At 61.1% G+C, this 56900-nt stretch carries 55 protein-coding genes and 1 other RNA gene (1 of these 56 only partly in view); 26 read left to right on the top strand and 30 right to left on the bottom strand.

Annotated features, from left to right (window positions below):
* The 18 genes from A6D6_RS07825 to uraH all read right to left on the bottom strand — a co-directional run.
* On the bottom strand, positions 1-353 hold the beginning of the coding sequence (locus A6D6_RS07825; protein WP_159660407.1) for an META domain-containing protein. 1018 nt of this gene lie to the left of the window's left edge; only the first 353 of its 1371 coding nucleotides appear in the window; the start codon lies at positions 351-353; the stop codon falls past the left edge of the window.
* A gap of 100 nt (positions 354-453) precedes the next feature.
* Positions 454-1128 (bottom strand): monofunctional biosynthetic peptidoglycan transglycosylase, encoded by a 675-nt coding sequence (gene mtgA / locus A6D6_RS07820; protein WP_133490155.1) that lies wholly within the window; start codon positions 1126-1128, stop codon positions 454-456.
* Between the two features lie 124 nt (positions 1129-1252).
* Positions 1253-1585 carry a hypothetical protein gene (locus tag A6D6_RS07815; protein ID WP_133490156.1) on the bottom strand — a complete coding sequence of 111 codons (333 nt, stop codon included), beginning with the start codon at positions 1583-1585 and terminating at the stop codon, positions 1253-1255.
* Positions 1586-1703: 118 nt separating this feature from the next.
* The gene (locus tag A6D6_RS07810; RefSeq protein ID WP_159660406.1) at positions 1704-3398 is read right to left on the bottom strand and encodes a SulP family inorganic anion transporter; all 1695 of its coding nucleotides are present in this window, start codon (positions 3396-3398) and stop codon (positions 1704-1706) included.
* A 208-nt stretch (positions 3399-3606) separates the two neighbouring features.
* The gene (locus tag A6D6_RS07805) at positions 3607-5235 is read right to left on the bottom strand and encodes a CehA/McbA family metallohydrolase domain-containing protein (protein WP_159660405.1); all 1629 of its coding nucleotides are present in this window, start codon (positions 5233-5235) and stop codon (positions 3607-3609) included.
* Positions 5236-5339: 104 nt separating this feature from the next.
* A complete protein-coding gene (locus A6D6_RS07800; protein WP_159660404.1) occupies positions 5340-5846 on the bottom strand; it encodes a nucleoside deaminase in 507 nt (168 codons plus the stop codon).
* Positions 5847-5911: 65 nt separating this feature from the next.
* Positions 5912-6703, bottom strand: coding sequence for an ABC transporter permease (locus A6D6_RS07795; protein ID WP_159660403.1), 792 nt, complete (start codon positions 6701-6703; stop codon positions 5912-5914).
* Positions 6687-7490 (bottom strand): ABC transporter ATP-binding protein, encoded by an 804-nt coding sequence (locus tag A6D6_RS07790; protein ID WP_159660402.1) that lies wholly within the window; start codon positions 7488-7490, stop codon positions 6687-6689. The genes A6D6_RS07795 and A6D6_RS07790 overlap by 17 nt, the downstream gene beginning before the upstream one ends.
* Positions 7491-7853: 363 nt before the next feature.
* Entirely contained in the window at positions 7854-8843 is a 990-nt protein-coding gene (locus A6D6_RS07785) for an ABC transporter substrate-binding protein (RefSeq protein WP_236564029.1), read from the bottom strand.
* A gap of 59 nt (positions 8844-8902) precedes the next feature.
* Positions 8903-9676, bottom strand: a complete 774-nt coding sequence (locus A6D6_RS07780) for an alpha/beta fold hydrolase (RefSeq protein WP_159660401.1) — start codon at positions 9674-9676, stop codon at positions 8903-8905.
* 13 nt (positions 9677-9689) lie between these two features.
* On the bottom strand, positions 9690-10667 hold the full coding sequence (locus A6D6_RS07775; protein ID WP_159660400.1) for an isopenicillin N synthase family dioxygenase: 978 nt from the start codon (positions 10665-10667) through the stop codon (positions 9690-9692).
* 114 nt (positions 10668-10781) lie between these two features.
* On the bottom strand, positions 10782-11735 hold the full coding sequence (locus A6D6_RS07770; RefSeq protein ID WP_159660399.1) for a LysR family transcriptional regulator: 954 nt from the start codon (positions 11733-11735) through the stop codon (positions 10782-10784).
* A gap of 11 nt (positions 11736-11746) precedes the next feature.
* Entirely contained in the window at positions 11747-13111 is a 1365-nt protein-coding gene (locus tag A6D6_RS07765) for an 8-oxoguanine deaminase (RefSeq protein ID WP_159660398.1), read from the bottom strand.
* A 159-nt stretch (positions 13112-13270) separates the two neighbouring features.
* Positions 13271-14020 (bottom strand): GntR family transcriptional regulator, encoded by a 750-nt coding sequence (locus tag A6D6_RS07760; RefSeq protein WP_159660397.1) that lies wholly within the window; start codon positions 14018-14020, stop codon positions 13271-13273.
* Positions 14021-14069: 49 nt separating this feature from the next.
* Entirely contained in the window at positions 14070-14570 is a 501-nt protein-coding gene (locus A6D6_RS07755) for an ureidoglycolate lyase (protein ID WP_159660396.1), read from the bottom strand.
* Entirely contained in the window at positions 14567-15553 is a 987-nt protein-coding gene (gene alc, locus A6D6_RS07750) for an allantoicase (RefSeq protein WP_159660395.1), read from the bottom strand. The genes A6D6_RS07755 and alc overlap by 4 nt, the downstream gene beginning before the upstream one ends.
* Before the next feature lie 30 nt (positions 15554-15583).
* A complete protein-coding gene (locus A6D6_RS07745) occupies positions 15584-16798 on the bottom strand; it encodes a urate hydroxylase PuuD (RefSeq protein WP_159660394.1) in 1215 nt (404 codons plus the stop codon).
* An 11-nt stretch (positions 16799-16809) separates the two neighbouring features.
* Positions 16810-17163, bottom strand: coding sequence for a hydroxyisourate hydrolase (uraH, locus tag A6D6_RS07740; RefSeq protein WP_159660393.1), 354 nt, complete (start codon positions 17161-17163; stop codon positions 16810-16812).
* Positions 17164-17248: 85 nt separating this feature from the next.
* On the opposite strand from uraH, the gene puuE reads away from it, so the two are divergent.
* Both puuE and uraD read left to right on the top strand, forming a co-directional pair.
* The gene (gene puuE / locus A6D6_RS07735; protein ID WP_159660392.1) at positions 17249-18154 is read left to right on the top strand and encodes an allantoinase PuuE; all 906 of its coding nucleotides are present in this window, start codon (positions 17249-17251) and stop codon (positions 18152-18154) included.
* Positions 18147-18677, top strand: a complete 531-nt coding sequence (uraD, locus tag A6D6_RS07730) for a 2-oxo-4-hydroxy-4-carboxy-5-ureidoimidazoline decarboxylase (protein ID WP_159660391.1) — start codon at positions 18147-18149, stop codon at positions 18675-18677. Before puuE ends, uraD begins: the two co-directional genes overlap by 8 nt.
* On the opposite strand, the gene A6D6_RS07725 is transcribed toward uraD, so the two are convergent.
* Positions 18648-19898 carry an amidohydrolase family protein gene (locus tag A6D6_RS07725; protein WP_159660390.1) on the bottom strand — a complete coding sequence of 417 codons (1251 nt, stop codon included), beginning with the start codon at positions 19896-19898 and terminating at the stop codon, positions 18648-18650. The genes uraD and A6D6_RS07725 overlap by 30 nt on opposite strands.
* Positions 19899-20120: 222 nt before the next feature.
* Between A6D6_RS07725 and wrbA the strand changes: the two genes are divergently transcribed.
* From wrbA to A6D6_RS07645, 16 genes are all read left to right on the top strand, one after another.
* Positions 20121-20795 (top strand): NAD(P)H:quinone oxidoreductase, encoded by a 675-nt coding sequence (gene wrbA, locus A6D6_RS07720; protein ID WP_159660389.1) that lies wholly within the window; start codon positions 20121-20123, stop codon positions 20793-20795.
* A gap of 107 nt (positions 20796-20902) precedes the next feature.
* Positions 20903-21910: an ABC transporter substrate-binding protein gene (locus tag A6D6_RS07715; protein WP_159660388.1), complete on the top strand. Its 1008-nt coding sequence runs from the start codon at positions 20903-20905 to the stop codon at positions 21908-21910.
* Between the two features lie 32 nt (positions 21911-21942).
* Positions 21943-22959 carry an ABC transporter substrate-binding protein gene (locus A6D6_RS07710; protein ID WP_159660387.1) on the top strand — a complete coding sequence of 339 codons (1017 nt, stop codon included), beginning with the start codon at positions 21943-21945 and terminating at the stop codon, positions 22957-22959.
* A 219-nt stretch (positions 22960-23178) separates the two neighbouring features.
* The gene (locus A6D6_RS07705) at positions 23179-24225 is read left to right on the top strand and encodes an aromatic ring-hydroxylating dioxygenase subunit alpha (protein ID WP_159660386.1); all 1047 of its coding nucleotides are present in this window, start codon (positions 23179-23181) and stop codon (positions 24223-24225) included.
* Positions 24222-25583, top strand: a complete 1362-nt coding sequence (locus tag A6D6_RS07700; protein ID WP_159660385.1) for an amidohydrolase family protein — start codon at positions 24222-24224, stop codon at positions 25581-25583. Before A6D6_RS07705 ends, A6D6_RS07700 begins: the two co-directional genes overlap by 4 nt.
* Positions 25583-26791: an MFS transporter gene (locus tag A6D6_RS07695; protein WP_159660384.1), complete on the top strand. Its 1209-nt coding sequence runs from the start codon at positions 25583-25585 to the stop codon at positions 26789-26791. Before A6D6_RS07700 ends, A6D6_RS07695 begins: the two co-directional genes overlap by 1 nt.
* A gap of 5 nt (positions 26792-26796) precedes the next feature.
* Complete coding sequence (locus tag A6D6_RS07690) at positions 26797-27780, top strand: Rieske 2Fe-2S domain-containing protein (RefSeq protein WP_236564033.1); 984 nt, start codon at positions 26797-26799, stop codon at positions 27778-27780.
* A 796-nt stretch (positions 27781-28576) separates the two neighbouring features.
* Complete coding sequence (locus tag A6D6_RS07685) at positions 28577-29635, top strand: porin (RefSeq protein ID WP_159660382.1); 1059 nt, start codon at positions 28577-28579, stop codon at positions 29633-29635.
* A 90-nt stretch (positions 29636-29725) separates the two neighbouring features.
* Complete coding sequence (locus A6D6_RS07680) at positions 29726-30520, top strand: cysteine hydrolase family protein (RefSeq protein WP_159660381.1); 795 nt, start codon at positions 29726-29728, stop codon at positions 30518-30520.
* Positions 30517-30942 (top strand): cupin domain-containing protein, encoded by a 426-nt coding sequence (locus A6D6_RS07675; RefSeq protein ID WP_159660380.1) that lies wholly within the window; start codon positions 30517-30519, stop codon positions 30940-30942. Before A6D6_RS07680 ends, A6D6_RS07675 begins: the two co-directional genes overlap by 4 nt.
* Complete coding sequence (locus tag A6D6_RS07670; protein ID WP_201303725.1) at positions 30939-32570, top strand: CocE/NonD family hydrolase; 1632 nt, start codon at positions 30939-30941, stop codon at positions 32568-32570. The genes A6D6_RS07675 and A6D6_RS07670 overlap by 4 nt, the downstream gene beginning before the upstream one ends.
* A 19-nt stretch (positions 32571-32589) precedes the next feature.
* Positions 32590-33465: an ABC transporter ATP-binding protein gene (locus tag A6D6_RS07665; protein WP_159660379.1), complete on the top strand. Its 876-nt coding sequence runs from the start codon at positions 32590-32592 to the stop codon at positions 33463-33465.
* The gene (locus tag A6D6_RS07660) at positions 33465-34268 is read left to right on the top strand and encodes an ABC transporter permease (protein WP_159660378.1); all 804 of its coding nucleotides are present in this window, start codon (positions 33465-33467) and stop codon (positions 34266-34268) included. Before A6D6_RS07665 ends, A6D6_RS07660 begins: the two co-directional genes overlap by 1 nt.
* A gap of 23 nt (positions 34269-34291) precedes the next feature.
* The gene (locus tag A6D6_RS07655) at positions 34292-35644 is read left to right on the top strand and encodes an FAD-binding oxidoreductase (RefSeq protein WP_159660377.1); all 1353 of its coding nucleotides are present in this window, start codon (positions 34292-34294) and stop codon (positions 35642-35644) included.
* A complete protein-coding gene (locus A6D6_RS07650; protein WP_159660376.1) occupies positions 35641-36459 on the top strand; it encodes a creatininase family protein in 819 nt (272 codons plus the stop codon). Before A6D6_RS07655 ends, A6D6_RS07650 begins: the two co-directional genes overlap by 4 nt.
* A gap of 12 nt (positions 36460-36471) precedes the next feature.
* A complete protein-coding gene (locus tag A6D6_RS07645; RefSeq protein ID WP_236564028.1) occupies positions 36472-37467 on the top strand; it encodes an ABC transporter substrate-binding protein in 996 nt (331 codons plus the stop codon).
* Here A6D6_RS07645 and A6D6_RS07640 read toward each other — a convergent pair.
* Genes A6D6_RS07640 through A6D6_RS07630 form a run of 3 tightly spaced genes read right to left on the bottom strand, consistent with a single transcriptional unit; the run spans position 37452 to position 39781 of the window.
* A complete protein-coding gene (locus tag A6D6_RS07640; protein ID WP_133490160.1) occupies positions 37452-38183 on the bottom strand; it encodes a GntR family transcriptional regulator in 732 nt (243 codons plus the stop codon). The genes A6D6_RS07645 and A6D6_RS07640 overlap by 16 nt on opposite strands.
* A 5-nt stretch (positions 38184-38188) precedes the next feature.
* Entirely contained in the window at positions 38189-38572 is a 384-nt protein-coding gene (hpxZ, locus tag A6D6_RS07635) for an oxalurate catabolism protein HpxZ (RefSeq protein ID WP_201303724.1), read from the bottom strand.
* Between the two features lie 39 nt (positions 38573-38611).
* Positions 38612-39781: an amidase gene (locus tag A6D6_RS07630; protein ID WP_159660375.1), complete on the bottom strand. Its 1170-nt coding sequence runs from the start codon at positions 39779-39781 to the stop codon at positions 38612-38614.
* A gap of 627 nt (positions 39782-40408) precedes the next feature.
* Between A6D6_RS07630 and A6D6_RS07625 the strand changes: the two genes are divergently transcribed.
* The 3 genes from A6D6_RS07625 (at position 40409) to A6D6_RS07615 (ending at position 43071) form a co-directional block, all read left to right on the top strand.
* On the top strand, positions 40409-41392 hold the full coding sequence (locus A6D6_RS07625; protein WP_159660374.1) for a DUF1852 domain-containing protein: 984 nt from the start codon (positions 40409-40411) through the stop codon (positions 41390-41392).
* Between the two features lie 27 nt (positions 41393-41419).
* On the top strand, positions 41420-42448 hold the full coding sequence (locus A6D6_RS07620) for a methionine synthase (protein ID WP_133490164.1): 1029 nt from the start codon (positions 41420-41422) through the stop codon (positions 42446-42448).
* Between the two features lie 92 nt (positions 42449-42540).
* Positions 42541-43071, top strand: a complete 531-nt coding sequence (locus A6D6_RS07615; RefSeq protein WP_201303723.1) for a flavin reductase family protein — start codon at positions 42541-42543, stop codon at positions 43069-43071.
* Positions 43072-43188: 117 nt separating this feature from the next.
* Here A6D6_RS07615 and A6D6_RS07610 read toward each other — a convergent pair whose 3' ends face one another.
* From A6D6_RS07610 to A6D6_RS07600, 3 genes are read right to left on the bottom strand one after another with little or no spacing between them, the layout of a single operon-like run.
* Complete coding sequence (locus A6D6_RS07610) at positions 43189-44835, bottom strand: methylenetetrahydrofolate reductase C-terminal domain-containing protein (RefSeq protein ID WP_201303722.1); 1647 nt, start codon at positions 44833-44835, stop codon at positions 43189-43191.
* Positions 44777-46369: a gamma-glutamyltransferase family protein gene (locus tag A6D6_RS07605; RefSeq protein WP_159660373.1), complete on the bottom strand. Its 1593-nt coding sequence runs from the start codon at positions 46367-46369 to the stop codon at positions 44777-44779. Before A6D6_RS07605 ends, A6D6_RS07610 begins: the two co-directional genes overlap by 59 nt.
* 24 nt (positions 46370-46393) lie before the next feature.
* Positions 46394-47233: a sulfite exporter TauE/SafE family protein gene (locus tag A6D6_RS07600; RefSeq protein WP_236564027.1), complete on the bottom strand. Its 840-nt coding sequence runs from the start codon at positions 47231-47233 to the stop codon at positions 46394-46396.
* A gap of 390 nt (positions 47234-47623) precedes the next feature.
* Between A6D6_RS07600 and A6D6_RS07595 the strand changes: the two genes are divergently transcribed.
* Positions 47624-48004: a VOC family protein gene (locus tag A6D6_RS07595; RefSeq protein WP_133490167.1), complete on the top strand. Its 381-nt coding sequence runs from the start codon at positions 47624-47626 to the stop codon at positions 48002-48004.
* Positions 48005-48153: 149 nt separating this feature from the next.
* Here the strand turns inward: A6D6_RS07595 and A6D6_RS07590 are convergent, their stop codons facing one another.
* Complete coding sequence (locus A6D6_RS07590) at positions 48154-49116, bottom strand: isopenicillin N synthase family dioxygenase (protein WP_159660371.1); 963 nt, start codon at positions 49114-49116, stop codon at positions 48154-48156.
* 125 nt (positions 49117-49241) lie between these two features.
* The gene (locus tag A6D6_RS07585; RefSeq protein WP_159660370.1) at positions 49242-50147 is read right to left on the bottom strand and encodes a LysR family transcriptional regulator; all 906 of its coding nucleotides are present in this window, start codon (positions 50145-50147) and stop codon (positions 49242-49244) included.
* Between the two features lie 125 nt (positions 50148-50272).
* Here A6D6_RS07585 and A6D6_RS07580 point away from each other — a divergent pair, with 125 nt between their 5' ends.
* The 3 genes from A6D6_RS07580 to A6D6_RS07570 are packed head-to-tail and all read left to right on the top strand — an operon-like array spanning position 50273 to position 53345.
* On the top strand, positions 50273-51067 hold the full coding sequence (locus A6D6_RS07580) for an SDR family NAD(P)-dependent oxidoreductase (RefSeq protein WP_133490170.1): 795 nt from the start codon (positions 50273-50275) through the stop codon (positions 51065-51067).
* Between the two features lie 50 nt (positions 51068-51117).
* Complete coding sequence (locus tag A6D6_RS07575) at positions 51118-52032, top strand: aldo/keto reductase (RefSeq protein WP_159660369.1); 915 nt, start codon at positions 51118-51120, stop codon at positions 52030-52032.
* 2 nt (positions 52033-52034) lie between these two features.
* Entirely contained in the window at positions 52035-53345 is a 1311-nt protein-coding gene (locus A6D6_RS07570) for an NTP/NDP exchange transporter (RefSeq protein WP_159660368.1), read from the top strand.
* On the opposite strand, the gene A6D6_RS07565 is transcribed toward A6D6_RS07570, so the two are convergent.
* The 3 genes from A6D6_RS07565 to ssrA form a co-directional block, all read right to left on the bottom strand.
* Positions 53342-54454, bottom strand: a complete 1113-nt coding sequence (locus tag A6D6_RS07565) for a hypothetical protein (RefSeq protein ID WP_159660367.1) — start codon at positions 54452-54454, stop codon at positions 53342-53344. The genes A6D6_RS07570 and A6D6_RS07565 overlap by 4 nt on opposite strands.
* Before the next feature lie 115 nt (positions 54455-54569).
* Positions 54570-55676: a hypothetical protein gene (locus tag A6D6_RS07560; protein WP_159660366.1), complete on the bottom strand. Its 1107-nt coding sequence runs from the start codon at positions 55674-55676 to the stop codon at positions 54570-54572.
* 224 nt (positions 55677-55900) lie between these two features.
* Positions 55901-56258, bottom strand: a transfer-messenger RNA (tmRNA) gene (ssrA, locus tag A6D6_RS07555).
* A 322-nt stretch (positions 56259-56580) separates the two neighbouring features.
* Between ssrA and A6D6_RS07550 the strand changes: the two genes are divergently transcribed.
* A complete protein-coding gene (locus A6D6_RS07550) occupies positions 56581-56865 on the top strand; it encodes a hypothetical protein (protein WP_133490174.1) in 285 nt (94 codons plus the stop codon).
* The last annotated feature ends 35 nt before the right edge of the window (positions 56866-56900 follow it).

Raw genomic sequence — 56900 nt, 5'->3', positions numbered from 1 at the left:
TCTTTCTCCAGCGTCGGGCTCAGAACGGCCTCGTTGACGTTGTCCTGCCCATTCAGATAGCGCAGGGCCAGTTGATTGTCGCGGCGTTCCCAGCTCAATCCCTGATGTCGGGTATCGCCTACCAGAAACAGTTCGCCGTCCTCCGCCAGTACCAGAATGCGCGCCGCTTGATCGCCGGTGGGGCGCCAGGCGCCGCTGATGCTGTCCCGTTCCTCGGCGGCCGGCTCGGGGGCCGGGCTGGCTTGCTCGGTCCGCGGTTGTGGCGCGGCGGGGGTATCGGCATCGGGAGAGGGGCTGTCGTCACAGGCAGCCAACAGCGCTACCAGGGGCAGCACGAGCCCGATTGCTTTCATAGGAAGCTCTCCAAATTCTGTCTTGAATATCTAGTCGAATCGAACGCCGGGTTCGAACCCGTGGGTATGTGATGGTGAGATACCATCCGCCCCGTTTTGTTCAGCCCGGATCTGGCAAGGCCACCAGGGGGAGCTGATTTTGTATCCACTGGGTGCGTTGGTGCACGTAATCGGTGACACCACGCACGTCATAGTAGCTGGGGCGCGGCAGCATTGCCGCCAGTTGCGCCGCCTGCGCCGGCCCCAGGGACGCGGCGCTGATGCCGAAGTAATGCCTGGCGGCGGCTTCGGCACCGAAAATCCGGTTGCCCCATTGGGCAGTGTTCAAGTACAGCTCCAGAATCCGCTGCTTGGACATGGTGGCTTCCAGCATCAGCGCGATCAGGGCTTCCTGCCCCTTGCGCCAGTAGCTGCGGTCGCTGTTCAGGAACAGATTCTTGGCCAGCTGCTGGGTGATGGTGGAGCCACCGGCCACCGGGCGCCCCGCCTTGCGGTTGCGCTCGATGGCGTGACGGATCCCGCGCCAGTCAAAGCCGATATGCTCAACGAAGCGGGCATCCTCCGAAACCAGTACCGCCCGTTTCAGGTCCGTGGCGATTTGATCGTAGTCCCGCCACAGATACTGCACCGTGCCGTGTTGGCGGGACCGTTCCATGAAGGCGGTATTCTGCGGGTTGTAAGCGCGTAAATACAGTACCTGGCCGAGGAACCACAATTGTGTCCCCAGCACCGCGATGATGGCCAGTCCCAGCAGTGACAGAAAAAAGCGTTTCATGGCGTACCCGTTCCGTCCGGCGATGCCGGAGGCGTCCCTTCTCATGATCCCGGTCTATGTTGTCCAAAAGCGGCCGGTTTGTCAGGTTGAAAACATCGGGAACGTGACCGGAGCCGGGTCCTGGTCAGCGCCCAGGCACCGGCAGATCGAGCTTGGGTTGCTCTCGGCGCTTCGGTGAGGAAAACGGCTTGGCGGTGTTTCGGGGCAGGCCCTGGCCTTCGGCGCCGGTCATGTCCTCGATTTCCAGCTTGTGTTTTTCCATGGGGTTCTCCCCGCGAGAGCCGGAATCATCGTTTTGCAACCGGGTGCGCGGGGTGCTGCTCAGGCCCTCGTAGTTGAGGCCATAGTTGTAGTCTTCTTCGTAGACGTCGTCGCCGCGGATGTAGTCGTAGCCGTCGGCATGAACCGCGCCGATGGCCAGCAGGCCGGCCGTGAGGAGGGCGATGGGCAGGCGCATGGGGCTTCTCCCTGTGGCTTCATGGAAGATTGGACGCCGCCGGGTCCGAAGCGGTTCCCGCGCCGGCCGGCGGTGCATGCTCTCGCGGCGATGAGCGAAGGCCGCGGTGAGCGCCCGGTCAGTCGTGTTCCCGGGGGGGCGCCGCCAGCGCGTCGATCGCCTCGCGATTGTTAACGAACAGATTGTCGTCACCGAGCCGTTGCAGCAAGCCGATGTGGGCCAGACGATCGCGGACCTGCTTTTTCACCCCGGACAGGGCCAGCCGGATACCCCGCCGTTGCAGGTCCTGATGCAATTGGGATAGGGTGTCCGCGCCGGTGGCGTCCATGTCGTTGACCGCGGACGCGCAAATCAGAATAACCCGGAGATCGGTTTCTTTTTGCAGACGTTCGCGGATGAAGCGGTCCATGAGCGGTGCGGTGATGTAGGTCAGGGACGCGTCCAGGCGCAGCGACAATACCCCGGGCGCAATCGGGGGCAGGCCGTTGAGGGAGCGGTCTCGAAGGGTACCGGCGGGGTCCAGCCCCAGTTCGATCAGGCGCGGGTGGGCGCGCCGATAAAGGAAGAACAGCATCGCCAGCAAGAAGCCTGTGAGGACACCCCAATGGAGGTACGGAACCGCGATCAGCGTGGCGATAAAGGTCGCCACCGCCACCACGCCGTCATCCCTGGAGGTACGGAAAAGATGCAGAAACGCCTTCGGCTGGATCAGGTTGAGGACCGGTACGATGATGATTGCCGCCAGCACGGCGCGTGGCAGATGCTGCAGGTAGCTGGTGAAAAAAAGCAGGCAGACCAGGGTGCACAGGGCCGCGAACAGTGCTGACCAGCCGCTGGTGGCTCCCACATAAAGATTCAGGGCGCTGCGGGAGAAGGAGCCGCTTACCGGGAAGGCCCCGCTCAAGCCGCTGGTGATCTTCGCCAGCCCCTGTCCCACCAGTTCCTGATTCTGATTCCACAGGCGGCCATCCGGGTTGGGCAGGGTGCGGGCACTGGCCATGGCCTCGGTGAAGCTGATCAGGGCGATGATCACCGCCGCCGGCAACAGGGCGCGGTGCTGTTCAAGGGTGAGGGAGGGCGGCCACTGGGGGGCGGGCAAGCCGGCGGGAATCAACCCCACCACATTGCCTCCCAGCGCTTGATAGCCGAACAGGGCGCTGACCGCGATGCCCACGACACACACCACCAGAACGCCGGGCAGCCGTGGCGCGAAGCGTTTTTGCAGCCACAGCAAAATAATCGAGCCCAGGCCGAAAGCCAGGCTCCATAGCCAGGTGGCGTCGGCATTGGCCAGGTGGTGTTGGAGGCTGGCCAGCGCAGTGCTGAAATCCTGGCTTTGCAGGCCCAGCAGAGCAGGTAGTTGAGACAGCAGAATGATCAACGCTGCCGCGTTAATGAACCCCGTTATCACGGCGTTGGATATGAAGTTGGCGATCACTCCAAGCCGGAAGGCACCGAGCAGGAACTGGATCAGGCCAGCGTACAGCGCCAGCCAGATGGCCAGCATTACCCATTGTCCGCTTTCCGGTTCCGCCAGGGGGTGCAGAGCGGCGTAGGTCAGCAGACTGGTGAGGGCCACCGGGCCCACCGCGAGCAGTGCCGAGGAACCCCACAGTATTCCCACGATACTGGGAAGCAGGGCGGCATAGAGCCCGGTGACCGGAGGCATGCCGGCCAAAGTGGCGTAGGCGATGGCTTGAGGAATCAGTACCAGTCCCACGGTGATGCCGGCGAAGGCGTCCTTGCGCAATGACCGGGCGCTGGGACGGGGCCACTGCGTGAACGGCAGCAAGCGGCGGATCCAGGACTTCATTGAAACTCCATGAACGGACTGTGGCGCGGGGCACGGCAAAACCGGACCGCTGGGGTGCAGGCATTCGGGCTAATGTCAGGCAATTATAAATGAGGAGTGGGCGGTATTGAAATTGGTTCGCCAGGCTATTTTTTGATGGCTGGTTATTAATGGAAGGGTGGTACCAAACAAAGCGGGAAGCGGCCCGCGGCCGCTTCCCATGGGAGGGTCACTCCGCCGTAATGAAGATCGGATTGGAGTAGAACCACAGATCGTTGTAATTGCGGGCGTTGATGGCGTCAAAGCGAGCGGCGTCATTGGCGACCTCCACCTTGGCGTCCGGCAGTGGTTCGCCGTCTTTCATTTGTCCCGGTACGTTGACCGCCAGATTGGTGCCGCGTAAGCGCAGGTACTGATCGCCGGACGCGGTGAAGGTGTGGGTGATGACGCTGTAGCCGTCCTCGTCCACGGTCCAATCATTGGCGGTGAAACGTGCCAGCACCCGGGTGCTGGGGTTGCTGGCGGACTGATAAGCCACGGAGTCCGGCCGCGCCGGCGCCTGGACATCGCCGACAATCAGGTCCACGTGATCCACGGTCGGCTTCATATAAGCGGACTGGCCGCTCTCCAGTGGATATTCGTAGTGATTGGTCTCCGGGCTGCGGAAGCGAATGGTCACCGTTACCTGGTCGCCGGGGGCCGCGTTCAGGGTGCCCCCCATGACCGTGCCGCGATCACCGTTGGCGGCCCGGAACTCCAGAGCGTCGATCAGATCGCCGAAAACACCAAACAGACGGCCGCCGCGCAGTCCTTCCAGCAGGGCGGAGGCGTCCTCCCCATCCTTCCAGACATAGGTCTTGGCATATTCACCGGGGGCGTAGCCGCTGCTGTAACGGCCCTGGGCGGTGGTGAAATGGTAGTCGGAGTTGGCCAGGTTCCAGATCCGCCGGCCCTCTCCCAGGAGCGCGTCCCAGGTGCCTCCCAGTTGTGCCACCAGATAGTCGGTACCGCCGTAGGTGCGCGAGCTCAGGTTCTCCTCGACATAGGCCTCGGCGTAGCCACCGCGATCGGGCTCCATCTGATTGCCGACCATGCCTTCGATGGCGAAAAACTGATCCGGGGCCAGGTCATGCATTTCGCGAATCTGGGCGATGGTGTATTTGCCCGTGTAGCGGGAAGGGTGGTTCAGCAGCATATAGCTGTCGGGATGATTGTCGCGCAGCCAACGCAATGCGGTCAGGGCGTCCTCGTGGGTGGTGTTGGCGCGCGGCTGATCGCCGAGACGTTCCACCAGGGCGGGATCAAAAAGGCCGGCATCACGGGTGGTGAACAGATACTCGAACTCCGCCACCGCCCGTAGATTGGCCTCGGACATTGGGGCGTCCATGCCGATACCCACGTTGACGTGGTCGTGAGTCGGCATATCCCACTCGAACGAGGAATAGATCAAGGCGCCGGGATAGCGGTCTTGCTCCAGGGCTTGCTTCAGATAAGGCATCTCGTGGTCGATAAGCGCCTGATAAAAGGGTATGGATTCTCCCAGCTCGGCGCCGTCATGATCCCGGTAGGACGTGCGCAGATGATTGGAAATGGTGAGCCAGTCCAGATCGTAGCGGGTAAAGGCATCCTCCAGAACGCTCTCCAGGGAAACCTGGGCGTCGTCGGATTGGTAGGTATGCACATGCAGATCCCCGGCGCTCCAGGAACCGGTGGGTTGCGGTTCCGGAGTCGGCTCGGGGGTGGGCTCGGGAGCCGGCGAGGAGCTGCTTCCGGATCCACCGCAGGCGCTCAGGAAAGTGGCGAGGGTGATGGCCGACAACAAGGAAGCGCGAGTGTTGCGGGGAAAAAGAAAAGACATTGAACGTGCTCTCCGGATCAAGGCATCAGGATCGATGCCGTGAAAAAGAAGGGCACTTTGGACCAGTCAGGTGACGATATAATGACGTGTGGAACACATACTGATCAGTCTTTCTTATGATTCCAAAAGCGCAAGTGAAGAGCGGCGGCTTCTTCTTCCAGTAGTGGTCCGATCACTTGCACGGAGCGCTGCCCGGCGGCGAAAACCGTCCGGCAAGGCAGGTCCAGGGTCGGGTTCTCGGGATGGTTACCGGTAATCGACTTGAGTTTCGTCTCGGAAAGACCGTAGACCACGCGCCCGACGCCGGCCCAATAGGCAGCCCCGGCGCACATGGCACAGGGCTCGGCGGAGGTATAAAGCGTGCATCGGGCAAGAAAGTCCGGGGAGTAGGTTTGAGACGCACGTGTAAGGATCACACGTTCCGCATGTCCGGTCATATCATGATGGGGCAGGAAGGCATTCTCCTGTTCCATCAGGATCTCTCCATCGGCATCCACCAGCAGTGCACCGAATGGATGGCCGCCGTCATTCAAGGCCCGTTCGGCGACCAGGAAGCTCTTCTGTATATAGTACTCGTGATTCAATTGAGGGGATGTGTCTGTTTTGCTCATGATTATTCCGTTCATGTTCGCTGTTCGTGTCCCGATGAAAAGGTGGGAAGAAGACGGAGGCCTCTTCAGGATTTCGGCAGGCTCCAGGGAAACCACCATCTCTGGATCATCGCCACCAGACGGAACAGGATCAGACTGATGGTAACCAGAACCGCCAGAGCGGCGAACGCCTGCGGCACCTTGAAGAATGAGGTGGAGAAGGCGATGAAGAACCCCAGCCCGTTTTCGGCGGCGACGAATTCCGCTACCACGGCACCAATGATGGCCAGCGTGATGGAAATGCGCAGCGCGGAAAAAATGTGTGGCACCGCGAAGGGCAATTGAATGTTGCGGATCTCACGCCAGCGGCTGGCGCCCAGGGAACGGGACAGCTCAATCAGTTCCGGGGGCGTCGACATTAATCCGGTGACGGTTGAGACGACGATGGGAAAGAAGGTGATCAGGAAGGTAATGACGATACGGGGAGCGTCACCGGCGCCCAGAACCACCACGATAATGGGCGCCACGGCGACGATGGGCGTGGACTGCACCACCACCAGCATCGGGTACAGTGTTCGGGACAGAAGGCGGCTGTTGGCCAGCGCCACCGCCAGCGGGATGCCGATCACCACCGCCAACGCATAGCCCAGCAGGCTGACTCGGAGCGTTGCCCAGATATGGCCGGCCCAACTTCCCAGGGTGACCGCCAGAGCGCCCTCAACGATGGCGCTGGGAGGGGGGAGCAAGTAGACGGGGACATCGAGAAGACGGCAGCCAAGTTCCCAGATCAGCAGCAACAGCAAGGCGGCGAGGACCGGTGCTGCCCGGTCCAGCAGTCTCAGAAGAGCGCGCCCGGCGGAGTCAGGCGAGGACGGCATGGCTGAAGACCTGGCTGCGGATATGGTTGGCGATGTCATGGAAGCGTGGCTCCGACAGGGTTTTCATGGTGCGCGGGCGTGGCAGGCCCACGTTGATGATTTCGCGAATGCGCCCGGGGCGGGCGGACATCACCAGGATGCGATCCGCCAACAGCAGAGCCTCGGGAATGGAGTGAGTGATGAACAGCACTGTTTTGGGGCGCTCGGTCCAGATCCGCAGCAGCTCGAAACTCATCTCGTCACGGGTCAGGGCGTCAAGGGCGGAAAACGGCTCATCCATCAGCAGGATATCCGGATCGTGCAGCAGGGCGCGGGCGATCCCCACCCGCTGTTGCATGCCGCCGGACAATTCGGCGGGACGTTTGTGGGCGAAGTCACGAAGCCCGACGGTGTCCAACAATTCCCGCGCCCGGTTTTTTTCTTCCGCCGTGACACGGCCATATTTGTGTTTCATTGGGAAGGTGATGTTGTCCATCACCTTGAGCCAGGGCAGCAGGGTGGGCTGCTGGAACACGATGCCGATTTCCTCGCGGGGTTCGGTCACTGGCAGACCGTAGATCTCCGCCTGGCCCGACGTGGGTTTCACCAGCCCGGCGATCACCCGGAGCAGCGTGGATTTGCCGCAGCCGGAGGGGCCGATCACGGCGATGAACTCGTTTTTATGAATGTCGAAGCTGACATCATCCAGGGCGTTGATGACGCCGCCATCGGAGGACGTGAAAAGCTGGCCCACGCTGTTGAAGCGAATGCTCGGTCGCGGGCTGTCGTTATCGCCTTGGGTCGTCATGAAAACCTCGCATCGGGTTTGGGGGTTCGAAGCCACACGACGTGGTCATCATAGTGTGGGCACTGCAACATGCGCGCCAAAAGCACAGATTTCCGCGCGGGGTGTTGCCGGACCGGTATCATCAAAGTGAATTGAGAAGGCATGAATGGAGTCCGAAGCCGCTGTGGGAGTTTGTCTGCAAGCGAATGGTCAGCAGCCCGGATGGCATTCGCGGCCAAGGCCGCTTCCCACAGCGGCTTCGTAGTGGCCTCCGAATTTATCTCTCCGAGGCTCGACTTCTCTGATCCCCGATAAATCCAAAAAAACGCGGGCCGGAAAGCCCGGACCCGCGTGCAATGAAACGCTCTCTTGTGTTGTGTTTGCCTACTTGCTGATGAAGTCTCCGCTGACGGCGTCGGCGGGATTAAGAGTATCCTCCGTCAGGCCCTGGGCCTTGGCCACCCACTTCCAGGTGATGGCGAGTAGGGCGGGATTGAAAACGCCGGCGCCATCACGTTCACTGATTTCGTTTTGAATCAACGGAATGGAGGCGGAAAATTCCTCGGCGGCCACGTTCGCATCCACTTCCGCCACCTTCGCTTTCAGCGCCGAGCCGGCCTGTTTGGGATCTTCAATCGCCATCTGCTGTGCCTGGCGATAGATGGCCAGCACCTTCCTGACCAGTTCCGGTTTTTCCTTGATCAGACGATCGGATGCGAATACCGAGAGGCCGTAGCCGTCAAAGCCGTAGTCAGACCAGGGTAAAACCCGGATCTGCTTGCCGGCCTGCTCCATCAAGGCGTTGAAGGCCGGCAGCTTGGTGATCCAGTTAATGGTGCCGTCCACCCGGCCGGTACTCATCATCGGGCCCATGGCCCCGGGATCCACCTTGGTCACGCGCACATCGTCCGGTGACATGCCGTTGGCTTTCAGTACCAGCGGCCAGGTGACGTTGGAAGCCGAGAACGTGGCGGTGGCGAGATTCTTTCCTTTCAAGTCATTCAGACTTCCGATACCGGAGTCGGCGCTGACAAAGACCGCGTCGGGTTGTTTGGTATAAACGGAAAGCACGGCGGTGACCGGCACAGTGGCACCGGCCTTGGCTTGCAGCAGCGCGGACAAGCCGCCAGTGCCCATATCGGCGGCACCGGTGGCCAGCTTGGTGACGACATCGCTGGAGCCGCGCCCGGACATGATTTCCACCTTAATGTCCTCGGCCGCGAACAGCCCTTTGTCCACCGCCAGATAGATGATCGCCTTGTCGCCGGCGGGCAACCAGTCGTTGAGCCAGCGGATTTGATCCGTCGCCTGGGCGCCGCCCGCGACGCCAGCCAGAAAGACCGCCAGAAAATAGCGTTTACACCGATTCATCATGAGCAACTCCTTTGGGCTGGCGCGCCGGGTTAAGTAGTGTCGATCTTCCTGTGAAGTGGCTATGCAAGGGGCATGCCTTTTGTCGTGCTGACTTTGGTGCGATGAAAAAAACTCAGCAGTACTTCGCTGAGATGGTCTGGTTCAGATAATTGTGGGACATGCCCGGTATTCAGGGAGACAAGGTCGCCACCGGGCACCTGTTGTTGCATCCAGCGTTGCGCGGCCAGTACCACGGACCGGTCCTGGCGGGCTTCCACATAGAGTCTGGGCAGAGCACCAAAGCGCTCCGGGGTCCAATGGGCGATACCCGCGCGAACCTGTTCCGGTTGCGGGGTCAGCCGGCGTGCGGCGGCCATGGCTGTTGCCTCGTTCACGTCCTGGAAGAACAGGTCGCAAGCGGCGGCGGCGGGCACCTCGCTGCAGCGATGCCGTGTGTTCCGTATCAGGTGGGGGCCGATACCGGCGGCGGCCGGGTGATGGTCCACCAGTTGCCGGGTCAATTCGGCGAAGCCGATGCCGGATGGCAGCATCATGCCGGCCACATAGACGATGCCGGCGACCTTGGCGTGCCGGTTCTCCGCGGCCTGAGTGGCGATCACGCCGCCACCGGAGTGAGCGACCAGAAAGGCCGGCTGTGGAAGACGGTCAAGCTCGGCCTCCACATACGCGACACAGTCCTCGAACGTCACCGGGTCCGGCGGAATGTCGTTATGGCCGTTGCCTGGTAAGTCCAGTGCGTGGACGTGACAGCCGCCTTTTTCCAATAGCGGCGACAGGGCTTCCCAGACCCAGGCACCGGCCCAGGCGCCGTGGATCAGAATGACATGATTCATCGGGTTACGTGAGTTACTTATAGGTGCGTTGATACATGTCGATCATGTGCTGCTCGACGGTGACCGGTGGATACTTAGGGGAGGCGCCGGGAGCAAGACAGCCGGGTAGGCACCGCACCAGATGATCCGGATTTCCGGAATGGAAGAAGGGCACGGAGAAGCGCTCACGGCCGGACAGATTGACCACGCGATGCAGGGTCGAGCGATAACGGTCATTGGTCCAGCGGGCGATCATGTCGCCCAGGTTCACCACATAGGTGCCGGGAACGGGATCGGCGTGAATCCAGCCCTGGCTGGCCTGATCCCAGACCTGCAGTCCGGGATTGTCATCCTGTAGCAGTAAGGTGATGCCGCCAAAATCGGTGTGGGCTCCACAGCCTTTTTCACCGGGCTCGGGATTACCCGGTTGCGGCGGGTAGTGCAGCAGACGAAGGACCGCCATTGGCTCATGGCAAAAATCAGCGAAGTACTCTTCCGGCAAGGACAGTGATAGCGCCAACCCTTGCATGATTCGCCTGCTCAAATCGTTCATGGCGTCGAAGTAGGTTTCCATGGTCTCACGGAAACCGGCGTGCCGTGGCCATTGATTGGCGCCGTGATTGAACTTGCCGGCACGTACCGCTGGATGGTCGTCCGGCAGGTCGCGGCCAATATAGTAGCCTTCCTTCAGATCCGGTGGCGCGTCCGCTTCCAGAGTCTGGCCGCGCAGCGGTTCATAACCCCGGTTGGCGGGCGAAAGCGCTTTATCGACCTGTTTTTTGGTCTCCAGTGGCTGTTCGAAGAATGCCTTGGCGGTAGTGAACACCCGCGCCTGAAAGCGCGCTTCGATACCGTGGTTGCGAATGTAGAAGAAGCCCTTGTCGAGGCAGGCGGCTCTGAGTTGCTCGGCCACCGTTCGGCGTTGTTTCTGGTCACCATCGATCAAGGCCCCGATATCGATGATCGGCAGTGACTGCTGATTAACCTTTTGCGCTTGCAGGGTGCTCGTCATGGAACTTCTCTCGCTGGCGGACGATCCTTGCCTGCCAGTGTGCGCGGTGCCCCGGCGGTGCCAAAGAAGAGAATATCGACCGTGCCGATGCCGATCCGGCAGCGGCGCCGGGGATCAATCGGTCAATGGTTCACCGATGTCGTTGGCCTCACGGCGTTCCCGCTCCGCCAGTTCGTCGGCCAGCAATCTTGCGACGGCATCGGCCGCCACCGGCAGGGAGCGGCCGGTACGGGCGTAAATGCCGAGGTCGCTGAAAACCGGACCATTGTCATTGAGAGGAATATGTCGGAGTGCGCCCGATGCCAATTCCGCCTCCAACCCGATGCGGGTCTGGAAGGTGACACCGACACCGCGCCGCGCCAGCTCCTTGCCCAGCTCCACCGAATTGGATTGCACCACGCCTTTGTCATCGATGCCGGCGCGCTCGATGGCGGGTTTGAGCAGGTGGTACACCGACAGGTCGGTCTTCGCCAGGATCAAAGGGTACTCCGCACAGGTGGCGAAGCTGACTTCATGCCGTGGGGCCAGGGGATGTTCCGGTGGCACCAGGACGCCAAGCCGGAACCGTCCCACCATGATCTGGCGCAGGCCGGCGCTGCGTTGCAGGGCGAAGGCCATGCCCAGGTCGGCGGCACCGCTGGTGACGGCTTCGGGAATGTCGCGGGAGCCGAGGGTGACCACGCCCAGAGTCACCTTCGGGAGGTACTCCCGGGCACGTTCAATGATGGTGGGCATGAAATCCGAGGTGACGCCTTCCACGGTGGCGATTTCCACATGACCGGTACGCAGGCCCTTGAGCGCGTCCAGCTCCGAGCGGGCCCGTTCCGCGTCCTGTAACACGGCCAGGGCGTGGCGGGCGAAGATTTCGCCGGCGGTGGTCAGTCTGAGTCCACCGGGAAGGCGTTCAAACAGCGGTGTACCGACTTCGTCCTCAAGTTTCAGGATCTGCCGGTTGACCGCGGAGGAAGCCACGAACAGGCGCCGTGCCGCTTCACGGATGGAGCCGGCGCGGCGCACCGCGTCGAAGTACACCACCGCCGGGGAATGAACGCGCAACCGTGTGCTCATCGGAACTCCCTCTAGCCGTCGATCAGTGTCCGCGACAGTTGATTGTGCCGCTCCACCAGGCGCGGTACTTCCACCGTGGTGAGCTGCCCGTCACGCACCACCGTCTTGCCGTTGACGATGCTCAGGGCGACCCGCCGGGGCGCGCAGAATAAAAGTGCCGCCAGTGGGTCGGACAGACCACCGGCGAAGGCGATGTCGTCCAATTTCCAGGCCACCAGATCGGCGCAGTAGCCGGTCTGAATGCGGCCCAGGTGATCGCCGCGCCCCAGTATTTCGGCACCGCCCCGGGTGGCCAGCCGCAGGGCCTCGCGAGCCGACAGGGCGGTGGGATCTTCGTCGCGTACCCGCGCCACCAGCATGGCCTGGCGCGCTTCGCCGAGCAGATCATTACCGTCGTTGGAGGCGGAGCCGTCCACGCCGAGACCGACGCGCACACCGTGATCAAGCATGCGACGGATCGGGGCGTGGCCCGATGCCAGGCGCATATTGGAGCAGGGACAGTGCGCCACGCCGGTGCCGGTACGGCCGAACAGCTGGATGCCGTGATCATCCAGATGAACACAATGCGCGTGCCAGACGTCATCGCCGACCCAGTTCATTTCCTCGGCGAACTGGGCGGGTGTCATGCCATAACGTTGCTGGCTGAACGCCAGGTCCTTGCCGTTCTCGGCGGTATGAGTGTGCAACCGCACGCCAAGGTCGCGTGCCAGGATCGCGCTCTGGCGCATCAAATCCGGCGATACCGTGAACGGTGACGATGGCCCCAGAGCCACCTGTAACATGGCATCGGCGCTGGCATCGTGGTGCGTTTCCACCACCCGTTGCATTTCCTTGAGCACGGCGTCCTCGTCTTTCTCCACCACCAGATCCGGTGGCAGGCCGCCTTGGCTTTTGCCCAGCGTAATGGCGCCGCGGACACCGTGATAGCGCAGGCCCATGATCGAAGCCGCCTCGATGTTGTCCTCCAGGCGGCCGCCGTTGACATAGAAATAGGCGTGATCGGCGGCAGTGGTGCATCCCGACAGCATCAGTTCCGCCATGGCGGTTTGCGCCGACACCGTCATCATTTCCGGAGTGATCTTGGCCCAGATCGGGAACAAGGCATCGAGCCAGTCGAACAGCTCGGCGTTCTGCGCCGCCGGTAAAGCCCGGGTCAGGCTCTGGAACATATGGTGGTGAGTGTTGACCAGACCCGGCATCAGCACGTGGCCACTGAGATCGATGGTTTCGTCCGCCTCCCGGGGCAGGGTATAGCTCGGTCCGACCGCGCGAATGCGGTTGTCTTCGATGAGGACGGCGCCATCGCGGATCTCGGTGCCGTGGTCGTCCATGGTCGCCACCACCGTGGCGTTCTTCAGTAGCAGAGTGCGGCTCATTGCCCCGGGCTCCTTTTTAAAAAAACGGAAAAACAAAAGGGACGCAGCGTGATCCGGGGATCACCCGAAAGAACGTACACTGACTTGTATACCGCTGACGGTGGCGCACACTCAATCCCGGCAGCGGGGCCGTCGTCGGAAGCGGCGGTCAGCTTGACTTCAGGGGTAACGCAAGATGCTTGCCAGATCGATGTCGGCGGAGGGCTCGTCCAGATCCAGCAGGCTTTCAAGGGTATTCAGGTGTTCCCGCGCCAGTTGTGCCGCCTGTTCCGCCTTGCCCTTGATGATCAGGTCGGCCAGGCGGCCGTGGTCGTTGCCGAGAAAACAGGCGGTAATGCCCGGGGCTTTGTATAGGGCGATGACAATGGACGTGCGCAATACCAGTTCCAGCATCATCTTGCCGAGCACCTGATTGGGGCATTGGCGAGCCAGGTATTGATGGATTGCCATGGAGCAGTGCACGCGATGCTGATCCTGACCACGCTCATGGGCACTCTTTTCTTCCCGGATCAGCTTTCGCAGCGTCTGTGCTTCCGCTTTGCCCAGGGTGCCGGCCACCAGGCGCGTGACTTCTCCTTCCACCAGGCGGCGGGCGGCGAAAATCTGCCGGGTTTCCTCGATGCCGGGTCTGGCCACCACCGCCATTTGATTGGGGCTTTGTTCGGTGACGTGATCGGAGGCAAGCCGCGTCAAGGCTTTGCGCACGATGGAGCGGCTCACCCCGAACAGTTCACTTAACGCCACTTCTGGTAGTTTCGAGCCGGGAGGCAGCCGCTGCGTCAGCACCGCCTGATAGATGGAATCGTAGATGGTCTGGTCGGTGGCCTTGCGTGATCCCCGGCCGCTATTGGCGTTCACGGCGCCCAGCGACGCGGCGGTTTGTTTGTCCGTATGGGGATCGACAGCCATGGGTACCGTTATTCCTTATTTTGGGGACTACCGGAATGTATACAGACCCTTATTCGGGTGCAACCGGAAGGCGGACACCCGTCAGAAGATGTTCTTCACAGTTGTTGCCGGGGCCTTCCCGGTCCGCGACCAGAAAATCCCCCCCCGGCGGTAAGGCCAGAAGAGGGTGATGCCAGGTGCCCGCGTGATAGTTGACGCCGCTGCCGTCGCTGATCAGAAACGCGCGCAGGTCCGTCGCCGCCGGCGGTGGTCCGGGTGGCGCCACCACCACGATATAAGGCTGGCCAGCCAGCGGCACGAACGCCTGGCTGCCGAGAGGGTGGCGTTCCATCAGGGCCAGGGTGTGCGGCAGTGAGATCGGCCGAGGCCGGAACAGACTGAGAATAGCGTCTCCGTCCGTGCCGGTCTCCACTTTGGCCAGGCGATGGTAGCGCCGGCATTGGTCATCGTTGATCAGGAAGTAGTCCCGCGCATGGCTGTTGATCAGGTCGCCGAAGGGCGCGAACGCTTCCGCCGTCAGCGGTTCCAGCATCAGCTCCTGGGCGATCATTGAATTTGACCGAATACGCGGAAGCGGCTGATGCCGCCATCCGGGTGCATGTTGAGACGAACATGAGTCGCCGCATCCAGGGTTTCCAACTGATCCTGAAAACGGTGTATGGCATCGGGGCCGAGCGGTTGCGGCGCCAGCAGTGTCGGCCAGAACATGCTGGAGGCGCGCAGCAGGGCGGCGTTTGCATGGTCTTCCAGGTTGGCGGCCTGCACCGACACTTGAGCCGGGAAGTTGCCTTTGAAAAAGGCGGTGTCCACTTCCAGTGCGGTGATCCGGCCGCGGTGGCCCAGACCGATCACACACCAGTCGAAACCCGGTTCACGGCGTCGGCGGGTTTCCCAGCCGTCCCCCATGTTCAGGCCCCGGCCGGGATAGAGCAGCGAGTGCGGCCAGCCATAGTGGGCGTCGCTCAGGGCCAGAACCTGGCCGCCAAGCCGGGCCGCCGACAGTTCCACTTCCTGGTTCGCGGCAAAGCCGGCCCACTCCACGCGCGGGCGGCCCAGCACACGAAAGCGCGCCACGCCGCCATCGGGATAGAGATTCAGGCGAACGTGGGTGGCATGCCGTGGCGCGGGCAAGGTGAAGTGGTGGGGATGGTCGCCTTGCAGAGCGGTGATGGTCAGCAGGGGCCGCCAATGGGCGGAAGCCGGGTCCTCGCCAGTGCCGAGGACGCAGGCGTCCACGGAAGCGGCCATGGGGTAGTTGCCGGTGAAGTGGGCGGTATCGATTTCCAGCTGGTGGACGTCACCGGGGGCGCCCAGCCGCACGATCGCACTGTCGTGTCCGGGGCCGCGGCGTCGGCGGGTTTCCCAGCCGTCCATCCATTTGCCGTGATCGTCGAATTTGTCGGCGATGAATCGGGGGGGCGTTTCCGCCAGCATGCGTTCGGCGCTGGCGAAGAACTGGTCGGTAACCGATACGATCTCCGTGCCCAGCCGGGCGGCGGCGAGATTCGGGTAGGCGATGTTGGTGTCCGTCATTGGGGCTCCATGGTTCCGGTCATGGCCGGGTTATTCCGTCTGACTGTTTTCCGAATCGTGTTCCGGGCCTTGTTGCAACCAACGGGCCAGTAACGCGCGTTCGTCGTCGGTGATGTGAGTGATGTTGCCTGGTGGCATTACCGAGGTGGTCACGGCCAACTGGCCGATCCGGGTTCTGTGGGCGCGGATTTGCGCCGGTGTATCCAGCCGCACGCCCTTGGGCGGCGTGGCGAAGCCGGCGAAATCCGGGTGGGCCGCATGGCAGCCGGCACAGCGTTCTTTCACGATACTTTCCACCCGGGAGAACGGAACCGGTGGCAGGCCGGCCTCCGCTGGCGCCGGCCCGGCCGGCGTGGTCAGTAAGATCAGCGCGATTAATCCGGCCGCGCCGGCCAGTGGCAAGGCGATCTTGGCGGGCCGGGGCAGATGGCGAATGTTGAAGTAATGGCGAATCAACAGGCTGCTCGCCATCAGGCACGCCAGAATCAGCCAGTTCCAGTGGCTGCCGTAGGTGCCGGGGAAATGGTTGCTGATCATGATGAACAGCACTGGCAGAGTCAGATAGTTGTTGTGCCTGGAGCGTTGCGCGCCGGCCAGCCCCCTGGCGGCATCGGGCTCGCGACCGACGGTCATGGCGTCCACCATGGCGCGCTGGCCGGGAATGATCACGAAAAAGACGTTGGCGACCATGCAGGTACCGATGGCGGCGCCGACATGGATGTAGGCGCCTCGGCCACTGAAAATCTGGCTCAGTCCCCAGGCCAGAGCCACTAGCAAAACAAGGCCCACCGCCGCCAGTAGCGCCGGGCGCCGTCCCAGTGGCGAGCGGCACAATCCGTCGTACACCAGCCAGGAGAGAATCAGAACGCCAATGCCGATCAGGCTGGCGGTAAGTGGGGACAACTCCGCCACCGAAGGATCGATCAGATTGGTTCCGGCATTCAGGTAATACACCACGAACAACAACAGGAAGCCGCTCATCCAGGTGTAATAGGCCTCCCATTTGAACCAGTGAAGATGTTCGGGCAGCTGCTCCGGCGCAACCTGATATTTCTGCAGGTAGTAAAAGCCGCCACCGTGGATGGCCCAGAGAGTACCCGCGACGCCCCGTGATTTCGGGCCCTCTCGCTCCAGATGGTTCTCCAGCCAATTGAAATAGAAAGAAGCCCCTATCCAGGCTATGCCAACGGTGATGTGCAACCAGCGGATCAGCAGATTGGCCCATTCGTATAAATGCGCTTCCATGGTCTCCCCCGTCAGCTGCCGCGGTAGGTGCTGTAGCCGTAGGGGGAGACCAGCAACGGCACATGGTAATGCTCAGTGGTGTTGCTGATGCCGAACTGAACCACGACGTCATCGAGAAATGACGGGTCTGGTAAGGCTATGCCCCGGGCGGCGAAGTAGCTCCCCACCGCGAAATGCAATTGGTATTCCCCGCTTACCATGGTGACGCCTTCAAGCAGCGGCGCGTCGCAACGTCCATCGGCATTGGTTTTGCATCCGGTCAACAGCCGGGCCTGATTGCCCTCCATTCGCCACAATTGGAGATCGAGGTGGGCGGCGGGACAACCATTACAGGTGTCCAGAACGTGGGTGGTCAATCGGCCCATGTGTGCTCCTGTGTTCAAGAACAATGTCGACAATAACTAGTTCAAAATGTATACATGCATGATTGGTGCCAGAGTGGAGGCAAACATGTCTTATCTGTCTTACCCCCGTGACCTGATTGGCTATGGAGCTTGTCCGCCGAACCCACGCTGGCCCGATGAGGCTCGGGTAGCGGTGCAGTTCGTACTTAATTACGAAGAAGGCGGGGAGAATTGCGTCCTGCACGGTGATCCGGCTTCGGAGTTTTTTTTATCGGAAATGGTTGGTGCCGACGCGCGCCAAGGCGTACGTCATATGAGCATGGAGTCGCTCTATGAATACGGTAGCCGGGTCGGGGTATGGCGTTTGTTGAAGCTGTTTCAGCGCTATCGGATTCCGCTCACCGTGTTCGCCGTGGGCATGGCGGCGGAGCGGCATCCGGAAGTCATTCGCGCCATGGTGGAAGAGGGGCACGAAATCTGCAGTCACGGCTATCGCTGGATTGACTATCAATATGTGCCGGAGGCGGTGGAGGCGGAACATATTGGTCGCGCGATGGAGGCGCTGACGCGCGCCGCCGGCACACCGCCGCTGGGCTGGTACACCGGACGCACCAGCCCGAATACCCGCAGGCTGGTAGTGGAACATGGCGGTTTTCTCTATGACGCCGATGACTACAGCGATGAGTTGCCGTTCTGGACGCAGGTGTCCGGGCAACGGCATCTGGTGGTGCCCTACACGCTGGATGCCAATGACATGCGCTTCGCCAGCCCCGGCGGTTTCAACAGTGGTGATCAGTTTTTCACATATCTGCGGGACGCTTTCGATGTGCTGTATCAAGAAGGGGCGGAGCAGCCGCGCATGTTGTCGGTGGGTTTGCATTGCCGGTTGGCGGGGCGTCCGGGCCGCGCCGCGGCGCTGGAGCGGTTCCTGAAATATCTGCGTGCCCACAAGAATGTGTGGCTCGCCCGGCGCATTGATATCGCCCGACATTGGATGGAGCATCATGGCTGACAAAAACGTTCTTTTGACACCTCGCCCGAGCCGGCTCGACGAAGCCGGCTTCGTCGCCAGGTTCGGTGATGTGTATGAACATTCTCCATGGATTGCCAGAAAGGCTTACCAACTGGGGCTCGGCGAACCGCAGGACACCCCGCAAGGACTGGCGGAAGTGATGGGGAGGGTATTTCGCGCGGCGGATCCGGACTGCCAGCTGAGCGTGTTGCGATCGCACCCGGACCTGGCCGGCAAAGCCGCCCTGGCTGGTGAGCTGACCCGGGACTCCAGCGCGGAGCAGGCTTCCGCTGGCCTGGACCAGTGCACGCCGGAAGAATACGCCCGCTTTCAGGCGCTGAACGACGCTTACCAAAAGCGTTTCGGTTTTCCCTTTATTATCGCGGTAAAGGGATTGCACAGAGGAGACATTCTGGATGCCTTTGCCGCCCGCCTGGAGCACGACCCGGAACAGGAACGCGGGACCGCGGTGGAGCAGGTGAATCGTATCGCGTTACTGCGTCTGTATGATCGGACCGGGTGAAACCGGAGTACCGCCGAGCCAGGTCTGTAATGGGCGCTGCTCCAGATCGGTGGCGTCGCCGCGCAGTAATTCCTCAAACCAATCCTCGATGCCGGCTTTGCCAACCGGGCGGGGCAGCAGAACGAAGTCCGCCCTTTTTCCCGCGGTCAGACTGCCGGCTTCGAGGCCTCGCCCAAGACAATCCGCGCCGGCCTGGGTAGCTCGGTAGAGCGCTTCCCGCGCGGTTACCGGCACACCGGCGGCCCGATGCTGGTCCAGAAAACGTTGCATGACGTGCAGCATGCTGTGACTTGGCCCCGCGCCCACGTCCGATGCCAGGGCGAACCGCAGTTGGTGTTGCCGTACTGCTTCCAGGTCCATCCGACCACTATCCAGGGCTTCGTTGCTTGACGGGCAGTGCGCGATCCAGCTGCGCCGCTGCGCGAGCGTGTGGTACTCGCGTTGCGAAAGATGAATGCAGTGACCGAGCACGGTGCGTGGGGTCAACAGCCCGGCCCGGTCATAAACATCGGTGTAATCCCGCGCCTCGGGGAAGGCCTGTTGGACTTCCCGGATTTCCTGAGGGGATTCGGATAAATGCGTCTGCACGAAGGCGCCGGTGCGTCGTGCCAGTTCTCCCAGCTCACCCATCAGCCGGGCACTGCAATTGAGAGCGAAGCGCGGCGTAATGGCGTAGCGCGCGGTGCCCAGCTCCTTCAACAACGGCGCCACGGCATCGGCATTATCCGGGCTGGCCTTGCAGAGCGGCTCCGGAGCGCATTTTTCCATGATGGCGTTGCCCAGGATCCAGTCGCCTTTGGCGTGCTCGGCGGCGATGCGTAGGGCACCGTCGTGCGGGCTGGAATAGGCCATGCCCAGGGTGGTGCCGGCGCGTAGTGTGTCGCCGAAGAAAGCCCGCGCGTGACGGTGGGCGATTCCGGCATGCTCAAAGCCCGCTTCTTCCGGCCAGATATGTTCGCGCAGCCATTCCATCAGGTCGGTTTGGAAGCGTCCGCGAACATGATGTTGTACCCAATGAATATGGACGTCCACGAAACCGGGGACCAGCAGGCCATCCAGTTCCAGAGTGTTCTGATCCCGGCCGTCGGCGAATCGCTCGATCCGGTCCACGTCGACGATGCGCCCGGCCTTGATCAAGAGGCCGCCGTCGCTGATGTATCGCCAGTGGTTGGCATCCAGTGGCGTCAGCAGGCTGGACCGGATCAGCAAAGTCTTTGGCATGGTCGGAAATCCCTAATGTATACATCCGGAGAGAACCATATCGCTTGGTGGAAAGGGAGGGAAGCGCTTCCTTAAGGTAGATGAAGAGACGTGAAACCGTGATCAAAAAAAGGGCGGACGCACAAATATAACGCACCAATCCAGCAAGATTTTATCGGGGAGCAGGCTATTTTCGCCGTGGCACGAGAGTTGCCTGTATACATTTTTTCTGAGGATTGTGCGATGACATCGATTGATCCGGACAGCGCCACCGTGTGTGTGATCTGCGACTCCCGCTACGGCAGCACCCTGGCGCTGGCACGGGAAATCGCCGAGGGGGCGGGCAGCAGTGGCGCCCGGGTCCGGCTCTGCCGGGTGGAACTGAGCGAGCCGGAATTCAGTGTCGATAGTGAGCGAGCCGACTACCGGGAGGCACAACGAATCTATCGTGAACTGCCCCGCGCCACGGTGGACGATTTGCGTTGGGCCAAGGGGATTGTTTGGGGGGCGCCTACCCGCTACGGCCTGATGAGTACGCCGTTGCGCGCCTTTATCGACGAAGTGGCCCCGTTGTGGCGGGAAGGCGCTCTGATCGGCAAGGTCGGCGCCGCCTTCACCTCCACCGGTGGCATGCATTCCGGTAACGAGATGACGTTGCTATCCCTGCTGCTCCCATTCATGCAGCACGGGATGATCATTGCCGGTGTACCGCATAGTGTTCCCGCGCTGGTGCGCACACGTAAGGGCGGCTCCCCCTATGGCGCCTCGGCGGTCACTGGTTTCGATGGCACCTGGTCCGTGGACGATAACGAGAAGGCGATTGCCCGCGCGCTGGGGGCGCGGGTGGCGCGACTGGCCGCGCAGGTACGTCCGGAGCCGGCATCGGTGGAACTGGCTGCCGCCAACCGGGAGCCCTGAAAAGGGGCATGCCTCACGCTCCTTTTTGTGGCCGTAAAAGGCGGCACGAAGGTTGCTTGCATACAAAGCCGAGGGCCGATCAATACTTTTTTGTGGAGTCTGAAATCATGTCATTCGGTTTTTTAAAGCATCTGTTCGGATATCGTCGCACTGGCCTGGGGGTGGTCATGGCGGCGATTGTGGGGAGCGTCGCGGGCGGTGTTCAAGCCGACGACAAGGTGACCATGGGCACCAGCTGGTACGCGCAGGCGGAGCACGGCGGATTTTATCAGGCCAAAGCCACGGGGATTTACAAGAAGTACGGTCTCGACGTGAACATCAAAATGGGTGGGCCCCAAGTGAATGGCCTGCAGTTGCTGGTGGCTGGGCAGTACGACTTCACCATGGGGTATCCGATCCGCAATATCAATGCGGTGAAGGAGGGGCTCCCGGTAGTAACCGTGGCGGGGACCTTCCAAAAAGACCCCCAGGGACTGATCGCCCATCCGCAGGTGGCATCGCTCGAAGACGTTAAAGGGCACACCGTGCTGATATCCACTTCGGCGCGCACCACCTACTGGCCCTGGCTGAAAGCTGAATACGGTTTTACCGACGACCAAGCCAAGCCCTATACCTTCAGTCTGGGTCCCTTCCTGGCTGACAAAGAGCTGGTGCAGCAGGCGTATATCAGCTCCGAGCCTTTCGCCGCGGAAAAGGGTGGCGTCAAACCGAATATTTTCCTGTTCGCGGATCATGGTTATCCACCCTATGCGGCGACATTGGAAACCCGCAGGGATCTGGTCGAGGAAAAGCCGGATGTGGTGCGCCGATTTGTCCAGGCCACCCTGGAAGGCTGGAAGAGTTACCTGCAGGACCCGCAAGCAGGTAATGCCCTGATCAAGAAAGACAATCCGCAAATGACCGATGAACAACTGGCTTTCGGTATCGAGAAGTTGAAGGAATTCGGCATCGTCACCGGCGGGGATGCGGGGGAGAAGGGCATTGGTTACATGAGCGATGAACGCTGGAAGAAGACGTTCGACTTCATGGTGGAAGCGGGCCTGGTCGATGGCGACGCGGATTACCACAAGGCTTACACCCTGGAATTCCTGCCGCAAACACCGGTACTTCCCTAGGACACCTGCCTCTGTTGGTGAAAAGGAGAACGATGATGGCATTTTCCCTTAAGACCTGGACGGGCTTTCCGGCTGAACATCTGCGCGGGTTTTTGCTGTGCTGTGCTTTATTGATTCCGGCTCTGGCGGTGGCGCAGCCGCCGTTGACCAAGATCACTTTTGGCACCAACTGGTTCGCCCAGGCGGAACATGGTGGTTTCTACCAGGCCAAGGCCACCGGGATCTACGAGAAGTACGGACTCGATGTGACCATCACAATGGGCGGGCCGCAAGTGAACAACTTGCAGCTTCTTCTTGCCGGGCGGCAGGATTTCACCATGGGTTATCCGATCCGCAACCTCAACTCGGTGAATCAGGACATGCCGGTGGTGACCGTGGCGGCGCCTTTCCAAAGCGACCCGCAGGCATTGCTGGCGCACCCTCACATCACCTCGCTGGAGGAGATAAAGGGGCAGCCGGTGTACGTTTTCTCCGGTGCTCAGCAGACCTTCTGGCCCTGGCTGAAGCAGCGTTTCGGCTTTTCAGATGACATGATTCGCCCCTATACCTTCAGTGTCGCGCCGTTCCTGGCGGATAAGACCGTGGTGCAACAGGGGTATGTGACCTCGGAGCCATTCGCCATGGAGCAAGGCGGTGTCACGCCATCCATCTTCCTGTTCGCTGACTACGGCTATCCCCCTTACGCTCAAACCATCGAAACCACCCGGGAAATGATCGAGGACAACCCTGAGGTGGTGCGTAAGTTCGTGCGGGCGTCCATGGAGGGCTGGAAGAGCTACTTTGAAAATCCAGCGCCGGCCAATGTCCTGATCAAGAAGGATAACCCGGAGATGACCGATGCCCAGATCGCCTTTGGCATCGGCAAGATCAAGGAGTATGGCCTGGTGGTCGGTGGTGATGCCGCTAGCGAAGGGCTTGGGGTGATGACGGATGACCGCTGGAAAGCCACCTTCGACTTCATGGCGAAGGCCGGTCTGGTACCGGAGGGTATGGATTATAAACAGGCCTATAGCGTGGAATTCCTGCCCGATCCGCCAGTGATGCCATAGCCGCCCGATTTGATGGCATGGTAACTGCATACATTTTTTGACATGGCGGTATACCGCTATGTGTTCATGGTGGCGAGGCACAAAGCGGTGCATGACTCGTCACCTTACCTGAGGACAAGCCGGCCCTGACCCAGAGGGCGGGGGCTGCCTCGCCTGGGCCCGCTGCCGTTACGGCAGTGCTACCGGACGTGGAGCGGGCCCCGACTGGAGAGATTGGCCATGCTTGCAACTCAACAACCCGTACTGCGTCGTTTCTGGTATCCGGTGATGCCACTGGAACAACTTGACGATGGTCCGAAGCCCTTCCGGCTGATGAACGAAGAGCTGGTGCTGTGGCTCGATTCCGAAGGCGATCCGCACGCCGCCGAGGACCGCTGTGCTCACCGTACCGCGCGTTTGTCCCTGGGCTGGGTGGAGGGCGACAACATTGTCTGTCCGTACCACGGCTGGACCTATGACGGTGGTGGTGGCTGTGTCCGCATTCCACAGACGCCTGATCGCCCGGCGGGCCGTGCCAAGGTCCGTGCCTTCCATGCCGAGGCTCGTTACGGGTACGTGTGGGTGTGTCTCGGTGACCCGCTAACCGATATTCCTCACATGCCGGAAGCAAACGAACCCGGTTACCGGGTGATCCATCAGTTTTATGAAGTCTGGCGCACCGCCGGCCTGCGTCTGATGGAGAATTCTTTCGACAACGCCCACTTCAGCTTCGTGCACCGGGAGAGCTTCGGTCAGTTCGACAAACCGATCCCGGCCAGGCTCAACATCGTCGAGGAGGACTTTGGCTTCCGCTTCGAAACCGTGGCACCGGTGAACAACCCGCCGTTGCAGAAAAAGCTGTTGAAGATGGACAGCGATACCACCGAGCGCCACATGACCAGCAAATGGTTCATGCCGTTCGGTCGCAAGCTCAATATCCGTTACCCCAATGGGTTGGTGCACGCGATCATCACCTACGCCACGCCGATCGACGATGAGCATTCCATGATCTGTCAGTGGGCTTACCGCAGTGACTCCGAGGAGGATGCGCCCGCGCAACAGATCATCGCTTTTGATCGTCAGGTAACCGAAGAGGACAAAAGGGTTCTGGAAAGCACAGATCACGATGCTCCTCTGGATACCGCCAGCGGCGAGGAACGTCATATGCCTTCCGATCAACCGGGCATGGTGATGCGCAAGATGCTGATGGCGCTGCTGGCCCGCTTTGGTGAGGAAGAAGCGCGCGTTTCCGGGGCCCGCATTCCGATGAAGGAAAAGGCGTCATGAGCGACCTGCTGATTCGCGGCGCCGAAGCGGTGATGACCGGTCTTCCTGGGGATCAGGCCCGGGCGGGAGCGGTGGATCTGCGTATCCGTGATGGTGTGATTCAGGAGATGGCGGCGGGGTTGATCCCCGCCGCTGATGAACGGGTAATCGAAGCGCGTGGCTGCGTGGTCTACCCGGGTTGGATCAACACTCATCACCACCTTTTCCAGAGTCTGCTGAAGGCGGTGCCGGAAGGCATCAACGAGCCGCTGTTCGGCTGGCTCGGCGCGGTGCCTTATCCGCGCCTTACCCGCATTCGCGATCGTCATCTGGAAACGGCGGCGATGGTGGGGTTGGCGGAACTGTTGCTCTCCGGCACCTCCACCTGTGCCGATCATCATTACATCTACTACGCCGGCCTCGACAGTGAGATGGGGGATGTGCTGTTCGAGGTGGCGGATCGTTTGGGACTGCGATTCGTATTGTGTCGTGGCGGCGCCACGGAGAAAGGACGGCACCCGGGTTATCCAAACAATCTGGAACCGGAGAGTGTCGACGACATCATCAACGATGTGCAGCGACTACGCGAACGCTATCACCAGACGGGGCCCGCTCCCATGCAACAGGTGGTGATGGCGCCAACCACGCCGACCTTTTCGGTGAATCCCGCGGTGCTCAGGGAGCTGGCCCGGGCCGCCCGATCCATGGGGGTTCGGTTGCACAGTCACCTGTCGGAGACGCGGGACTACGTTACCTACTGCCGGGAAGTGCACGGCATGACGCCGGTGCAATTCTGTGCCGAAAACGAATGGCTCGGGAACGATGTGTGGTTGGCCCATATGGTTCATGTGGCGGACGACGAGCTGCCGCTGTTACGGCAAACCGGCACCGGGATCGCCCATTGCCCGCAAAGCAATTGCCGCCTGGGCAGCGGCATCGCCCGTGCCCCTGAGATGTCACGCCTGGGGATTCCGGTATCGCTGGCGGTGGATGGCGCCGCCTCCAATGAAGCCGCTGACATGATTCAGGAAGCGCATCTGGCATGGATGGTACATCGGGCCAATGGCGGCGCCGATGCCGTTACCGCCGAGGAGGTGATCGAATGGGGTACCAGGGGTGGCGCCCGGGTGCTGGGACTGGAGGGCATCGGCGCACTGAACGTTGGCGGCGCCGCGGATCTGGCTATCTATGATTTGGATCAGCCGCGCTACTTCGGTGTGCACGATGTGGCGGTGGCGCCGGTGTGCGCGGGAGGCAGCGCATCGTTGCGCCATCTGTTGGTGAACGGCAAACCGGTGGTGGAGAACGGGACTATTCCGGGACTGGATATGGAAGCTTTGCGAGAGCGGGCCGCCATGGCCACGGCGGAATTGCAGTGATGAATCCGGCGCAGCAAACGCCTCTGGCAAAGCGTCCGGCGTTGTGGTGGTTGGCGCTGATGGTGCTGCTGGCGGGCCTCAACCTGCGTCCGCTACTGACCACGCTCGGCACCAATCTGGAAGTGATTCGCATGGATCTGGGGCTGTCCAGTACCCTGGCCGGGGCCCTGGCGGCGATACCCACACTGTGCATGGGGTTGGTTTCTCTGGCTGGTGGCTGGGTAATCGCCCGGCTCGGTGTCGGCGCTGGCATGCGTCTGGCGTTGCTGCTGATCGCGGTGGGCTGCGCCCTGCGTTGGGCCGGTGACTGGCTACCAATACTGGCTTTGGCGACGGCGCTGGCCGGATTGGGAATCGCCTGTGGTCAGGTGCTGATTCCGGTAGTGATCAAGCGGTATTTCCCGTCCCGGGCGGCACTGATGATGGGAGGCTACACCACGGCCATGAACCTGGGGGCGGCCCTGGGGGCGGTCGCCGCGCCTCTGGCGATCAGCTCCCTGGGGTCCTGGCGGGCCTCGTTGGCGGTCTGGGCATTGCCGGCGCTGCTGGCGGCGCTGCTGTGGCCGGGCCGACTGCGGGTACTCACGGACCCCGGAGCGATGAGCATGCCTTGGTGTAGTGCTATCGGTTGGCGGATGGCGTTGTTTCTGGGAACCGGTTCATTGGCCTACATGACGTTGCTGGCCTGGCTGGCGCCGTTCTACATGGCGCTTGGATTTACTCAGGAACAGGGTGGAGCCATGTTGGTGGCGTACACCACGGCGCAAATCGCCGGCGCTTTACTGGTGCCTCCGATCGCGCAACTGCAATTGGACCGGCGGCCGGCTTTGGCCCTGACACTGGCATTACTGGCGGTGGGACTGGCCGGTTTGTGCTGGGCGCCAACCTGGGGCGGCGGCAGTTGGGTGATGCTGGCCGGGTTCGGACTGGGGGGCTCTTTTCCTCTGGCCCTGACGCTGCCGCTCGATTATGCCCATACGCCGACGGAGGCGGGCCGGCTTTCCGCCATGGTGCTGGGATTCGGCATGCTAATGGGGGCGGGCGGACCGCTTTTGTTTGGCGTATTGCGGGATGGCTTCGGCTTTTCCGTGGCGCTGTTTTTTTTACTGCTGGCCACGGTGGCCTCGTTCCTGCTCGGCCTGACCTTTCGACCGTCGAGGGATGCCACTGACACATTGACCGTTGATGTAAAGGAGATATCCCCGTGAATGTTATGGAGCACGCGGTATTTCGCTGTTTCTGGTACCCCGTCATACCGATGTCGGAACTGAAACAGGGGCCGCGGCGGTTTGAGTTGCTCGGCCAGGCGTTGGCATTGTTTCTCGATGATGACGGCGTTCCGGCGGCACTGGAGGACCGGTGCTGTCATCGCACCGCTCGCTTGTCCCTTGGCGAAGTGTGTGACAATGCCATTGCCTGCCCTTATCACGGGTGGCGCTACAACCGGGACGGGCAATGTGTGCTGGTGCCACAGATGCCGGATCGTGATCCGGGGCCGAAACGTCGGGTCAAGGCGTTCTCCTGCCGGGAGAAGTACGGTTATGCCTGGGTGGCGCTGGAGGAACCGCTGTTCGATATTCCGGACTTTCCAGAGGCCGCCGATGATCGCTTCGTCCTGATCCATGAGTTCTACGAGGAGTGGCGGGTTTCCGGCCTGCGGGTGATGGAAAACGAGCTGGATATGGCACATCCCAGCTACGTGCATTTGGGAACCTTTGGCAGTCCCGAGCATCTGGTGGCCGAGGACGCGAAGATCGAGGAGTTTCCCGGTGGTTTTCACTATACCGGCAGACTGGGGGTCAAGCAGGCGCATCATGCTCAGGATCGAAACAACGAACGTTTCCTGGACTGCAGTTGGTATGCCCCGTTTATCTGCCGGTTGCGTATCAACTATGCCGACGGGCCAGCTCACGTGATCATCAATTGTCAGGTGCCGTTGGCCGATAACCGTTCCCAGGTGGTGCAGTTCTGTTTCCAGGAAGATGATGGTGCCGGTATTGATGAAGCCGCGATCCTGGCCTTTGATCGCAAGGTGACGCTGGAGGATAAGCACGTTCTCGAAAGTACTGACGCGGATGTGCCTCTGGATCCCCGTGACGAACGGCATATGGTGTCGGATAAGCCGGGACTGGTGATGCGGCGCATGATTCAGAGCCTGATAGAAGATCACGAAACCCAGGCGGTTGCGGTTCAGTAGCGCCTTTCCCAATGCACCTTCTTTAACCGGGGTATGCCCCGGTTTTTTTTGGTTCATCGATGTTTAGAGCCAAACGGTCTTACCTTCCATCATGGACAGCGAAGCCGTGTTATGCCTTTTCAGGAACGTCGTGAAGCAGGTTCCACAAAGGCGTAACACGGCTCCGCTTTGGGAAAGGGGGCCTGTCCACCGCGAGCAAACCAGTCCACCGGGATGGAAGGGCTCCGTGCGGAACCGTTTCCCGATGGAGGCACTCTTTCCCTTCATTCCGCGATAGACCTTTTTAGGCCTCAAGAAAATGTCCGGAGAATTTCACGGCGGAATACTGATGGTCGGCGGCAAAAACGATGCCTTTTTGTATGCACGGCGAACTAAAAAAGGTATCGGTTGTGGACGATTTTGAAGACGGAAAAGCCCTATGGTGGGGCGAAATAACGGCTTCCTTGCCCTTTTAAAGCGCGTCTTTGGTTTTTTCCGTAAGGTTAATAAAAAAACAAAAAATTAAAATTCAATAAGCTGTTGTTTTTCCTCGTTAAATCCTTGTGGCATGCATTTTGAAAGGTTTTCGATGTTCTGTATGCAAGACCGATTCGGTTGCACATGCGAACGGGATTCGGCGCCGTGCTGTTGAGGGGCCGGCACATTGCTCTAGGGGAACGAAGAGCATTTTTGGTATCGGACTCCAGTCATGAGGAGGCAGGTGCGGTAAGGGAACGGTGAAACCTTCGGAATCACCGGATGCCCACCGGCCTCATGAGTGGCGGGTATGTCCTGGCTGATTTGACGAGGAATAGACGTGAAACTGAAGAAACAAGCTGCAATCATTCTGGGTGCCGCCGCGCTGATGTCCGCCGCCGGCCCGGTGTCCGCCGACGCGAAAGTCTCATTCTACGGTCTGCTTGATCTCTGGGCAGGTAGCGCGGGTAACAAAACCACGGGGGACGACACCCTCAAGATGGACGCGGGTGGTATGGCCACCTCGTTTCTGGGGTTCAAGGCCAGCATGGATTTGACCCCGGGGATTACCGGCATCGCCGCGGCGGAGATGTTCTTCCGTCCGGATAACGCGGAGGATGGACGCTATGGTGGTGACGAATTCTTCGCTCGCAGTGCTTATATAGGTGCCACCGGCGATTTCGGCACCATCAAGGCGGGACGAAATACCGCGCCGTATTACCTGCCAATGGTGTTCAGTAACTCGCTGGGCGGTTCCTTCACCTTTTCACCCTCCATCCTGCATTCCTTCCAGGGGGGTAACTATGGCCCGATCATGGGGGACTCCGGCTGGAGTAACTCCCTGGCCTACACCACCCCGGAGATGGGCGGTCTGACCGCCACCTTGATGTACGCCTTCGGCGAGGAAGAAGACGAACACGGTGAGAACAAGGTCGGTGGTAACGCGGTTTACCGCAATGGCAAGTTCATGGCCACCGTCGCCGCGCACAGTATCAAACAGGGGGCGCTGGCCGTCGGCGATGTCAGCGCCGGCGAGTACGGTGCTATTCCGGACGCCACCGATCAGGACGCGGTGATGGTCGGGGTCGCGTATGACTTCGACATTATCAAACTGTTTGCTCAGTACCAGAATCTGGCCACCGATACTCTCAACGGTGACGTCGACACCGATACCTATGTCTTCAGTTTCGCGGTGCCGGCAGGGGGTGGTTCGGTGCTGGGCTCCTATGGCTATTCCGATTTTACCGGAGCCTGGGAAACGGAGCGCGATACCTGGTCCATGGCCTACAGCTATCCACTGGCCAAGCAGTTGGATCTTTACGCCGTGTTCATGCACGACGACATCGAGATCATTGGCGATGCCGATACCTACGGCGTTGGCGCGCAGTTCCGCTTCTGAGTTTATTTCCCGCCAGGGGGGTATCGGCGTCCCTCTGCGCCGGTGCTCCAAGGCGGGTTCTTTGAGCAAGCAACGAAACAAGGTCGTGTCATGAGTCAATCGGATTCCCTCCATCCTCTGCCGGCCGGGGGCAAGCCCTGGAACCGTTGGCGGGTGAGTGACGGCCACGCGGATCTGAGCCGCGCCGGCCACCGGGTGCGTCCACTGACGATTCCGGCGCAACCCAAGGCTATTACGTTGGATCTTTCCCGAACCGCCATTCTGGTAGTGGACATGCAGAACGATTTTTGCAGCGCCGGTGGCTGGCTCGACCACATCGGTGTGGATTATCGGCCGGCAAGGTCGCCGATCGATCCGTTGTGCACGGTGCTGCCGGTGTTGCGCCAGGCCGGCGTGCCGGTGATCTGGATCAACTGGGGCAATCGCCCGGACCTCGCCAACATCAGCCCGTCCCTGTTGCACGTCTATAACGGGTCCGGCCAAGGCGTCGGACTCGGTGACACGGTGCCTGAAACCGGTGCCCCGGTATTGGAAAAGGACAGCTGGGGAGCGGCTATTGTTGAGGCGCTGACGGTGGCCGAGTCGGACCTGCGCGTCGACAAGTACCGCATGAGCGGCTTTTGGGATACACCGCTGGATTCGATACTGCGCAACCTGGGTGTCACGACTTGTCTGTTCGCCGGCGTCAACGCCGATCAATGCGTGTTGCACACCCTCGCCGACGCCAGTTTCCTCGGCTACGACACCATTTTTCTGGAGGACTGCTGTGCCACCACGTCTCCGCCATTTTGCTGGGAGGCCACGGTGTACAACGCACGGCAGATATTTGGATTTACCGCTCTGGCCAGCGATTTCCGCCGGGCGCGGGAGGAGATGACGTCATGATGCCGCTGTTCAAACATCCCGAACAGTTCGAGGCGTTTCGCATCAAGGAAGGCGAAAGCAATCGTCTGGTGGTGATTTGTGATGAACCCGGTGACGGTCTTGGTTTCATCGCCTGTGTTGAAATTTTTGACGAAGGCGGCACCACGCCGCCGAACACTCATAAGGAGGCGGACGAGTTCTTTTTCGTACTGGACGGAGAAGGGCGCGCCCGTTGCGACGATCAATGGGTCACATTACGCAAAGGGGACGCTCTTGTGGTGCGGGCCGGCTCCGAGCATGTGGTGGAGAACATCGGTAAAGGCCGGTTCTATACCCTGACGGTGATGGTGCCGGACGAGCGCTTTTCTAAATTGATCCGCTCCGGAGTGCCGGACGTACTGGATCAGGAGGATCTGCGCGTGTTGAAAGGGGCCGGACAGTGAGCGGGATTTTGCCCGAAACGGTCAGCATGCGCACCCGCGACGGCGTGCGTCTCGACGCTGACCTCTATCGTCCTCCAGGCGAGGGCCCTTTTCCTGTTTTACTGATGCGCCAGCCCTATGGCCGGCGCATCGCGTCCACGGTGACCTATGCGCATCCGAGCTGGTATGCCGATCGCGGTTATCTGGTGGTGATCCAGGACGTGCGTGGACGCGGCACTTCGGAAGGTGAATTCGAGCCGTTTATCCACGAACGGGATGACGGCGAGGATACCCTGGAGTGGCTGACCACATTGCCGGACAGCAATGGCCGGGTCGGCATGTACGGTTTTTCCTATCAAGGCGCTACCCAGTTGTTCGCCGCCGCCAGCCGTCACCCGGCCCTGAAAGTCATGGCCCCGGCCATGTGCGCTTTTCATTTGCAGCGGGACTGGGCCTACGAAGGCGGGGCGTTGCGGTTGTACAACACCATGAGCTGGGCGGCGCAACTGGGCGCCGAGACCGCCCGTCGCGAAGGCGACGCCGACCGTTTCAGCACTTGCTATGGCATTGGTCATGGGCCTTCCGCCGCGCAGTTGATCGACCCGGCGGCGCCGGCGCTGCGCGAAGCTCTGGCGGGTACTTTCTATGGCGACTGGCTGGACCAACCGCTTGACAGCGGTTATTGGGTCGAGCGTTCGCCGGGCGCCATGCTGGAGGGTGTCGATATTCCGGCGCTGCATGTGGGCGGCTGGTATGACTGCTTCCTCACCGGCACGCTGGCGGCGTTCCGGCATTTCCAGCAGGGCCGTCAACCGCAGCGATTGCTGGTGGGTCCCTGGGGGCATCTGCCCTGGATTCCGCAGGTCGGACAGCGCTGGTTTGGCGACAGCGCTTGTTCCCCGGTGGACGATCTTCAGTTGCGCTGGTTCGATCATTTTCTCAAGGAACAGAACAACGGCGTCACCGACGAAACGCCGGTGTCGCTGTATGACCTGGGCGAGCGGCGCTGGCGCGATTTTGCCGACTGGCCACGGCAACCGTCGGTCAAGCAGTATCTGGTCAGCAACGGTCGTGCTGGTATCGAGCCACACGGCGGCTTTCTTTCCGCCGAGCCGGTGGCGACGGACCTGATCGAGGATGTCTGGGTGCACGACCCCTGGCGTCCGGTACCGACGGTGGGGGGGCACCTGCCGCCATCGCCGGGGATTCAGGATCGCACCGCCGTTGATGCCCGGCCGGATGTGCTGACCTATACCTCAGCGCCGTTGAGCGAGGATTTATTTTTGGCCGGCGAGGTGCGGGCGACGCTCCATGGCGCCGCCGATATGGCCAGCTACGATCTGAACGCGGTGTTGTGCGAGGTGGATCGCCAAGGCCGCTCCCATAACCTGACTCAAGGCCATGTGCGGGTATCCGGCGATGGTTCCGCGACGGTCCCATTGCGCGCGCTGTGTGCCACGGTCGCGGCGGGACACCGTCTGCGCCTGAGTATCAGCGGCGCCTGCTATCCCGGCTATGCGCTTAACGATGGTTCCGGCCGCGTACAGGGCGATAGCCGTTCCTGCGATTACCCGATTATGACTTTGCGGTTGCTGGCCAGTGAAAGCTGGCTGGAGCTGCCGGTGGTGAGTGCCACTGATCAGGGCTGACGAATCCGAAGGGAGACCCATGATGAAAGAACTCAAGGCGATTCGTGATGAGGTGGTGGTGCCGATGGCCGCGGCCACGGATACCCACGCCAGCGCGAGCGGTCACGCTGGCGGCCGCCCGGTGGTGGAGGTCGCCGATGTCGACAAGGTGTACGCCAACGGCACGGTGGCATTGAAGCAGGTGGATCTGACGGTCCGCGAAGGCGAATTTGTCAGTCTGCTCGGCCCCAGCGGTTGCGGTAAGTCCACGCTGCTGCGGGTAATGGCCGGTCTTGGTGAGGCCTCCTCCGGCACGGTGAAGTGGTGGGAGCAGGATTATCAGGTAGTGGGACGCAAAGGGCGAAAGCTGGCGTTTGTATTCCAGAACGCCACGCTGATGCCGTGGGCGCGAGTGCGCAAGAACGTACGTTTGCCGTTGGACCTGGCCCATGAGCATGGTTCGGACTCGGAAGCCCGCATCGATCAGGCGTTGGAAATGGTGGGGCTGAGCAAGTTCGGCAACGCTTATCCGAGGGAGCTGTCCGGCGGGATGCAGATGCGGGCCTCGATTGCCCGAGCCATGGTCACCGAGCCGAATCTGCTGCTGATGGATGAACCGTTCGGTGCGCTCGATGAGATGACCCGTAACCGGCTCAACGACGATGTCCTGCGTCTGTGGAAGGAGAAAGGCTGGACCGTGGTGTTCGTGACGCACAGCGTTTACGAAGCGGTGTATCTCTCCAATCGGGTGGTGGTGATGGCGGCGCGCCCGGGCCGGGTGGTCGAGGACGTCAGGATCGATGCGCCTTATCCCCGCGGTGCCGAGTTTCGTGTGTCCACCGAGTTCGCGGATTACTGCCGGCGGGTGTCCCTGGCATTGGAAAAAGCCAGTGCTCAAGGCGAGGAGGCCCACTGATGAAACAGCCACTATTGCAAAATGAACGCTTCGTTCAGATCGCCGCGCCGTTGTTCGTGGGTGTGGTGTTTCTGTGCTTTTGGGAGCTGGCGGTACGCGCCGCCGAGCTGCCGGTGTATATCCTGCCCGGGCCGGTGGCCATCGCCAAATCCTTCATCACCGACTGGGCGGTGCTGTTTCACAGCCTGATGATGACATTGAAAGTGACGGTACTGGCGTTCGTTATCGCCGTGGTACTCGGCACGGCCGCCTCCTTGCTGTTCGTGCAGAGCCGCTGGATCGAGGTGAGTCTGTTTCCTTATGCGGTCCTGATGCAGGTGACTCCGATCGTCGCCATCGCGCCGCTGATTATCATCTGGGTCAAGGACACCACCTGGGCGCTCACCGTATGCGCGGTGATCATCGCGATCTTTCCGATTATTTCCAATACCACGCTGGGGTTGCGCAGCGTGGATCCCAATCTGATGAGCATGTTTCGTATGTATCGGACCGGCCGCTGGCAGCAGCTGATCCGCCTGCGCATACCCAGTGCCCTGCCGTATTTTTTTGGTGGCATGCGCATCAGTACCGGCCTGGCCCTGATCGGCGCGGTGGTGGCGGAGTTCGTGGCCGGCACCGGCGGCAGCCAGGCCGGGCTCGCCTATTTGATTCTGCAGGCGGGCTACAACCTGAATATCCCTCGCATGTTCGCCGCTCTGGGCCTGATCACCGTCACCGGCATTCTGCTGTTCGCGTTGATGGTGTGGCTGTCCGACCGGGTACTGCGTAACTGGCATGAGAGCGCTCTCAAGGTAGAGCAATAACAGATTCGACAGGGAGCCATGCAATGGACCAAAACACGATACAGCGGTTGGCGGTGGACCTGGGTGATCTGGATCTGATTACCGACGGTAATGCCTTGCAGCGCTACTCCAAGGACTTCTCCTGGTTCAGCCCGGTGCTGACCGAGGCGTTGGACGGCAAGCAAGCGGACGCCGTCGTTCGCCCCACCAGTGAGGAACAAGTACGCAGAGTGGCCGCGGCTTGTTATCGCCACCGGGTGCCGCTGACATTACGCGGCAGCGGTACCGGGAACTACGGTCAGTGCACGCCATTGCGTGGCGGTGTGCTGATGGACATGAGCGGCCTGAACAAAGTGCTGTGGGTGGCCGGCGGCGTGGCCCGGGTGCAGGCCGGAGCCCGGTTGGTGGACGTGGATAACGCCGCCCGGGAAAAGGGTTGGGAACTACGCTTGCTGCCGTCCACCTATCGGCTGGCCACCGCTGGTGGTTTCTTTTGCGGTGGTTTTGGTGGCATTGGCTCGATCACCTACGGTTCCATTGGCGATCCCGGCAATGTGCTGGGGGTACGGGCCATGAGTCTGGCCGAACAGCCGGAGTTGACCGAGTTCCGGTCCGCCGAGGCCCGGGATTTATACCACGCTTATGGCGTCAACGGGGTGATCACCGAACTGGAATTCGCGCTGACACCGGCGATGAACTGGCAAGAGGCCGTGCTCAGTTTTCCCTCCTTCATGGAAGGCGTGCGTTTTTGTCAGACATTGGGGCGGGCCACCGGCGTCATCAAAAAGCTGTTGACTCTGCTGGCGGATCCGCTGCCGCAAATGTGTGGTCTGGGTAAGGACGTGGACGAGGGGCGCACCGCCGTATTGTGTCTGGTGAACCGTGCCGCCATGGAGGCGGTGGAGGAAATCGCCGCCAACTTCAACGGGCGCATCGAACGTCAACAGGATAACGCCGAGGTCCATGGCACCGCCAAGAGCCTGGTGGAGCACACCTGGAATCACACCACGCTGCACATCCTGCGCAAGCACAAGGATATCACCTACCTGCAAAGTGGCTTCCGGCCCTGGGAGAATGTGGAAAAAGTGGAACAGATGTACCGGCACTTTGGTGACGAAGTGATGATGCATCTGGAATTCCTCAAGGCGGACGGTGCGGTCACCTGTAGCGGCTTGCAGGTGATCCGCTACACCACCGAGGCGCGCCTCAATGAGATCATTCAGTATCACCGGGATAACGGTGTCCACGTCAGCAATCCGCACACTTATATCCTCGAGGATGGCGGCAAGCTCAGCGTGGATCCGGGACAGTTGGCGATGAAGCAGCGGCTGGATCCGGCCGGTCTGCTTAACCCTGGCAAGATGCGCAGCTGGGACGAAAAAGGAGCGGCGGCATGAGTCAATTGAACGGTTGCGTTCCTCCCCATCGTTTTCTGCCGTACCTGACCGCGCCGGAGATCGAGGCCCTGCCGGACAAAGCCAATACCGTGATCGTCTTGCCGATTGGCGCCATTGAGCAGCACGGCCCGCATCTTCCAATCTGTACCGACACCGCCATCGCCACCGAGGTAAGCGGCCAGGCGCTGGCGGCCTTGCCGGAGTCCGTGCCGGCGTTCGCCTTGCCGCCGGTATGGTGTGGTAAATCCAACGAGCACATTCAGTTCTCCGGAACAGTGATACTCAAGGCGGATACCTTGCTGCGGGTGTTGTGGGACATCGGCGAGAGTGTGTACCGCATGGGCTTCCGCAAGCTGGTGCTGGTCAACGGACACGGCGGTCAGCCTCAGGTGGTGGAGATCGTGGCCCGTGATCTGCGCGCTGAGTACCCGGATTTCTGTTTGTTTCCGGTGTTCACCTGGGGCGTGCCAAACCGGGCGGGGGAGTGTCTTTCCGAGCGAGAAAAAGCCGAAGGCATTCACGCCGGTCGCGCGGAAACCAGCTTGATGTTGGCGTTGACGCCGAATCATGTCCATCTGGACCGCGCGGTGGGGGAGTACCCCTGCTCGCATCATCATGGCCTGCTCACTCCGGAAGGGCGTTTTCGTTTTGCCTGGTTGACCCACGATCTCAGCGCCAGCGGCGTGGTCGGGGATCCGGAGGGCTCCAGTCGTGAAGAAGGAGAGATGGTGCTGGCCTCCCTGGTGGAAGGCTGGGTGGCGGCGCTGGAGGAAATTCACCGGTTCCGCATGCCGGCGCAGCGAGCGGATCAATAAGAGGGCGAGTCGATGACAGTGAAAACAGCATGGCTGCGTGGCGGGGTATTGGCGGTGGCGGGCCTGTGCCTGTCCGCGGCGGTTCTGGCCAAGGACCTGGTGCCGGTAACGGTTTCCACCACCTGGTACGCCCAGGCCGAGCATGGTGGACTGTACGCCGCCAAGGCCATGGGGTTGTACGAGAAGCACGGCCTGGATGTGACCATCAAGATGGGCGGTCCGCAGGTCAACAACGTGCAACTGCTGGTCGGTGGCGTCACCGACTTCAGCATGGGTTACAGTCTGCAATCCTTCAATGCAGTGAAGCAGGGGCTACCGCTGGTGACGGTGGCGGCGTTTTTTCAGAAGGACCCGCAATCGCTGATGGTGCATGAAGGGCAGGGCTACGACACCATCGCGGATCTGAAAGGCGCGGGTCTTCGCATTCCCACCGCTGGTCGGGTGGCCTACTGGCCCTGGCTCAAGGCCAGGTACGGTTTTACCGACGATCAACTCCGTCCCTACGATTACACCATTGGGCCGTTTATTACCGATCCGAAAGTGGCGCAACAAGGCTACATCACCAATGACGGTTACTTTCTGAAAAAGGAAAACGTGGCGGCGAACAGCCTGTTGCTGGCGGACGCCGGTTGGGAAGCCTATTCGGCGACCCTGGATACCACCCGCGAGATGATCGACCAACATCCTGAAGTGGTACAGGCCATGGTGGCGGCCACCGCGGAAGGCTGGCAAGCCTACTTCGAGGATCCGCGGCCGGCGAACCGCCTGATCAAAGCGGATAACCCGCGGATGGAAGACGCGCTGATCGCTTACAGCATCGATAAGATGCAAAGCGAGGGGATCCTGCTTTCCGGCGATGCCGAGGGCGGCCGGTACGGTGCCATGAGTGACCGGCGCTGGCGGGAGTTTTATCGACAGATGGTGGACGCCGGCACTTTGCCGGATGATCTGGACTATCAGAAAGCCTATGACCTGCGCTTTGTGCGAGGGCTTTATCCGGAGGATTGATTGTCCGGAGAGGAGGACGGGATGGAGTCCGGACCGCCACGGGTATCCAGATAGTCCCGTGAGGTGCGGTGGGCATGCAGAACATGGTCGCGAATCAACTGGGCGGCCCGCTCGCTTTCGCCACGAACGATGGCCATGACAATGTCACTGTGTTCGGTGAAGGAAGCGGACAGGCGCTCCCCCACTCTGAATTGCGCGCGGCGGTAGGCCAGCACCCGTGAGCGGGCGGCCATGGCGGTTTCATACAGATAGCTGTTGTGGCAACCGCGAAACAGCTTTTCATGGAAGAGCAGGTTGGCCGCGTCGTAGGCGTCGACGTTACCGTCGGCCACATGAGCGTGGCTGTCCAGATGGCTGGCAAGCAGATCTTCCCGTTCCGCGCGGGTCATATTGAGCGCCGCCATGCGCGCGCAGGCCGCTTCCATTTCCGCCGCGTATTCAAACATTTCGCTGAGCCGCTGTTCCGGCACTTCAATGACGAAGACGCCGCGCCGGTGCTGGTGCTCCACCAGGCCGGCGGAGGCCATCTCCCGCAACGCCTCGCGTACCGGAGTGCGCGATACGTCGAAGCGCCGGGCCAGGGCAATCTCGTCCAGACGTGTGCCCGGCGGGAGCAAGCCGCCGAGAATCTCATCGGACAGGGCACGCCGGATCTGTTCCGCCAGCGGGCGGTCGTCCTCGTCGGCGGCACTGAGCACGGTGGTCTGTTGTGTCATGACACTTACTCCTCCATGAACGACACATGGGCGGCCACGACCCGCCATCCCTCCGGGCGGCGGGCCCAGACCTGACTCTGGCGACCGATGCGCGGGTTCCCCGGGCGGCGGAACTCGGTCCAGGCGGTGGCCAGATCGTCGCCATGGGCGGTGATCACGGTGTTATGTAATTCACGTTGCAGTCCCTTGGACGGTCGTTGCGCGCGGAAGGCGGCAATTCGCCGATAGCCGTAGAGATTCTCGCCGGCACCGTAGCGCACCACCCGTTCGTCGTTCCAGAACAATTCGTCCAGGACCGTCACATCATTTTCGACCAGTGCTTTCTCATAGCGCAGGAATGCGGCTTTGACTTCCGCCACCACGTTCGGTCGGTCCAGTTCCAGGGTCATTATTACTACTCCTCATTATTACTCTTCGGGGCCGGCGCGTCAGGTGCTGATGAATTCGGGCAGGCGGGCCGCCAGATCCAGCAGCTGTTGATCGCTGCCCGCGGGCCCGATCAGTGACAGCCCCACCGGACCATGCTGGTCATGCAACAGCGGCAAACTCAGTTGCGGCAGCCCGGTGGTGCCAGCCAGCGCCGTCATTCGCAGGGTGCGGCCGCGGATGTTTTCCACCCTGGCTTCGTCGGCTTGCAAGGGCAGGGCCGAGGTCGGCGTGGTGGGCAGGCAAAGCAGGGTGTCTTCGCCGAGCAGAGCGCGGATCCGGGTGCGCAAGGCCTGACATTGTTCACGGGCATCCTCGGCTTCGGCGGCGGTGATGCGCGATGCCGCTTCGAAGCGTTCCTTCACACCGGGACCGAAGACCGGTTGCTCGACTTGGATCCAGGAGCCGAAGCGGGCCCAGGCCTCATAAGCCTGCAGGGGCCGGAACGCGTTGAAGTAGGTGTCCAGGTCGCCAACACTGATGCTGCCGCCAAAGGTCACGCCGGGCAGGCCGTCGCCGACCCGCGCTTCCAGCTGCGACACCACGTCGGCATCGGATTGCGCCAACGCCTCCTCCACCAGCAGTAAACGACGCGGCGCGGGCCGGTTACTGCTGGGCAGCAGAATCCGGCCAAGCCGGGACATGAGTTCGGCGTCCCGGGCGAACCAGCCGAGGGTATCGAAACTTTCCGCCAGGTGGGCGCAATGACGGTAATCCACCACGCCATGGGTGGGGCGCAGCCCATGGATGCCGCAGTAGCTGGCCGGCACCCGCACTGAACCGCCGGTGTCGCTGCCCAGCGCGAAGTCCACCAGCGCGGCGGCCACCACCGAGGCGGAACCGCTGGAAGAGCCGCCGGGTACCGCGCCCGGCACCGCCGGATTGGGCGGCGTGCCATAGTGTGCGTTCTGGCCCGCCAGGCTGTAAGTCAACTCGTCGGTGTGGGTCTTGCCGATCAAATCCGCGCCCGCCGCCAGCAGGGCTTCGATCATCGGGGAGGTGTGCCGCGCTGGCGGCTGGCTGGCGCGCCAACTCGGCTGGCCGACGCCGGTAATGGTTCCGGCCACGTCGAACACGTCTTTGACGGCGAAGGTCAGGCCTTGCAGCGGGCCCTGTCCGGTGGCGTCGAGGCGCACCGGGTCGAAATCGAGAAAGCCGTTTTCCAGTATCACCGCCGGATCCTCCGGGGGCAGCGGCCAGGAAGGCGTTGCATTGGTGTGCTCCTTGAGATCCTTGATACGTCCAAGGCGGACGGAGCAGTGTTCGTGCCAATCTTCGGTGCCCGGAAAATGCGGGGTTGAGAGGCGCGCCGGATAGGGCGGGCCCCGTTACGGGGCAGGGAGGAGATGGTGTATACAGAAATGGGGCAGGCGGACATTCACGAGTGAGCTTTCCACAGCGGCCTCGTGATGCTTGCTGGCAAAGGCCGCTAGCCTTATAGCGACCTCCAAAGTCAGGTTTCCAGCCCCCGCCGCTAAGCAGGGGGGCGTGGATTGCGGGCCCGCCAGCGTCCCGGCAAACCGAAGTCGGCGCCAAGCCTGACTACCGTGGAATAAAAGATATGAGGTTTACTCATGAATTTCTGAAATATTATCATTATTTTTCATGGTGCGGTTCCGGTATAAAACCCCCCGTTGTTCATTACCCGGGAACACACCAAGGCTGATTCCCCGGCAGACCGCCCAGTGCAGGCATTTGGAGTCTGAGCAGGCCGCCGGGTCGATCCAGTCCGGGGTGTTCCGGAACGAATCGGCAATATGAGCCGATCTCATCTTGGATTATCAGGATGCCCGACAGCCATGAATAAAGAGTTTGTATTCTCCCTTGACAGCATTCGTTTCGATGAGCACTACCAGCCGTCGAGCGCGACGCGCCTGACCACTAACTTTGCCAATTTGGCCCGGGGTGAGAGTCGCCAGGAAAACCTGCGTAATACGCTGAAGATGATCGACAGCCGCTTCAACGACCTGGCCCACTGGGATAATCCGGAAGGCAATCGCTACAAAGTCGAGCTGGACATCATTTCCGTACAAATGGAGATCGGTGCCGACGGCAGCGCTGCCGCGCTGCCACTGATCGAGATACTGAAAACCACCATCGTCGATGGCAAGCACAACGCGCGCATTGAGGGCATCGTCGGCAACAACTTCTCGTCCTACGTGCGTGATTATGATTTCAGTGTGCTGCTGCTGGAATACAACAAGAATCGCGATCGCTTCAGTGCGCCGGACGGTTTCGGCGTCCTGCACGGGCAGATATTCCGGAGTTTCGTCAACTCGGATACCTACCGGGAGAACTTCAGCAAGGCGCCGGTGATTTGCCTCAGTGTGTCAAGTAGCAAGGTGTACCACCGCACCGACAATCAGCACCCGGTGCTGGGCGTCGAGTACCAACAAAACGAACTTTCGCAGACCGATGAGTACTTTAAAAAAATGGGTATGAAGGTGCGTTATTTTATGCCGCCCGACAGTGTCGCACCGCTGGCGTTTTACCACACTGGTGATTTGTTGTCCGACTACACCAACTTGGAACTGATCTCCACCATCAGCACCATGGAGTCTTTCCAGAAAATCTACCGTCCGGAGATCTATAATGCCAACTCGGCCGCTGGACACTGCTACCAGCCTAGCCTGAAGCACCAGGATTACTCCTTGACTCGGATTGTTTACGACCGTGAAGAACGTAGCCGGTTGGCCATTGAGCAGGGCAAGTATGTAGAGGAATGTTTCATCAAACCGTACCGCGGCATTCTTGAGCAGTGGTCGGCCAATTATGCCCATTGATAAACGACAAGCATGGGATCATCGGTCATGAATAAATTATTGCCCACTTCGACAGCGGGCAGTCTGCCCAAGCCCTCCTGGCTGGCACAGCCGGAGACCCTTTGGTCGCCGTGGAAACTGGAAGGCGAAGAACTGGCGTCTGGAAAGCAGGACGCCTTGAGCTTGTCGTTGCAGGAACAACAACAGGCAGGCATTGATATCGTCAGTGACGGCGAGCAGAGCCGCCAGCATTTCGTCACCACCTTCATAGAACATCTGGACGGCGTGGATTTCGAGCAGCGCGAGACGGTCAGGATCCGCGACCGCTACGACGCCAGCGTGCCCACGGTCAAAGGCGCGGTGAGCCGCCAGAAGCCGGTGTTTGTCGAGGACGCAAGGTTCCTGCGCCAACAGACCTGCAAACCGATCAAATGGGCTTTGCCAGGTCCTATGACGATGATCGATACCCTCTACGACGCCCACTACAAAAGCCGCGAAAAGCTGGCTTGGGAATTCGCCAAGATTCTCAACCAGGAAGCCAAAGAGCTGGAAGCGGCGGGGGTTGACATCATCCAGTTCGACGAACCAGCCTTCAACGTATTCTTCGATGAGGTGAACGACTGGGGCATCGCCACGCTGGAGCGGGCTATTGAAGGACTCAAGTGCGAAACCGCGGTGCATATCTGCTACGGCTACGGCATAAAAGCCAACACCGACTGGAAAAAAACCTTGGGGTCCGAGTGGCGGCAGTATGAGGAGATCTTCCCCAAGCTGCAGCAATCCAACCTTGATATCATTTCGCTGGAGTGCCAGAACTCCCGCGTGCCGATGGAGCTGGTCGAGCTCATTCGTGGCAAAAAAGTGATGGTCGGAGCCATTGACGTGGCCACCCATGCCGTTGAAACACCGGAGCAAGTCGCCGACACACTGCGCAAGGCGTTGCAGTTTGTCGATGCGGACAAGCTGTGTCCATGCACCAACTGTGGCATGGCACCGCTGCCACGTGGCGTGGCACGTGCCAAGCTGCGGGCACTGAGTGCCGGCGCCGAGATCATCCGGCGGGAATTGGCCGGTTGAGTGCAGCCATGGTATCGGCAGGGTGAGGGGACGATGATTCCGGCCGCACCTCATTGGCGAGGGCGGATGAGGCCGATCGTCCGCAGCTCCGAGTGACCACCCAGGAATCAGGATTGACCATGTCATGTTTCAGTTCGGCCATTGATCCCGCTCGCTTTCGCGAAGCGCTGGGTTACTACGCATCCGGCATCACGGTGATTTCGTCACAGCTGGACGACGAGCCCGTGGGCTTCACCTGCCAGTCGTTCTACAGTGTGTCGATGAACCCGCCTCTGGTGTCTTTCAGCGTGATGGCCAGCTCGTTGAGTTATCCAAAAATCCGTTGCGCGGGCCGCTTTGCCGTCAACATCCTGGCCGGTGAGCAGGTGGCCATTTCCAACCAATTTGCTCGGCGCGGCGCCGACAAATGGGAGGGGATCGAGCGTCACCAATCGCCGCTCGGCAATCCGGTGATCGCCGGGTGTTTGCATTGGTTTGATTGCGAGGTTCACGCTGAACATGTCGCTGGTGATCACGTCATTGTGATCGGTGAGGTGAAGGCACTGAAGCTGCAAGAGGCGGGGGAGGAACAGCCGCTGTTGTATTTCAAAGGGCAATACGCAACCCTGCCGGGTCTGGCGTGAGGCGGGGCCTCATGTCTGCTGGGTGAGCAGGCGCTGCTGTTCCGTGCCGGCGTCTATGAGTTCAAGGTCCGGCCAGCGGCGTCAGTGTGCGCCGCCAAGCGGCCAACGGTGTCCGCTTCAGTCTTCCGGTTTTGAGGCGTCCGCCTCAAACCACTGTGGCCAGGAGCTGCGGTGCCGGTCGTCCGCACTGATGCAGGGGATCAGCGTTTGCGCCAGCATCGGTAACCGATCGGCGGATTTGGCAAGGCGGTATTTGACGCTGTGTATGCACTCCCGGTCGCCAAACTCACAACGGTTCAAATAAGTGCCGCCACAGGGGCCGTTGGCGAGACCTTTCGGGCAGGTTTCCGGGCAAACGTACACCGTGTCTTGCAAGCGACAGCTGCCACAGGTGTCGCAGCCCACCAGCGGTCGTTTGATGGCCCGTTCCGCCGCATGCAGTGCCGCACCGCCAATCGTTGTCTTCCAGATCCGTCGCGTCACCAGCCAGCCGAACGCCCGGCTGAGTAAACTGCCGCGTTGGAAAAACAACCGGTGGACCGTGGCAAGCCTGCGGTAGCGTCGGTGCTCCGAATCGGTGGCTCGGGCGCCGGGCCGTCCCAAAGCACGGACGTCGATATCGGGAGTAAAGCAAACCTCGGGCCCGCCGGGCAGTTGCCAGCTTGCGCGCCACTCTGAGTGCCACGCATCCAGTGAGCTCACGCGCTCACGTAGAGCGGTCAGATGTTGTTCCAACAAGAGGAGTTCCTCCAACGTATGCACGCCGGACAAATGGATGCCGGCATATCCCATCCATTGCAGGCCCAGTATTTGCAGCGCCAGACGTTTAAGGCTTCGTGTATCGGCGTCGTCCTGCGACAGGCGTGTTTCGCTATCCAGCATCTGGCGCATGGAGTCGGTGACAACGATGCCGGGTACCGACTGCAACGCCGCGGCGCGCTGTGCGGTTAGCCGCATCACACAGGCCAACATCGGCGTGCTGTGTGGCTGCGCGTGCATCCACTGCTGGGCTTCAAGGTGCCTGGCGGCATCGTAGCCGAGCTGAAGGGTGAAAAAGTCAGCGCCGGCACGCTGCTTTTTCCGCGCCTTCAAATACTGTGCTTCGGCTTCTTCTTCCAGGTATTTGAACGGATTCAGCGCGGCGCCCAGCAGCCAGTCCGGACAGGATTCCCGGACAATTTGCAGTGCAGGCACCGACTCCAGATAACGTACCGGGGCTTGGCCGGGACAGTGGCCAGGCAGGCGGTCGCCGGTGAGCAGCAGCAGTTGTTTCAAGCCCCGCGCCTTCATCAAGCCCAGTTGGTTCAGCAAGTCCGAGCGCTCGCGATCCTTGCCGGAAAAGTGCAGCAAGGACGAGGTCGGGCAACCCAGCGCTTCCGCTCCTTGCAAGGGGCCTGGATCCGAATGCGGGCCGACACGGTCGGCGAAGGACGGCACTAGCAGTCCACCCGCGAAATGACCGCGCTGCAGGATTTTCCCAAGCGCCGCCACGTGCGCTGCGGACTGCCGGGGAAGAACCTCCATTACGCAGACGAAGCGGTGTGCGTCCAGCGCCTGTTTCAGTATGGTCAAAACTGTCCGGTACCTTGGCTGTTGGAGGCCCTTGTTGTGATGGCCCCCTGACAATTGAGTTTGGGATGGGATATTGGTGGCGGAAGGCCTGGGGCGCCTGGCAGTGGCGGCCCCGAGGGTGTGGGTGCGGGGCTCAGAGCGTCGCGACGGTACCGTCGCTGCGCGGGTCGGCGGCGCCTTCCAGTAGGCCATTGGGATGGCGTACCACGGCGCCGGCGTGGCCCATGGTGTCGCTGAAGTCTTCGTCCAGCACTTCCACCTGATGGCCGGCATCGCGTAGTTGTTGCGCCAGGGCGGGGTCAAAACGCGCTTCCAGTTTCAGGCTGGTGCTTTGTTCCCCCCAGGTTCGGCCGAGTAGCCAGCGCGGTGCGGTCACGGCCTGTTGCAAGGGCTGATTGAACAGGGCGTAGCGGCTGAAGACCGCGGCCTGGGTCTGGGGTTGGCCCTCGCCGCCCATGGTGCCGTACACCATGGTGCGGCCGTCATCGAAGCGAGCCATGGCCGGGTTCAGGGTATGGAACGGTTTGCGCCCCGGTTTCAGGGTGTGCAAGGCGGCGTCATCCAGGGAGAAACTGACGCCCCGATTTTGCCACAGTACCCCGGTGGCGGGCAGCACGATGCCGGCACCAAATTCCCAGTAAGTGCTCTGGATGAAACTGGCGCAGCGGCCTTCGCGGTCGATGCAGCCCATCCAGATGGTGTCGCCGGGTTGCGCCGGGTAAGGCCAGGGCAGCGCGCTCTGGCGGTCGATGCGGCGCACCCGCTCGGCCAGATCCGATTCGCTGAGAAAACGGGCCGGATCCTCGCTCATATAGGCCGGGTCGGTGCAATACTGGTCGCGTACCAGGAACGCCTGTTTAGTGGCTTCCACCAGCCCGTGGAGGTGATCGAAGCCCTCGCCGTCCGTTACCCCGAGCCGGTCGAACAGGCCAAGAATCATCAACGAGGCCATGCCTTGAGTGGGAGGGGGTTGGTTATACAGCGTGCTGCCCCGCAGGCGCACCGACAGCGGTGGTAACGTCCGCGCCTGATAGCCGGCCAGATCCTCGCGGGTGAGCGGGCTGCCGGCCCGGGCCAGGTCCTCGGCCATGGCGGTGGCCAGCTCGCCCCGGTAGAAATCCTCGGTGCCGGCCTGCCCGATACGTTCCAGGGTGGCGGCCAGTCCTGGCTGCCGCAGAATGGCACCTTCCACCGGCACCTGGCCCTGGTCCAGGAAGGTGTCGGCGAAGCCGGGCACGGAAGCCAACTCCGACAGCTTCCGCCGGGTCAGTTGTTCCTGGCCGCGGGTCACCGCCACGCCGTCCCGGGCATGCCGCTGGCCGTCTTCCAGCAGGCGAGCGAGTGGCAGTTCGCCTCCCCATTGACGTGCCACGTTCATGGCCTGACCCCAGCCGCCAACGGTACCGGCCACGGTGAGCGCCGCCAGCGGGCCACGGGTGGGGATGCTGTCGTGGCCGCGTTGCCGGTAGTAGTCGACATCCGCGGCGGCAGCGGCGGTGCCGCAGGCCTCGATCGCCACCGGCGCCTCGCCGGGGGCACCCAGGATCCAGAAACCGTCGCCGCCGATGGCGTTCATGTGCGGGTACACCACGGCGATGGCCGCCGCCGCCGCCACCATGGCCTCGGCGGCGTTACCGCCTTCGCGAAGCACATCCCGGCCGGCTTGGGCGGCCAGATGATGGGGGGCTACCATGACGCCACCGAGAGCGCGTTTGGTCGTCAACATGTCGTGTTCTCCGGGCCGTGGCGGTTACAGCAAACCGTACAGCATGCGTAGTGAAGTCAGGAAAAGGAAAAAGGCAAAAACCTGCCGTAACCGGTTGGCGTTCACCGCGTGGGCGATGCGCGCGCCGATGGGTGCCATCATCATGGTCATCGGCACGATCAGCGCCAGACCGGCCAGATTGATGTAGCCGAGGCTCATCGGCGGGCGATTGGGCACGCCCAGACCATTGATCAGAAAGCCAATGGCACCGGGCAGGCTGATCACCATGCCGATGGCGGCGGCGGTGCCCACCGCGCGGTGGATCGGGTAGCCGAAAGCGGTTAGCAAGGGGACGCTCAGCGTGCCGCCGCCGATTCCCATGAGCGTGGAGAAACCGCCCACCAGAGTGCCGATGATCTGTTTGAACGGGGTCGGCGGCAGATCGTCGGTCAGTGCCAGGCCCTTGCTGCGGAACGCCATGTTGGCGGCCACCAGCAGAGCGACCACGGCGAAGATCGCGGTCAGGGTGGTACCGCGCAGATAGCCACTGATGGCGATGCCGATCAGTACGCCCACCAGCAAGGCGGGCCCCCAGGTTCGCAGCAGGGAGACGTCCAGATTGCCCTTCCTGGCGTGGGCCCGGGACGACATGATCGAGGCGGGAATAATAGTAGCCAGGGAGGTCCCCACCGCCACGTGCATTTTCACTGACTCGTCCACACCGAGCAGGGTGAACAGGTGATACAGCACCGGCACCACCACGATGCCGCCGCCCACCCCCAACAGACCGGCCAGCAGGCCGGCGATGATGCCGGTGGCCAGCAGCGCCACTACCAGCCCGGCCAGCCATCCGACACTGTGACCACTCAGAAGCTCCACGATCATCCCCAGACGATTTGGTCTTCGCCGGCCGGGCTATTTCCCGGGCGCGACTCCAGGTTCCCCTAAAGGAAATTCTGGCTAGGATGCCATTTTTGTATACAAGAATAAAGTGCTGATTTATAGGTGTTTTTAGGAATTACATGGGCTATTTTGGGGCGGCCTCATGTTATTGCACCAATATTGTGCATTGCTGTTCAGGGTTTGGCACGGCGTGGTGGTTGCGATGTGTTTTGTTGTGGCAAGAGAAGCGGGGGTAGATTTCAGATCGAGGTTTGTGACTTGTTGACTTTTATGGTTTTGTTTTGTCTTCCGAAGCCGGTGGGTTGATTGGATGCTCGGTCCGGCATTCCAATAGTGGTTATTGAGTATCCACTCTTCTGAACGGGGGCATCCGTGTTTGCAGTAAAAGCCACCCAGCATGTTTTGGCGGTCAAGGATCTTGAGAAGACTGAAAGCTACTTTCTCGACAAACTGGGGTTTTCCGCCCGCTTCCGTGTGGACGGTTGGTCGTTTTTGAGTCTTGGTGGTTTTCACGTGATGTTGGGGCACTGCCCGGACGAGCTTCCAGCCAGTGATACGCATGAGCACTCGTACTTTGCCTATGTAAACTGTGAGGACATAGACGAGATTTACCGAGACTACCAGCAACGTGGTGCCGAAATTTTCCAGGTAATATCCGACAAGCCCTGGGGACTACGTGAGTTCGGCGTGGCGACGCCCGAGGGGCATCGAATCATGTTCGGTGAAGAGATTGAGCCATCAGGGAACTCATAACCCGTTGCTCAAGTACGTTCCCTGCCTTGCGGCCGTCCAGCGGAACGCCGTGGTTGGAGGTAAACCTGGCCCTGACCCATCGCAGCAAATCACGCTTTCGGCGCCCGGACACTCGCCTTTGTGTGTATCAACAATTCGTTGTGGCTTAGTTAACGATCAGCCAGGCGCGGTTGGGCGCGGAAGTCGTAGGTGGCGTTGAGGCGTTGCGCCAGATAGTCGCTGCAGCTGACCGGCGGGTAGTGGGGCTCCTGGCCGGGGAACAGATCGCGAGGGTCGACCATGGCGTCCGGGTCCGCTTCCATGAAAAACGCCACGGAGTAGCGTTCCGCTTCCGGAGTGCGTACCCGATGAGGCGTGGACTGGTAAAGGTCGTTGCTCCAGCGCATCAGGCAGTCGCCGATGTTGCAGACAAAGGCGCCGGGAAAACTGGGGGCGTCGATCCACTGGCCATTCTTGGTGCGGACTTCCAGGCCGGGAACATCATCGGTTTTCAATAGCGTGACATTGCCGTAATCGGTATGGGTGCCGGCGGCGCCGTCCTCCCGGTACGGATCGCCCTGGGCGGCCGGGTAGCGCAGCATGCGCAGGGTGGCGATGGGCTCGATCAGGCGGGACTCGAAGAAATCCTCCGCGGCGCCCATATCCAGGGCGAAGCCCCGGTGCAGGGTGCGGGCCACGTTCAGGCAGCGGTGGTAATAGTCCAGGGTCCGCTCACGCCAGCCGGGTAGATCCGGCCAGTAATTCACTCCGCGGAAGGGCTTGTTATTGAGCACGTCGGGGTGGTCCGCCGGCAGGTCGTGGCCGATGTTGAACGCCTCCTTGCTGTCGGCGCCGGAAACCGGGTTGAGTTTTTCGTCCTGGATCGCCACGTAACCGCGATTATGCGGGGAGCGTTTGATGGAGAGCGCTTCCTTGCGGTCGGAGGGCAATGAGAAGAAAGCCGAGGCGTCCTCGAACAACGCCTCGAACACGGAGTCCGGAATCCCATGATCCACCAGGTAGAAAAAGCCGATATCCCGGCAGGCGCGCCCCAATTCGCTGGCCGTGGCCTGACGCTCCGCCGGTTGCTCGCTCAACAACCCCGCCATGGAAATGATCGGTAAGGATTCCATCGTTGTGCCCTTGATTACCCGTTGGTCCGAAATCCGAATTTCGATCATGGTGACCTGGCTTGCATGGGGTCAACGGTTTAACCGGCAATTGGCGATGCCGATTTTCGTTCGGGGTGAGCGCCAATTCAGCGCGGGCGTTCGGGAAGACGGGCCTGCAAATACTGTTTTAGGAAATCCAGAAACAGGGTAACCCGTGGAGCCAGATGACGGCCATGCAGGTAGAGAGCGTTCAAGGGCGCGGCGGCGGGAGCGTGGCGGGGCAGTAGCTGGACCAGACGGCCGCATTGTAGATCCTCGCCCACATCCCAGATGGACTTCAGTACGATGCCGGCGCCTTGCAGGGCCAGGGCATGGGCGGCCTCGCCGTCGTTGCAGCAAAAGGCGCCGGTGATGCGCACGGTGCTTTCACGTTGCCCGCGTCCGAAATGCCAGTCTGCTTGCGGTTGCTGTCCAATCAGAATGCAATCGTGGTCGGCCAGGTCCGCCAGTTTGCGCGGGGCGCCCTTGCGTTGCAGGTAATCCGGGCTGGCGCACAGCACCCGGCGGTTGGGGGCCAGCCGGCGCGCCACCATACGGGAATCCAGGGGTTCGCCGTAGCGGATGGCGAGATCGAATCCGCCTTTGGCCAGGTCCTCCACCGTGTCGGTCAGGGCCAGTTGAACACGCAGCTCCGGGTATTGGCGGGCGAAACGTGATAGTGCCGGCACCAGATGACGGCGTCCGAAACCGGTGGGGGCGGTCAGGTGCAGGGTGCCAGTGACCCGGTCGTGGTGACGCAGCAGAGCCGCCTCGGCCTCGTCCACCTGGGATAAAAGGCGCAGGCAATGCTGATGAAGGATGTCGCCTTCCTCGGTGAGTGACAGACGGCGGGTGGTCCGGTGTAGCAGGCGGGTATCCAATTGCCTTTCCAGTTCGCCCAGACGCTTGCTCACCACCGCCAGGGACAGGCCCAGTTCGCGTGCGGCGGCGGAGAGGCTGCCTCGTGCCACGATGCGTTCGAAAATGCGCAGGTCGTTGATGTCCTTGAGCATGATTATTCTCAACGATTTGGAAATAATCCTTATCCTATTACGGTGATTGTGCAACGTCTTTTGAATGCGCACATTATCTGTTCATGACGGTTTGCAGGTTTGAACCCGAAATCGGAAGGTTGAGTATGAATATTGATTTATCCGGGAAGACCGCGCTGGTCACCGCTTCCACGGGCGGTATTGGTTATGCCATTGCCGTGGGGTTGGCGGCTTCCGGCGCGGAGGTGATTCTCAATGGCCGTAGTGATGACTCGGTGGCTGCTGCCAGGGACGGACTGGCCGCCGATGTGCCGGGCGTGAATTCGCGCGGAGTCGTGGCGGATCTCGCCGACCTTTCCGGGTGTAAGGCGTTGCTGGCGAAAATCCCGGCGGTGGATATTCTGGTCAATAATGTGGGCATTTATGGCCCGAAGGATTTCTACGAAACCGACGATGACACCTGGGACGATTATTGGGAAACCAACGTCATGTCCGGCGTGCGGCTTTCCCGGGCTTATCTGCCGGGCATGGTGGAAAAAGGCTGGGGCCGGGTGGTGTTCATCTCCTCGGAGTCGGCCCGCAATATTCCCGCCGACATGATCCATTATGGCGTCTCCAAAACCGCGCAGCTGGCTTTGTCGCGCGGCCTTGCCAAACATGTGGCCGGCAGCGGCGTTACCGTTAATTCAGTTTTGCCCGGGCCCACGCTTTCGGACGGCTTCCGCGCCATGATGCAGGGCGAAGTGGAGCGCACTGGCAAATCCGTTGAAACGCTGGGCCAGGAATTTGTCATGGCGGAGCGTCCGAGCTCGGTGATCCAGCGTCCCGCCACCGTAGAGGAAGTGGCGAACATGGTGGTCTATGTCTGCTCCACCCAGGCTTCCGCCACCAGCGGTGCGGCGCTGCGCGTGGATGGCGGTGTGGTGGACGACATTTGCTGACCCGGCTTGCCGATACGAGCAGGCCGATACCAGGATAAGGAGGTGTTCTCATGCTGTCCCGACGCACGCTGTTGCAAGCCGGCGCGGCTTCCGCCGCCGGACTGATGTTATCGCCGCTTTGGGCGGCCGGTGAAAAGGACGCCGCCATGGCGGCGCGGACCATTCCGTCCAGTGGCGAAGCGATTCCGGTTATCGGAATGGGCTCGTCCGGCAGTTTCGAGGTGGGCACCTCCGATCAGGAACGGGATCCCCTGCGCGAAGTACTTCGGCGTTTTTTCGCCGGTGGTGGCCGCCTGATCGATACCGCGCCCAGCTATGGTTCGGCGGAAACGGTGATCGGTGACTTGTTGAGTGAACTGGAGCTGCGGCAAAAGACGTTTCTGGCCACGAAAATTTCCAGTACTGGCAGGGAGGCAGGAAAGGCCCAGTTTGAAAACTCTCTGCGCCGCCTGAAAACCGACAAGGTGGAACTGCTGCAGGTGCACAACATGCAGGACTGGCAAACCCAGATGGCGCTGATCAACGACCTCAAGAAAGAAGGCAAGGTCCGTTACAGCGGCGTGACGCACTGGCTGGATGGCGGTCAGGATCAACTGGCCGAGGTGGTGGAGGCCAGTAAACCGGATTTCCTACAGATCAATTATTCGGTGATTTCCGCCAAGGCGGAAGAACGGTTGTTTCCGCTGGCCCGGGATCTGGGCGTGGCGGTGTTGATCAACCGGGCCTTTGATGATGGCCGCCTGTTCCGTCAGGTGGCGGATCGGCCATTGCCGGAGTGGGCACCGGAAGCCGGTATCGATTCCTGGGCCCAGGCGTTCCTGAAGTTCTCCATCAGTCACCCGGCGGTCACGGCGGTCATTCCCGCCACCGGAAAGCCCCACCGGCAGAGTGATAATCTGAAAGCCGGCTACGGGCCGATGTTGACCGAACAACAGCGTCGCGATCTGCGCGCCATATTCTCCTGACCATGGCGTCCACTCACCCGGTGTCACGGCTGGCGGTCCGGTTGTTCAATGTCCGGGCCGTCGAGGCGCCGGCTGTGGTGGCCGGGCTGCTGATGTTTTTCTGCCTGTTCACCGGTTATTTCATGTTGCGTCCGGTGCGTGAAACCATGGGCGTGGCCGGTGGCGTCGATAATCTGCAATGGCTGTTCACCGCCACCTTCGTGGCCACCCTGGTGGCGCTGCCGGCGTTCGGCTGGATCGCCTCAAGGGTGTCCCGGCGCCATATTCTGCCCTGGGTTTACGGCTTCTTCGTTATCAATCTGCTCGGTTTCGCCGCCGTCATGATCGGGTTGCCCGGAGATGTCTGGGCCGGGCGGGTGTTCTATGTCTGGTTGTCGGTGTTCAATCTGCTGGCGATTTCCCTGGCCTGGAGTGTGTTGGCGGATGTGTTCGTCAGCGTCGAGGCCAGGCGGCTGTTCGCCTTGATTGCCGGTGGTGCCAGTCTGGGTGGCCTCGCCGGGCCGGCGTTGGGCGCCCTATTAGTGGCACCCATCGGCCATGCCGGATTACTGGTCCTGGCGGCCGGGCTGCTTGCCGCCAGCGCGATCGCGGCGGCGTGGTTGCATCGCTGGCGGGACCGCCATCGCGAGTCGGGCGGAGAGCGGGCCGGTGACGGGCATCGTGAACGCGCTTTGGGGGGCAATCCCCTGGCCGGTATCAGCGAGGTGCTCGGCTCTCCCTATCTGATGAGCATCGCGATTTTTGTGTTGTTGTTGGCCAGCGTCAGCACCTTTCTCTATTTCGAGCAGGCCAGGCTGGTGGCCGAGACGTTCCCCGATCGCACCCGGCAAACCCAGGTGTTTGGATTAATTGATACCGTGGTGCAGGCGCTGGCGATTCTGACGCAGGTGTTTTTGACCGGCCGTATCGCCCAGCGTCTTGGTGTGGGGGTTCTGCTCACTGCGGTGCCCTTGGTGATCACCGCGGGGTTTCTCTGGCTTGCTCTGGCGCCCACGTTCGCGGTCTTCGTTGTCGTTATGATCGCCCGGCGCGCGGGTGAGTACGCGCTGGTCCGCCCTGGCCGCGAAATGCTTTACACGGTGGTCCCCGCCGAACAGAAATACAAAGCCAAGAACGCCATCGACACCGTGGTTTATCGAGGTGGTGACGCGCTCAGCGGTTGGGTGAAAAGCGGGCTGGATCTGCTTGCCTCCGTCCCCGCGCTGCCGATGGTGATTGGCGCGGGGATCGCCCTGGCCTGGGCCAGTGTGGGGGCCGGCCTGGGCAAAGCGCAGAGGCGCGGAGAAACTGAGGAAGACAATCAGATACTTTAATCCGCACTCAGAAAATACGTTTGCCCCCAATCCTCTACCCGGTCTCCTGGAGTGGCGGTGACGTGTATCGTTCTATAAGTGGCGAAAGACAGCAGTGCCGCAAGATCAGGACTTGGAACTCTGTAGTTGCGGGAGGCCACCAAGAATGGCCGTTGCCGCCGTTCAGGGGTCAGTACTTCTTCGGCAAGCCCCGCCTGGAAATTTTCGATCGATGAGGTAAGTCTTTGCATGGTGACGCTTCGCAGTTCGCATTCAACGCCTTTATTGGTGGGGCTCGCGACACAGTCGCTGTCGTCGAATGAAATATTCGGTGGTCGTGCGAACAGCCCGTCAATCAACACCACTTCGCCCGGACCCAATTCAAAGGAGGCGAAGTCGTGGTCCAGCACGACGATGGCATTGACGGCGGACTTGTCGACGTAGTTCGCCGTGGGCTGGTATCCAGCGGGGCGGAGCACCGTCTTTTGCGTCTCTATTACATGGTGCGGAAGACAGTGCCCGCCAACGGTGGGGGCGCAACGGATTTTGAAGCGAGATCGCCCTTCCAAGGCAATCTCATCTTGCCACTCTTGCACCCACTCGCGACTCACATAGGTTCCGGCGCTGAGATAAACAGCGCCCAGGCCTCGTGGCTCGACGGGTTTGCCAGTGATCTTCAGCCCATTCAGATTGGCGTCCTTGGCCTTGAACCTGGAAGCCTTAAGGCGGTATTGGCCCGGCTCTTGTGCTGATACCAGATAATCCTGACCCGCCACCCGGATGAAAATCGGAGGCCCCATATTCTGAGCGACCGAGGCTTCATGCCAGGTGAAGGAAAAGGTTTTTCCGTCCTGGCCGGGATCCTCCCAAAGCACATCCAAACCGTCCCCACCCCGATAGCCTTGATAATAGGCATCGTCACTGAGGGCGGGGGAGATGACGACGGATTTGCCCGCGGCAATCGCGGTTTCAAGCTGCCGTGCCAGGGCGTCCATCTCCGATCGTTCTTTCTCGGGGTCGACGGTGAACAGTCCGGTACCGAATCTATCGTGGACGTTTGGCGGAGTACTGCACCCGGATATCAGTGCCATACAAATCAATAGTGACAACGAGCCGATTCTGACCATCACTTTATGTCCTCCTCCTTGAGTTCCTTGAATGATGCCAATTCACCGAGAACGATGGTTAAGCTGCCACGGACTCAGCGAAATACAGAGACGTAGGGCGCTGAAAAAAGAGCGGTTCTTAATCCAGGTTTACATAATAAGTCTGCCCCCAGGCGGCATCGGTGTCGCCTGGCTTGGCGGAAAAGCGCACCTGTCGGTATGCCGCCGAAGACAACAGTTTCGCCAATTTCTCGCTGGGAACGCTGTAATTCCGGGAGGTCAGGTTAAGTTGGCGTGTTCGCCGATTGGGGCTCAGCGCCGGTTCGGACAGGCCCTGGCGGAAGGTGTCCATGGAAGGCCGGAGTCGTTGCATGGTGAAGCCCCGCAGTTCGCATTGGAGTACGCCGGCGACCGAGCTTTCGACACAGGCATCGTTCACGAACCAGTTGTTGGGCGGTTTGGCGAAGACGCCGTCGATCATTACTATCTCGCCCGCGCTCAGGTCAAAGGTGGCGAAGTCGCGATCCAGTACCGTGGCCACGTCGACGGCCTGCCTGGCCACCTCCTTCACGGTGGTGTGATAGCCGGCTTCCCGCATCACTCGCTTGCGGGATTCCATTACGTTATGGGGGATGCAATGGCCGCCCATCGTCGGGGTGCAATAGGTCTTGAGGCGGGGACGATCATTCCAGGAAATCTCATCTTGCCATTCCTGGGTCCATTCGTGGTCTTTGTAGGTACCGCTGCTCAGGTAAGTGACTCCCAGGCCTCGTGAAGCGACCGGTTTGTCGGCCAACTTCATGTTGTCGAGGTTGGCGTCCCGGGCCTGATAATTGACCACCTTGAGGCTGTAGCGGCCCGGCTCTTGCACCGACACCAGATAATCCCGGCCGTCGACCCGAATCTGGGGGGCTTGCAGCCAGGTAAGGGAGTAGCTGCCGCCAGCCTGATTGGGGTTTTCCCAAAGCACGTCCAGGCCGTCCTCGCCACGGAAGCCCTGATGGTAGGCGTCCTTGGTGAAAATGGGGGAGATGATCACGGACTTGCCGTCGGCAAGCGCGGTTTCCAACTGCCGCGCCAGATCGTCCATCCGTGTCTTTTCTTTTTCCGGATCGACCCCGGCCAGTTCGGGAGGAATGGGGAGCAGCTCTGGGGTGTTGTGGGATTTATAGGCGTTGTAGACGCCGCAGCCAGAGCTCAATGCCATGCTCGTCAGCAGCATCAATGACAAACCGATTCTGACCATGATGTTATTCCTGTCCCTTTCGCGAGTGTCTCCGAGGATGCTGGTCCGCTGGAGGCCACGGATCCGGCGGTAGGCGTCTGATGGCTCAAGAGCATATCGCGGCCCGCGGACCGCTCCTACCCTACGGTGGTTGGGTCTGTCGGGGGGGCTCACTGAATCAGCGGACGGGAACGAAAAAGGGGCGCCCCGAATGGAGCGCCCCTTTTTGACTGGTGAGTCTTGATTGGTGGAGCCGGCGGGAATCGAACCCGCGTCCGTCAGCAATCCGCCTGCAGATCTACATGCTTAGCCGTGTCTATTGATTTAAGCCCTTTCAGCCCGACGGGCAGGACGAAAGAGCCGAGCCCCTTTAAGTTTTAACAGCGCGGCCCGGGGCGGACTTTGCTGCGAGCCTGTGTAGCGATGCCGGTCGCGCTTCCCCACAGGCTGGGTCGCTTGACCGTAGGCGGGCCTTAGGCCGCCAGTGCGTAAGTATCGTCGTTTGCGATTACTTTAAAGATGCCACAAATGTTTTACGAGACTCGTGACCTTCTCGGCATGCACCACAGAGTTCAATACCGGCGTCGAAACCTTGTCGGCCCCTGGGGTGGCGTAGTTTACGAGATGGGGGCGAAGAAGTCGAAAACAAGTGGGGGGAGAGGAGATGGTGGTAAAGATGTTGCGTTAACAGGAGTTTACATAAATTGTCCGACAATCATACATGTTGCCAGGGGAATGCTTGATTCCAGGCGCATTATGGGCTCGTCGCACGGGGTGCGGCTGGGTGTGCCGACGGGCCTGGCGCCAAAAGCGAAGGGCAGCGGGGGATACCCATGTGATCCACACGATGACTTACAGCGAGCCCCCAATCAGACTGAGAAAGTGGCCGTTGATCAAGGCATCGTCGTTCATTGAGGAGAAAACGATGAAGACGATCTTTCGGTCAGCCAAAGAGGGTGCCACCTATTTGCTGGCTCCAATAACCGCGCGGCCGTTGCTGGCCCGCGGCCTGCAGTTACTGCTGGTGCTCTGTGCCTATGGCGCGGGTGTACTGCTGGTGGAGCGGGTTTCCGGAGATGCCCGGGTGCCGGTGATTCTGTTCGCGGTGTACTTCCTGCCGGCGGTGCTGCGCTCCTGGTTGCTGTTCTACTGGTGTGTCCGTGACGAGGTAAAGGCGCTGATGGCTAACCATCGCCACACGGCCTCCTGACCGTCCCGCACTGCCTGTCAACGCGCCTCGGCGCC

Source organism: Alcanivorax xiamenensis, assembly GCF_009846745.1.
Taxonomy (GTDB): Bacteria; Pseudomonadota; Gammaproteobacteria; order Pseudomonadales; family Alcanivoracaceae; genus Alloalcanivorax; species Alloalcanivorax xiamenensis.
Note: the sequence above shows the minus strand (reverse complement) of the source record. Positions and strands in the feature narration are given on the sequence as shown.

Coding starts and splice junctions, on each gene's coding strand:
- A6D6_RS07580 (WP_133490170.1), top strand. CDS start 50,273: ATGAATATTGATTTATCCGGGAAGACCGCGCTGGTCACCGCTTCCACG.
- wrbA (WP_159660389.1), top strand. CDS start 20,121: ATGACATCGATTGATCCGGACAGCGCCACCGTGTGTGTGATCTGCGAC.
- hpxZ (WP_201303724.1), bottom strand. CDS start 38,572: ATGACCCTGGAACTGGACCGACCGAACGTGGTGGCGGAAGTCAAAGCC.
- A6D6_RS07605 (WP_159660373.1), bottom strand. CDS start 46,369: ATGTTGACGACCAAACGCGCTCTCGGTGGCGTCATGGTAGCCCCCCAT.
- A6D6_RS07745 (WP_159660394.1), bottom strand. CDS start 16,798: ATGGAAGCGCATTTATACGAATGGGCCAATCTGCTGATCCGCTGGTTG.
- A6D6_RS07590 (WP_159660371.1), bottom strand. CDS start 49,116: ATGGAATCCTTACCGATCATTTCCATGGCGGGGTTGTTGAGCGAGCAA.
- A6D6_RS07770 (WP_159660399.1), bottom strand. CDS start 11,735: ATGAGCACACGGTTGCGCGTTCATTCCCCGGCGGTGGTGTACTTCGAC.
- A6D6_RS07805 (WP_159660405.1), bottom strand. CDS start 5,235: ATGTCTTTTCTTTTTCCCCGCAACACTCGCGCTTCCTTGTTGTCGGCC.
- A6D6_RS07650 (WP_159660376.1), top strand. CDS start 35,641: ATGAGTCAATTGAACGGTTGCGTTCCTCCCCATCGTTTTCTGCCGTAC.
- A6D6_RS07675 (WP_159660380.1), top strand. CDS start 30,517: ATGATGCCGCTGTTCAAACATCCCGAACAGTTCGAGGCGTTTCGCATC.
- A6D6_RS07550 (WP_133490174.1), top strand. CDS start 56,581: ATGAAGACGATCTTTCGGTCAGCCAAAGAGGGTGCCACCTATTTGCTG.
- A6D6_RS07780 (WP_159660401.1), bottom strand. CDS start 9,676: ATGAATCATGTCATTCTGATCCACGGCGCCTGGGCCGGTGCCTGGGTC.
- A6D6_RS07570 (WP_159660368.1), top strand. CDS start 52,035: ATGGCGTCCACTCACCCGGTGTCACGGCTGGCGGTCCGGTTGTTCAAT.
- alc (WP_159660395.1), bottom strand. CDS start 15,553: ATGACGGACACCAACATCGCCTACCCGAATCTCGCCGCCGCCCGGCTG.
- A6D6_RS07785 (WP_236564029.1), bottom strand. CDS start 8,843: ATGATGAATCGGTGTAAACGCTATTTTCTGGCGGTCTTTCTGGCTGGC.
- A6D6_RS07775 (WP_159660400.1), bottom strand. CDS start 10,667: ATGACGAGCACCCTGCAAGCGCAAAAGGTTAATCAGCAGTCACTGCCG.
- A6D6_RS07700 (WP_159660385.1), top strand. CDS start 24,222: ATGAGCGACCTGCTGATTCGCGGCGCCGAAGCGGTGATGACCGGTCTT.
- A6D6_RS07760 (WP_159660397.1), bottom strand. CDS start 14,020: ATGGCTGTCGATCCCCATACGGACAAACAAACCGCCGCGTCGCTGGGC.
- A6D6_RS07655 (WP_159660377.1), top strand. CDS start 34,292: ATGGACCAAAACACGATACAGCGGTTGGCGGTGGACCTGGGTGATCTG.
- A6D6_RS07790 (WP_159660402.1), bottom strand. CDS start 7,490: ATGACGACCCAAGGCGATAACGACAGCCCGCGACCGAGCATTCGCTTC.
- A6D6_RS07815 (WP_133490156.1), bottom strand. CDS start 1,585: ATGCGCCTGCCCATCGCCCTCCTCACGGCCGGCCTGCTGGCCATCGGC.
- A6D6_RS07600 (WP_236564027.1), bottom strand. CDS start 47,233: ATGATCGTGGAGCTTCTGAGTGGTCACAGTGTCGGATGGCTGGCCGGG.
- A6D6_RS07710 (WP_159660387.1), top strand. CDS start 21,943: ATGATGGCATTTTCCCTTAAGACCTGGACGGGCTTTCCGGCTGAACAT.
- A6D6_RS07680 (WP_159660381.1), top strand. CDS start 29,726: ATGAGTCAATCGGATTCCCTCCATCCTCTGCCGGCCGGGGGCAAGCCC.
- mtgA (WP_133490155.1), bottom strand. CDS start 1,128: ATGAAACGCTTTTTTCTGTCACTGCTGGGACTGGCCATCATCGCGGTG.
- uraD (WP_159660391.1), top strand. CDS start 18,147: ATGGCTGACAAAAACGTTCTTTTGACACCTCGCCCGAGCCGGCTCGAC.
- A6D6_RS07725 (WP_159660390.1), bottom strand. CDS start 19,898: ATGCCAAAGACTTTGCTGATCCGGTCCAGCCTGCTGACGCCACTGGAT.
- A6D6_RS07690 (WP_236564033.1), top strand. CDS start 26,797: ATGGAGCACGCGGTATTTCGCTGTTTCTGGTACCCCGTCATACCGATG.
- A6D6_RS07795 (WP_159660403.1), bottom strand. CDS start 6,703: ATGCCGTCCTCGCCTGACTCCGCCGGGCGCGCTCTTCTGAGACTGCTG.
- A6D6_RS07575 (WP_159660369.1), top strand. CDS start 51,118: ATGCTGTCCCGACGCACGCTGTTGCAAGCCGGCGCGGCTTCCGCCGCC.
- A6D6_RS07620 (WP_133490164.1), top strand. CDS start 41,420: ATGAATAAATTATTGCCCACTTCGACAGCGGGCAGTCTGCCCAAGCCC.
- A6D6_RS07660 (WP_159660378.1), top strand. CDS start 33,465: ATGAAACAGCCACTATTGCAAAATGAACGCTTCGTTCAGATCGCCGCG.
- A6D6_RS07695 (WP_159660384.1), top strand. CDS start 25,583: ATGAATCCGGCGCAGCAAACGCCTCTGGCAAAGCGTCCGGCGTTGTGG.
- A6D6_RS07640 (WP_133490160.1), bottom strand. CDS start 38,183: ATGACACAACAGACCACCGTGCTCAGTGCCGCCGACGAGGACGACCGC.
- puuE (WP_159660392.1), top strand. CDS start 17,249: ATGTCTTATCTGTCTTACCCCCGTGACCTGATTGGCTATGGAGCTTGT.
- A6D6_RS07755 (WP_159660396.1), bottom strand. CDS start 14,570: ATGATCGCCCAGGAGCTGATGCTGGAACCGCTGACGGCGGAAGCGTTC.
- A6D6_RS07800 (WP_159660404.1), bottom strand. CDS start 5,846: ATGAGCAAAACAGACACATCCCCTCAATTGAATCACGAGTACTATATA.
- A6D6_RS07645 (WP_236564028.1), top strand. CDS start 36,472: ATGACAGTGAAAACAGCATGGCTGCGTGGCGGGGTATTGGCGGTGGCG.
- A6D6_RS07765 (WP_159660398.1), bottom strand. CDS start 13,111: ATGAGCCGCACTCTGCTACTGAAGAACGCCACGGTGGTGGCGACCATG.
- A6D6_RS07585 (WP_159660370.1), bottom strand. CDS start 50,147: ATGCTCAAGGACATCAACGACCTGCGCATTTTCGAACGCATCGTGGCA.
- A6D6_RS07705 (WP_159660386.1), top strand. CDS start 23,179: ATGCTTGCAACTCAACAACCCGTACTGCGTCGTTTCTGGTATCCGGTG.
- A6D6_RS07610 (WP_201303722.1), bottom strand. CDS start 44,835: ATGGCCTACTGGAAGGCGCCGCCGACCCGCGCAGCGACGGTACCGTCG.
- uraH (WP_159660393.1), bottom strand. CDS start 17,163: ATGGGCCGATTGACCACCCACGTTCTGGACACCTGTAATGGTTGTCCC.
- A6D6_RS07665 (WP_159660379.1), top strand. CDS start 32,590: ATGATGAAAGAACTCAAGGCGATTCGTGATGAGGTGGTGGTGCCGATG.
- A6D6_RS07625 (WP_159660374.1), top strand. CDS start 40,409: ATGAATAAAGAGTTTGTATTCTCCCTTGACAGCATTCGTTTCGATGAG.
- A6D6_RS07715 (WP_159660388.1), top strand. CDS start 20,903: ATGTCATTCGGTTTTTTAAAGCATCTGTTCGGATATCGTCGCACTGGC.
- A6D6_RS07810 (WP_159660406.1), bottom strand. CDS start 3,398: ATGAAGTCCTGGATCCGCCGCTTGCTGCCGTTCACGCAGTGGCCCCGT.
- A6D6_RS07560 (WP_159660366.1), bottom strand. CDS start 55,676: ATGGTCAGAATCGGTTTGTCATTGATGCTGCTGACGAGCATGGCATTG.